This is a genomic window from Microbacterium aurantiacum (assembly GCF_040532595.1).
GTDB classification, from domain to species: domain Bacteria; phylum Actinomycetota; class Actinomycetes; order Actinomycetales; family Microbacteriaceae; genus Microbacterium; species Microbacterium chocolatum_B.
This window is the reverse complement of sequence record NZ_JBEVYX010000001.1, coordinates 2,297,055-2,354,332: the sequence shown is the minus strand read 5'-3', so window position 1 is coordinate 2,354,332 and position 57,278 is coordinate 2,297,055. Positions and strand designations below refer to the sequence as shown.

Sequence of the window (57,278 nt, the reverse complement as noted above, 5' to 3'; positions counted from 1 at the left end):
AGCGAAGTTGACCACGCTGCTGCCGATACTCTGCATCATCTTCTTGAACGCGGAGAATTCCGCGATGGTCTTCGTCTGGCGATCGCCGATGACGATGTCAGCACTGCCCGACAGAATGGGCTGGACGAGCCGACCGATCTCGCGCTGAGGGTACTGGTTGTCCCCATCGGTATTGACGACGATGTCGGCCCCATGCTGGAGCGCGTAGTCGACGCCGTCACGGAAGGAGCGTGCCAACCCCATGTTGCGGGTGTGCAGGACGAAGTGCTTCACTCCCGCGGCCTTGGCGACCGCCACGGTCCCGTCCGTCGACCCGTCGTCGACCACGAGCACGTGGATCTCGTCGACGCCCTCGATGTGATCCGGGATACCCGCCAGCACGTCGGGAAGAGTCGCTTCCTCGTTCAGACACGGAATCTGGACGAACAAGCGCATGACAATCTCCCAAAAAAACGGTTACCGCGATCGCGGATGCCGCGGTCGATTGTAGCTCAGTGCTGACCCGCGCCCGATGCCGGCGCCCTCGGTGAAGATCGCGGACGACCGCCCAGCGTCAGCCCGATCGCCAGCCCGGCGGCGTCCGCCGCCGTCATGAGGACTCGGCTGATGACAGCCAGGCTGAGTGCTTGCGCGGGCTCCACGACGTTGGCGAGAGCGAGCACGAGCGCCGCCTCGCGGGCCCCGATACCCGCGGGGGCCACGACCACCAGGAAGCCGACGAGCCAGGCGAACGCAAACGCACCCGCGGCTATCGCGAACGAGGCCGCCGGAGCGAGGTCGCGAAGGAGCATCCACGCCTGAAACCCGAGCAGGAGCCACATGAGCAATGACCACAGGATCGACTCGAGCAGAGCACCACCCCGGATTCGCGCAGGCTGCTGGTCGCGCTTCGCGACCCGAAGTGCGAGCCCGGCTATCCTGTGCAGGATCGGAGGGGCCAGGCACGCCGCCAGGCCGAGGGTCACAAGCAAGACCCACCAGTAGGTCGACAGCGTTGCCGGGGCGGCGGCGACAAGACCGACGCAACCCACGACACCCGACGTCACCACTCCGACGACCATCGCCACGATGGATCCCGTCATCGCGCTCGATCGGTTCACGCCGTGGTCCCGCGCGAATTCGGCTTGCGCGAGCACCGGCCACACGGAGCCAGGAATGTACTTTCCCACCTGCGACAGCAGAAAGACTCTCAGGCTCTCCGTGATCGTGGCGCCGAAACCGACCGATCGCATCACGGCGCGCCAGGAGAGCGCGTTGACACCCAGAGCCAGAAGGCACGTCAGGAAAGCCGTTACGACGGAGGGCCACGTCATCGATTCGATCGCGGCGAGAAACTGGTCCCACGACGCGTAGATCGCCCACGCGATCAGTGCGACCGCCACACCGAGGAAAGTGAAACGCAGGGCGGACTTCAAAGACATTTCACCCACTCCCACATGCGGCCGATACCCACGTGGAGCGGGGTACCAGCCGTCCATGCGATGGCGGCGGCGGCCCGCTCCACGTCGAGCCAGGTGGAGTCCGGGTCGATGCCTCGACCCTCCCGACGCTCCACGCGAATCTCGACCTCGTCAGACACGACGCCCGTCAGAGTGTCGAGAAGTTGTTGCAGCGAGGTGGGGACCCCGGAACCGATGTTGAGCACGTCCGGTGCATGAAGCGCGCCGGTCGTTCTGACGACTGCGTCTGCGACATCGTCGACGAACACGTAGTCTCGCGCGACGCCGGCATCGCCGTAGATGCGAATCGCGTCCCCTGCGAGAGCTGACCTCATCCATACGCCCAACACGCCCTGACCTCGGACACCCTGTTGACCGGGGCCGTAAGCGTTGGACACGCGCAGGGCGGTCACCTCCAGGTGGGACTCCCTCGCGACATCCTCCTGGCGCAACTTGTACTGTCCATACGCGTTAGGGGGCCTCGGAACACTCCGTTCGGAGAACGGGGGCTGAGGAGGCGCACCGTAAATGGCCCCCCCGGAGGACAACAGGATCAGCCGGGGAGGGCGCTCCTGCTCGGCCAGTACCTCGAGGGTGTTCCGGAAGTACGCGAGCTCTGCCGCCACAGCATCAGGATCCTCGAATGCGACCAGCGGGCTTATCCCGCCGGCGGCCCACACGATGGTATCGACGCCGATCACACAGGATTGGGGCACGCCGTCGCTGACGATCGGGGTCTCTCTCGTGATGCAGGAAACCGTGGAGGGAGTTCCCCTAAGCGCCCTGACGATCGCGCCCCCCAAGAAGCCTCGAGAGCCGACCACTGCGATGTCATACACTTACTGCTCGCCGCCCGTTCATTTCTCAAGAAGTCTGATTCTATGGCCAGGTTCCGCATCCTCGTTCTTACGTCGACCCTTCCCGGTCGAGTGGATGACGGCACCCCAGCCTTCGTGGCAGACCTCGCGCTCGAGATGGGGAACGACTATGACGTCCGGATCCTCGCACCGGCGGTACCGGGGGCGGCGAGACGGGAGAGACTGTCGGAGCACGTTGAGGTGCATCGATTCCGCTTCTTCCCCTCCAAGTGGGAGGACGTCGCAGACGGAGCCATCCTGGAGAACGTCCGGCGCCGGCGCAGTCGTCTGCTGCAGATCCCGTTCCTGCTCGCAGGCCTGGCGTTCGCGATCACGTCGAGCACCAAAGATTTCCGGCCGGACGCGGTTCACGCCCACTGGATCATTCCGCAAGGAGCCGTCGCCTCGGTGACAACCCGCGGAGTGCCGCTCGTCGTGACCACGCTCGGCGGCGATCTCTACGCACTGAACTCTCGCCTCTTCGCGCGGATCAAACGCAGAGTGTTGCGCGGAGCGGCAGCTGTGACGGTGATGAACGAGGACATGAGAGGCATTGCCATCGCGCTCGGCGCACGGCGCGAGACCACACACGTGATGCCGATGGGGGCAAGGCTCTCGCCGCGCGGCCCGCGGCCCACGCGCACTGAGGGTCCCGTCGTACTTCTCGCAGTAGGGCGACTGGTGGAGAAGAAGGGCTTCGACGTCCTTCTGAGAGCCCTGCGCGATGTCTCATCTCCCTACCGCCTGCAGATCGTCGGAGACGGCCCGGAACGCGCGCGCCTCGAGGCGCTGGCCGCTGGCTTGCCCGTCGAGTTCCTCGGCCAGCTCGGGAGAGCTGACCTGTCCGAGGTCTACGCGCGCAGCGACATCGCCGTGTTCCCCTCCCGACGGGCGTCTACCGGCGATCAAGATGGACTCCCCGTTGCGATGCTCGAAGCGATGGGCGCCGGGTGCGCCATCGTGGCGTCAGATCTCCCGGGATTGGCAGAGGCGATCCAATCGGGCCGATCCGGCATCATCGTCCGACACAGTTCCGAGAAAGAACTCAGAGACGCGATCACCGCCCTCGCGACGGACGAAGGGCATCGAGAGGCGCTGGGGAAGGCTGCGCGAGAACGGTCCCGAAACTACTCCGTCGAAGCGGTCGGCGCCGGCTATGTCGACCTCTTCCGGAGCATTCTCCGACGTTGACTTTACTCGCGCCGGTCCGTCGTCGGAGGGACTTGCCCACCTCCGCGTTCCGCTCCGACATCCAGGCTCTGCGAGCAGTGGCCGTGGGTGCGGTGCTCATCTATCACCTCTGGCCGGATCAGCTCACGGGCGGATTCGTCGGCGTCGATGTCTTCTTCGTCATCAGCGGGTTTTTGATCACAACGCATCTGCTGTCGGAGGTGGCGCGCACTCGCCGTATCGATGTTCCTCGATTTTGGGCGAGGCGAGCCAAGCGGCTGCTTCCCGCAGCGCTCCTAGTGCTGGCTACGTCCGCCATCGCCACCCTCATCTGGGTTCCCCGTTCGCTATGGGACCAGTTTCTGGGCGAGGTTGTCGCCTCCACCCTGTATGTGCAGAACTGGTTCCTCGCATCGGCAAGCATCGACTACTCGGGTGCGGATAACACGCCCTCCCCCGTTCAGCATTTCTGGACTCTGTCGGTCGAGGAGCAGTTCTACTTCGCACTCCCCCTGCTTCTCCTCACGGTCATCGGGATAGCTGCCCGCCGCGACCACCGGACCGCCGTGTGGGTCACGCTCGGCATCATCACGCTCGCCTCTTTCGTGTACAGCGTCTGGTACACCGAGTGGTCGGCGGCGTCAGCGTATTTCTCGACATTGACCCGCGTCTGGGAATTCGGCGTCGGAGCCTTGATCGGTGCGCTCCGACCGCTCCGCAACAAGGCGGCCCCCGGCTGGATCGCACTCTTCGGCCTTGTGCTCATCGGGTTCGCCGCCGCCACCTTCAGCTCGAAGGTGCCCTACCCCGGCGCAGCTGCGCTGCTCCCCGTCGCCGGCACCGCGGTGATCCTGTGGGTCGGCTCACGCACGTTCGTCTCCCGCATGGGAGGGCTTCGGCCGGTGGCATTTCTCGGACGTGTGTCCTACGGCGCGTATCTCTGGCACTGGCCACTGATCGTTCTGGCACCGTACTGTATGGGACGCCCCATCGGCGACATCGAGAAGGTCGCGATCCTTGCGCTGACTCTCGTGCTGGCTTGGGCTTCCACACGGTGGATCGAAGATCGCGTGAGGTTCTCGCCACGCCTCCTCGGCTCGGCGCGTCCGAGGACTACAGCGGCGTGGTCTGTGATCGGTATGGCAGTGGTGCTGTCCACAGCCTCGATCGGCTTGGCGTCCAATGCCGCAACGGAGGCGGAGGCAGAGACCGCAGCAGAAGCGATTCTGGCAGGCGACCCTCCTTGCTTCGGCGCCGCGGCCCTTGCGGAAGACTGCGAAAATCCAGATCTCCGTGACACCGTGATTCCCGCGGTACCCAACGCGGCGGACGACGACAGCAATCGAGCCGACTGCTGGTCGCGGGGAGACGACGGAGACGTCCGCATCTGCTCGCTCGGCCCAGATTCCGGCTTCGACCGACACATTCTCGCCGTCGGCGACTCGCACAACAACACACTGATCGCGGCGTACGAACGGATCGCCGCGGAACGCAACTGGAGGATCGATGTGGCCGGGCGGGCGGGGTGCTATTGGACCGAAGCACTTCTCGTGCAACCCACGCGAGAGCTCGAGACGGCGTGCGAACAGTGGCGAGCGGAGATGAGTGCGCACATCCGCGAAGCGGAGAATCTCGATGCGATTCTCGTGACGAAAGGTCGGCGGAACTTCGCAGAAGAAGTACGTTCTCCAACGGGAGCTTCTGCGGAGTCCGCCGTTGTCGGAGGAATGGCCGATGCGTGGGCGCAGCGAGCGAACGACTCGACTCCGATCCTGGCTCTCGTGGACAACCCACTTCTCGGCGAGGTCATCGCTTGCGTCGAAGAGGACCCCACCACCGCGTCGGCGCGGTGTGCGGTGCCTCGTGAACGCGCTCTCTCGCTCGAAGACGGGATGGCTGAGGCAGCTGCGCTCGACCCGAACGCAACGGTCATCGACCTCACGGAGTTGTATTGCGATACAACGAGTTGCTCGCCCGTAGTCGCGGGGGCTCTCGTCTACAGAGATGACCGGGGCCACCTGACGGCGACGTACGCGCGGACGCTCGCTCCCTATCTGGGAGACGCGATCGCGATGGTCATCGAATGAGAACCATCAGCCGACGACCGCTTCTACTTCGCCTCTGAGATAGGGCGTGAGCGTCTGCACGAACGAGTCGGTGAGATGGCGTCCGTCCCTGACGACGACGACCCCGCCCAGGACCAGCGGACATTCGTATGACGTACACATCAGGTGGGAGAGGTCGATAAGGTGTGCGTCCGCCGAGAGCGTGGTCGCGGTTGCGAGACCGTCATCCCGGAGCGCCTCGTCTCGGGATAGCGAGCACGCGCCCTCGACAGCTGCTGATTCATCTTGAAGACACTCGAGAAGGTCTCTGGGGAAGATGGGATTGTCGCGAATGGCGATGATGGGTACGCCGGCCGGCCGTGCACTCCACGCACCCAGCAGTCCGTCAACGCGATACTGATCGGGCTCGACACCCTGCGGCACTTCGAGCCGGGACACGCTTGAATGTGTCACGATCACGGCATCGAGGTCTTCTTGTCCCGCAATGAATTGGGTCAGCTCCGCGACCCAAGCGGCGCAGTCTTCCGTTTCGCCTGGGGTCGGTTGCCACTGGATGGCCGACGTCCAGTAGCACCGGCCGCGCCCTGCGACGTCGATTCGCCAGCCATTCTGCTGTGCGATGTGCTCGTACGCCCCGATCAGCGAGTTGTTGTGCGAGTCGCCCACTGCGAGGAGACGCTGGGAGTAGCCCTCCGACGGACCGAGTGTGCACACGCGAAGTTCATCCACATCGCGTCCGGCCCAACACTCCGAACGGTTGCCGTCGTCGGCGTCCAGGTCCTCGAGGCGTGGCACGAGCGCAGTCGCAGTGAAGTCGCGGCATTGATGCGACGTGGGGTCCAACGCCGCCGCGCCCGCGCAGGGACCCAGCTCGTCGGCAACACTGCCGTGATCGACAACCCTGAGCTGAGGCACCGTCACGCTGAGCACGACAGCGATGGCAAGTAGCGGAACGAGGAGGAGTCGTGGGCTCAGCCACCGAGCGATCAGATAGGCAACCGGGACTCCGACGAGACGGTTCGTCGCGAGCGCGGCGAGCACGGATGCCGTGAGGACGACCAGTGCCTCGATTGGACCGACGCTGTCGAGACCGGTCATCGCGAGGACCGTGATGAGAAGTGGCCAATGCCACAGGTAGAGGGGGTACGAGATCCTGTCGAGCGCGCGTAGCGGACGGGCGCTGAGCACCGCGCTCAGCGAGTGTCTACCGGTGGATGCGCAGGCGACAATGACGAGCAGAGCTCCGCCGACGGGGAGGAGCGCATACGGACCAGGAAAATGTCGTGCCCCGTCCACGAGCCACGCACTCGTGATCACCAGGGCGAGGCCGACCCATCCCAGCGCGCTCGCCCAGCTTCGACGGATCGACAAGCGCCGGGTGAGCACGCTTGCTGCGAGTGCTCCGACGCCGAGTTCCCAGAACCGGGCGAACGAGTCGAAGTACGCGATGTCCGGCGCCGTGCTGTTCAGCGTCCACGCATATGCGAAGGAGGTCACCGTGGACACAGCGACGACAGACCAGAAGAGGCGTACGGCCGAGCGACCAGACGGCAGGCAGCGAGCAATGACGAAAGCAAGAACGGGGAGAACGATGAAGACCTGAGCTTGGATCGACAGTGACCAGAAGTGCTGCACAGGGCTGGCTAGCGGCCCCGCGGCCCCGTACGCAAGCTGCGACCAGATGAGCTCCCAGTTCTCGAAGTACAGCGCAGCGGCGACAACCTCGCGAAGGTTCTGCTCGCGGGTCCACGGCGGTAGGACGAACACCGAGATCAGAACGACGAACAAGAGGACCACCGCAGCAGGAGGGGCGAGCCGCGCGAACATCCGTCCCCACCGTCTCGTGACCCCGACCGGCGTTTGCGACCGTAAGGCTCCGCCGAGCGACAACGCAAGAAGGAAACCAGAAACCACGAGGAACACGTCGACGCCGCCGGATACGCGGCCGTTCCCGAAGAGATGGAACAGGACGACAAGCGTGAGAGCGATGCCTCTCAGCCCGTCGATCCCCTCGATGCGACGGGTGGAGGAGAGACCGAGGGCGGACGATCGTTCCTTGAACGACGCCCGCGTGAGGGTCGTCATGATGTCCCGTAGTCGGCGTTGTACCGATCGAGCACATCGCCGATCACGGCGTCCATCGCCAACTTCCCCTTGTCGAGGTACAACCCTCGCGTGCAGAAGCGGCGCAGGTCGCGCTCGTTGTGACTGACGAAGAAGAGCGTCCGCCCCTCGGCGAGCAGCTCGTCAATGCGGCGGTAGCACTTCTCGCGGAAGGCCTTGTCTCCGACGGCCAGCACCTCGTCTACGAGAAGAACGGGTTCCTCGAGCTGCGAGACCACCGCGAACGCCAGACGCACCTTCATGCCGTTCGAGAGGTGCTTGTACGGGGTGTCGACGAAGTCGTGCAGCTCGGCGAAGTCGATGATCCCGTCGAATCGACGAGCCACCTCGGCGCGGGGCATCCCGTGGAGTCCTGCGGTCAGCCGGACGTTCTCCCGGACGGTGAGATCGCCGACGAAACCCCCGGTGATCTCGATGAGGGGGGCGACCCCGCCGGACACAGTGACGCTGCCTTCGTCCGGCAGGAGGACCCCGGCGACGAGCTTGAGGAGCGTCGACTTCCCCTGTCCGTTGCGTCCGACGACGCCGATGGCCTCGCCGTGCTCGACGGTGAAGGAGACGTCGCGCAGCGCCCAGAATTCGCCGGGGCGCGTCCGACGCTTCGCCCCCGCGAACAGGTCCTTGAAACTGCGCCGACCTCGGCGATTGCGGCGGAAGCGGACGCCGAGAGTGTCGACGCGAATCGCGAGTCCGTCCATCACAGTTCCTTCAAGACGGGGCGTTCCAGTCGGCGGAACACCAGGATCCCGATGATCAGGAAGCCGATACTGATGGCCGCGCCCACGACGACGCTGAAGGTGTCCCAGACCTCCGGGAAGAACCCCACGCGATAGAGCGTGAAGATCCCCGAGAGCGGGTTGAACGCCGCCAGCTCGGGGAAGACACCGGGGAGGTCGGAGACCGAATAGATGATGGGCGACGCGTAGAACAGGACCCTGAGGATGAGCTTCGTCGTCCGTTCGAGATCGGTGTAGATCACACACAGGGGCGCGACGAGGAGACCGAGCCCCACCAGAAGCGCCGTCTGGAGCAGGACGGCCACAGGGAAGAGCAGCAGCCCCCAGTTGAAGGCGATCGGGGCGGTGCTCGTGAAGACGGCGACCACGATGAACCCGACGAGGACGGGGAGGGAGCAGAGGAACTCGATTCCCTTGCTCAGCACGATGCGATTGACCCAGATCGTGCGCGGGATCGCGGTGGATCGCACGAGGCGCGCGTCTTTGTTGAACGCCCTCGTGAAGTCGGAGACGGCTGCGTTGAACCACACCCACGGCAGGAGCGCCGTGATAAGGAACACGATGTACGGATCGTGTCCGACCGAGCGCTGGAAGACCTGCGTGAAGATGAACCAGTAAATGAGGCTCATCACCAGGGGGTCGAGCACGGACCACAGGTAGCCCAGCGCGCTCGTCGCGTAGCGAACCTTGAGGTCGCGCGCCGACAGCAGCCACAGCGAGTGGAGGTAGCGCCGCGGCGAGCCCGGGGCACCGACGGTCGCGGTGGTCACCCGATGATCCTACGGCTCGCGCGTCAGGCGAGCTGGTTGTTCCACATCGACAGCGCGGCGCCGATCGCCATGTGCATGTCGAGGTACTGGTAGGTACCGAGTCGTCCGCCGAAGTGCACGTCCTTCTCCCCCTGGCTGAGATCGCGATAGGCGAGCAGACCCTGCCGGTCCTCCGGGGTGTTCACGGGGTAATAGGGCTCGTCCTCGCGCTCCGCGAACCGGGAGAACTCGCGCATGATGACCGTCTTATCGGTCGGGTAGCGGTCGGCGCGCTCGGGGTGGAAGTGCTTGAACTCGTGGATGCGCGTATAGGAGATGTCGGCGTCGGCGTAGTTCATCACCGGGGTGCCTTGGAAGTCGCCGACGTCGAGGACCTCCTCTTCGAAGTCCAGCGTGCGCCAAGAGAGGGCACCGGCGGTGTAGTCGAAGTAACGGTCGACCGGACCCGTGTAGACGATCGGCAGCTGTCCGACGGTGTCGCGCTTGTTGAGCGGCTGAGTCGTGTCGAAGAAGTCGGTTTCGAGGGCCACCTCGATGTTCGGATGATCTGCCATCCGCTCGAGCCAGGCGGTGTAGCCGTCGGTGGGCAGCCCCTCCCACGTGTCGTTGAAGTAGCGGTTGTCGTAGGTGTAGCGGACGGGCAGTCGGCTGATGACCTCCGCGGGGAGGTCCTTCGGATCGGTCTGCCACTGCTTGGCGGTGTAGTCGCGGATGAACGCCTCGTAGAGGGGGCGCCCGATCAGAGCGATGCCCTTCTCCTCCAGGTTCGCCGCCGTCTTGGCGTCGAACTCGCCCGCCTGCTCCGACACCAGGGCGCGCGCTTCGTCGGGCGTGTAGGCGGCCCGGAAAAACTGGTTGATCGTGCCGAGGTTGATCGGCATCGGGAAGACGACACCCGCGTGGTTGGTGTAGACCCGGTGCACGTAGGAGGTGAAGGACGTGAAGCGGTTCACGTACTCCCACACGCCGGGGTTGGACGTGTGGAACAGGTGCGCACCGTACCGGTGGACCTCGATGCCCGTGGTGGGCTCGTCCTCGCTGTACGCGTTGCCACCGATGTGATGGCGTCGATCGATGACGGTCACCTTCCGTCCCGCGGCCGCAGCGCGCTCCGCAATGGTGAGTCCGAAGAAGCCGGAGCCGACGACGAGAAGATCCATGTGGCGAGCGCTTTCTGGGGCGGGACGGCGTGCGAAGAGGCGGCGGAAACCGGCCGCACCGGTGCGTAGGGCAAGTCTCCAGGCGACGGTCTACTACGATAACTCACTGTTGTTCAGAGGCCGGGAGTCGAGATGAACGATGCTTGGCTGAGTGCGGTCCCATCGATCCTGATCGGGACGGCGCTCGTTCTCCTCCCCGGGGCCGCCGTCATCGTGGCCGGCTGGGGAGTCCGTTCCCTGGTCGCGTGGTTGTTCGCGCCGGCCATATCGATCGCCATCATCGCAGTGGCTTCTTCCGTCGGGCCGCTCGTAGGACTGGCGTGGTCGCTGTTCCCTGTCGCCATCGTCACCGCCATCGCCGCGCTTGTCGCCTGGGCCGTCTCGCGATGGGTCGCCCGCAACGACGGTGTCGATCGACAGCCCTGGGAGCAGGGTCGGGCTCGCGCCTTCTACGCCGCAGGGGTCGGTGCCGTCGCGGCCGCAGCGGCAATCAGCGTGCAGCTGATGACGGCATTCGGCAGCCCAGAGAACATCTCGCAGACGTTCGACAACATCGTGCATCTCAACGCCATCCGGCTTGCGCTCGATCTCGGCGATGCGTCCGTGGTCGTCATCGGGAGCACCTCCGACATCGCGTTCTACCCCAACGGCTGGCACAGCGTCGTCACGCTCGTCGCTCAGCTGGGCGGCGGCTCGATCCCCCTCGCCGTCAACGCCGCCAACATCGCCATCTTCGCGATCGCATGGCCCGTTTCGGCGCTGGCGCTCGGAGCGACTCTGTTCGCCGCGCGGCCCGCAGCCCTTGCGGTGACCGCTGTGCTCACCACCGGTTTCGCGGCGTTCCCCCTCCTCCTTCTCGATTTCGGGGTGCTCTACCCCAACGCCACCGGCTACGCGGTCCTGCCCGCCGGGCTCGCCGCTGTGTGGATGCTGCTGACGGTGCGTGGACGAGATCGAGTCAGGGCCCTCTTGCTTCTGCTCGTCACGTGCGCGGCCGTCGGGATCTCGCACCCGAATGCCTTTCTCGCTCTGTTCGCGCTGGCATTCGCCGTGGTGGTCACAGAGTCGGCCCTCGCGGCCTGGGCCGCGAAAACCCGACGAGCGCGGCTTGCTCCGCTCCTCGTCATCGTCGTCATGACGGTCGGGCTCGTCGGCCTATGGCGCTTCGGACGCACGAATGCGGGCATGTCGGTCTGGGGCGCGTGGCAGAGCACTGCTCAAGCCTTCGGCGAAGCCGCTCTCATTTCACCTCGCGGCTATCCGATCACGATCGCGACGTCCGTCCTGCTGCTGGTAGGAATGATCGCCATCGTGCGGCACCCGTCCCGCTGGCTGCGGGTGGGTCTGCCCTTTGCGGCGGCGGCGTTCCTCTTCATCGTCGTGAGCGGGATCCCCACCGGCACCACCCTTCGCGACCTGATCACCAACCCCTGGTACAACGACTCCTACCGTCTCGCGGCCATCCTCCCCCTCCCAGGGATCCCGGTCGCTGTCGTCGGGGTCCTCGTCGTGCTGGATGCGGTGTCTCGGATCTTCCACCGTCGATCGTGGCCCGAGCCGCTGCGACTGCTCCTCGTCAGCGGACTCACCGTGCTTCTCCTCGTTCTCGCGGCGACGGGCCCGAACGTCGTGGCGATGGTCGAGCGCGCTCACGACTCATACCGACTCAGCGACTCGTCACCCCTCCTCACCCGGGACGAACAAGCGCTCATCGCACGACTCGACGAAACAGTTCCCGATGATGCGGTGCTCATCGTCAACCCGTGGACGGGCGGCTCACTCGCCTATGCCCTCGGCGGGAAAGAGGTCGTCGCTCGCCACGTCTTCTCCGCGCGGAGCGCCGACGAAGAGTTCATCGACGCCAACCTGGAGAACATCGGGTCCGACCCCGAGGTATGCACCGTGATCGACCGGCTCGACGCGGAGTACGTGCTGGACTTCGGTAGCCAGAACGTCTGGAACAACAAAGCCGCGGGCGGTGAGCGAGCAGGCCTCAACGACCTGGATCCCTCGGAAAAACTCGTCCTGATTGACTCGGAAGGCGACGACGCCCGCCTGTTCCAGATCGTGGGGTGCTGACCGTGGCCCGGCGCACCGCGATCGCCTACGACTGCCTGTATCCGTTCACCACAGGCGGCGGCGAACGGCAGTATCGTGCCTTCGCCCGAGAGATCGCGACTCGCGGGGACGATGTCGACTACCTCACCGCCCTGCAGTGGGAGGGAGAGCCTCCAACTGACGAGCCGTTCCGCGTTCGGGCGGTGAGCCCGCGCCTCGACCTCTACGACTCCCGCGGCGTCCGACGCTCTGCCGCGGCGCTATCGTTCGCGTGGCACCTCTTCCGGGCGCTGAGGCGCTCTCGGCATGACTACGACGCGGTCGTCGTCAGCGCACTCCCCGTCCTCAACGTCTTCGCTGCGCGCGCGGCGCTGTGGGGGAGCCGCACGCTCGTCATCGCGGATTACCTCGAAGTCTGGCGGCGACGTCAGTGGCTTGAGTACGCCGGTCGCGTGACAGGGACAGTGGCGTGGGCTCTGCAACGGGCCGCGATCGCGCTCACGCCGGTGGCCACATGCCACTCGGACCTGAGCGCTCGGCGGCTCCGCGCCGAGGGGCTGCGCGGTGATCTGCTCGTCAGCCCGGGACTCATCGAGGCGGAGATCACGGCGGCATCCGACTGTGCACCCCCCAGCCGCCCTCCGTTCGCGCTCTATGCGGGGCGCCATATCGCCGACAAGCAGGTGGAAACGATCCCCGCCGCTGTCGCGGAAGCGCGAGCCATAGTGCCCGACCTTCGGCTCGTCATCCTCGGAACCGGATCCTCGACGCCGGAGGTCGAGCGGGCGATAGATGCCGTCGACGGACGCAGCTGGAGCGAGCTGCGCGGGTTCGTCACCCAAGCCGACCTCGAGACTCTGATGGCGCGGGCAGCGGTGCTCGTGAACCCGTCCCGTCGGGAGGGGTACGGACTCGTGGTCGTCGAGGCTGCTGCTCACGGAACGCCCGTCGTCCTCGTATCCGGCGAGGGAAACGCCTCCACCGAACTGATCGACGAGGGTCGAAACGGCTTCGTCGCCCCCTCGGCGAGCGCAGAGGATCTCGGGACCGCGATCGCACGCGCCGTCTCCGGTGGCGAGCTCCTCAGGGAAACAACGAGACACTGGTACGGCGAAGCGGTGAAGAACCGCACGATCGCGCGCACCATCGACGCGATCCTCGAGTGCGTCGACGCGAAAAGCGCGTCCCGCTCGCCTCGCCGTCGCAGACAGAGAGCAGAGAACACGTGAACCGCCCCGCCGAAACCAACGACGTCGAACTGACGATCCTGATGCCGTGCCTGAACGAGGCCGAAACGCTCGAGGTGTGCATCCGGAAGGCCCGCGGGTTCCTCGAACGCTCGGGCATCAACGGTGAGGTGCTGATCTCCGACAACGGCAGCACGGACGGATCGCAAGCGCTCGCCGAGAGCCTCGGTGCCCGCGTGACCCATGCACCGCGACGCGGCTACGGCGCCGCCCTCATCAACGGCATCGAGACGGCCCGCGGGCGGTACATCATCATGGGCGACGCCGACGACAGCTACGACTTCGAGAACCTGCAGCCATTCGTCGACCGCCTCCGCGAGGGAGCAGACCTCGTGATGGGCAATCGGTTCGCGGGCGGCATCGCCCCGGGAGCCATGCCGCCACTCCACAAGTACCTGGGCAACCCGGTCCTCTCCGGAATCGGCCAGCTCTTCTTCCGCCCGAATGTCGGCGACTTCCACTGCGGGCTCCGTGGCTTCAACCGCGACCGCATCGCGGCGCTCGGCCTGCAGACGACCGGCATGGAATTCGCCTCCGAGATGGTCGTGAAGGCGACGCTGGCACGGCCGAACTACCGCATCGAGGAGGTGCCGACGACGCTGAAGAAGGACGGTCGCTCCCGCCCGCCCCACCTGCGGAGCTGGCATGACGGATGGCGCCACCTGCGGTTCCTGCTGATCTTCGCACCGCGCTGGCTCTTCGTATACCCGGGTCTGGTCGCGTTCCTCCTCGGAGCCCTCGCGGTCGGCATCCTCGCATTCGGTGGCATCCAGATCGGTGGCGTCGGATTCGACGTCACGACGATGGTCTACGCCAGCGCGCTGTGCGTGATCGGCTACCAGTCCCTCATGTTCTTCTGGCTGACCAAGCTCTTCGCGACCGCGGAACAATTCCTCCCCGCCAGCGATCGGTACCGCTCGATCGTCGCGAAGTGGAGCGCAGAGCGAGGGCTCCTCGTCGGACTCGCTCTGTTCGTCCTCGGCATCGTCATCGGGATCGTGCAGGTCATCCGATGGAGCGGAGTCGACTTCGGCCCGCTCGACGCCACGGAAGTCGTCCGCGTCGCGATTCCCAGCGCACTGGGAATCATGCTCGGCTTCCAGACGATCCTCATGAGCTTCTTCTCCGGTGTGCTCACAACGCCGCGCCGGACGATCCCCGCCGACGCCGTCATCGAAAGCTGACGGTGGAGCGGCGCCTTCTCGTCGACCTTCTCGGATACACCGGATCGCGGGGAGGCACAGAGACCTACTCCCGTGAGCTGCTCCCCCGGGTGGCCGCACTGCTCCCCGAGGTCCGCTTCAGTGCTCTGACTGGGCGTGCCGGGACGAAGCTGGTGTCGGACTTCTTCCCCGGGCGAGTGCACACCGTTCCATGGGTCGGCTCCGACCCCGCGTCATGGGCGCTGGGCGCCGTCGTCGGAACAGAGGTCTTCGCGCGCCGCAACGGCGCCGACCTGGTCTGGGCACCGGCGAACTTCGGGCCCGTCCTGAGCGGAACTCCGCGCGTCGTCACTCTCCATGACGCCATCTACGACGAAGTGCCGGGAAGTGCAACCGCACGCGTACAGCGCGCCGCGACGTCGTTGCTGATGGCGCGATCCGCTCGGACCGCCGACGCCGTGATCACCGTCTCCTCCGCAGCGGCCGAAAGCATCGGTCGGATCTTCGCCCTCCCGGCGGAGCGGATTCACGTCATCCACAACGGGAGCAGCGAGCCCGTGCACGTCGACGATCCCGGACGCGCAACCGCCGCCCTTGGCATTCCCGCGGATCGCGCAATGATTTTGAGTACCGGCAACCGGATGGCCCACAAGAACTTCGCCGGTCTGCTCGCTGCGCTGGTGCAGATCCCGCGTGAGCGGAGACCGCTCGCCGTCATCGCCGGTAGTCGCATCCCTGATCCGCTGAGCTCCGAAGTCGCACGCCTCGGCCTGCAGAACGACGTGATCCTGCCCGGCTGGGTCAGCGTCGAGCAACTGGAAGCCCTCTATCAGCGCGCAGACCTCTACGTGTGTCCTTCTCTCGCAGAGGGGTTCGGCCTCCCCGTGGTCGATGCCCTGCGGCGAGGAGCTCCGGTTCTGGCCAACGACATTCCCGTCCTGCGGGAGGTCGGCGGCACGACGACGCGCTACGTCGATGCGACCGACCCGGTGCCGTTCGCCCAAGCCATCGCCTCCGCGGTCCGCGAAGGCCGCACCGCGGACGAGGTCGCGCAGGGGCGCGCCTGGGCTGAGACCTTCACCTGGGACAGAACGGCCGAGCGGACCGCAGGAGTCCTGCGGAGTCTCTTAGCCGCGAACACCGCCTCAGAGCAGCGATGAACGACCTCAGCCTCCGGCGTCGACTCGTGGGGTTCATGCTCCTCCCGGCGCTCGCCGCGGTCTCGCCCCTCGTGGTCCTTCCCCTCGTCGCGCGCACCGCGGGGCCCGGCGGGTGGGCGAGCGCGATCGCCGGAGAGTCCGTCGGCACCTTTGCAGCCATCGTCATCGGGTACGGCTGGGCTGCGATCGGCCCGGCACTCATCTCCATTGCGGCCGACGACGACCGTCGCGCACGCCTCTACCGCGAGTCGATCATCGTCCGCGCCGCGGTCGCCCTAGTCACACTGCCGGTGCTCGCCATCATCTGCTGGCTCATCTCTTCTCCGGGGGCCGAATGGCTCACCATCCTCATGGGCGTTCAGGGCGCGCTCATCGCTCTGTCGTTCACCTGGTACTGCGCAGGGGTGGGTGATCCGCGGACCATCATCATCTTCGACGCCGTGCCGCGACTCGTCGCCACCGTACTCGCGGCCTTCGCCATCGCAGCGACCGGCGTCGTCGAGGTGTACCCGCTGAGCGGGATCCTCGTCACGATCGTCGGCACCAGCGCCTTCACCTACCGGTTGCTGCGACGCCACCCGGGGTCGTGGCCGCGCGCGCGCGAGCTCCCGGGCCTCTTCCGGACCGGCTTTCCTGTGGCCCTGAACGATGCGGCGCTCAGCGCGTACTCCAGCGTTCCCGCCCCCCTCGTCAACGTGACGGCGCCCCCACTCGAGGCCGCAGGATTCGCGTCGGCCGACAAGATGTTCAAGTTGGGAAGCGTCCTTCCCTTCACGCTCGCGAGCGCCCTGCAGAGTTGGGTGGGAGAAGTCACCGGCCCACCGCGGGCTCGTCGCATGCGCCTCGCCATGACCGCTCACGCCGCGTTCGGCATCGTCGGCGGCATCGTCCTCGCCAGCCTCGGCTACAGCGTGAGCCTTCTGCTCTTCGGGGCCGATGCCGTCGCCGGAGTCGATCTTGTGATCGCGATGGGAGTCGTCTTCGCCCTCCTGTCGCTGCGAACCTCGATGACACGGCACGTTCTCTTCCCCGCCGGCAAAGCGAAGACGGTCATGCGCGCCACGCTCGCCGCGACCGCGGTGGGCATTCCCGTGATGATCATCGCGGCGAACGTGATCGGTCCCCTCGGCGCCGCCGTCGGTTACGCCTTCACGGAAGCGGCCGCTACCCTGCTCCTCTGGCGCCCTTGCGCCGCAGCGGTGCGTGCCATCGAACTCACCGAACCGATCCCTCCCCTAGATGACGACCCGAAGGCCCTGTCATGAGCGCGTCCCTCCCCACCCCCGCCCCCGCTTCCGTGGGGGCCGTCGTGCTGACGTGGCGCGATCGCAAGCTGACGGCCGCATGCGTCGCGCGCCTCGTAGATCACCCGCGGATCGCTCGAGTCATCGTGGTCGACAATGAAGCAGATGGCTCGATCGCATCAGCGCTGGTGGACGACCCGAGGCTCGACATCATCGAGCTGACATCGAACACCGGCTTCGCCGTGGGGGTGAACTCCGGGCTGCGAGCGCTCTTGGATGATCCATCGATCGAAGAGTTCCTGGTGATCAACAATGACGCCACGTTGACGCATCAGGACATCGATCGCCTCGTGTCAGCTCTCGAGAACGACCCTGGTCTCGGCGTTGTAGGCCCTCGGATCGAAACACCGACCGGAACGAAGTTCTCCGCCGGCGGCGTCGTCAACAGGCTCACATGGAGCATTCGTCAACCGCGACGCGACGAGCAGCCAGACTTCCTCACGTGGGCCTGCGTGCTCGCAAGACGCGCCGCATTCGAGCAGATAGGGCTTCTCGACGAGCGATTCTTCATGTACTGGGAAGATGTCGAATTCGGCTTCCGGCTGAGCGAGGCAGGTGTGCGATTCGCCGAGGTGCCCGACGCGGTACTGATTCACGCCGTGTCTTCTTCGCACTCGCGGGCGGGCTCCCGGATCCTCGCCTACTCCAGTCAGGCGTTCCGACATTTCCTGCGCCTGCACGGTGGCGCGGGCACAGCGACAGGACTCGCTCGGCTCGGCGCGAAGGTCGCCCTCTGCGCCGTAAAGGGCGACCTGACCGGCGCACGTTACGTGGTGGCGGGCTGGAAGCTGGGGCGAAACGCCCCTGACCCCGCGTACCTGGCCTTCGAGAAACTCCCCTGACGCGAGAGGCGAATCATGAAAATCGGACTATCGGTGACGACGCTCGGGCGGATCGACGCGCTCCGGGCACTCCTGTCTTCGCTCGAGAGTCAGCTACGCGATGGCGACCAGGTCGTTCTCGTCGCGCAGGGGAAAGAAGGGGAGGTCGCGGAGCTGGCTGCCGAGTTCGCGGAGCGTGATGTTCCGGTCGTCGCGACGACATCCGCCCGTGGCGCCTCGCTCGGCCGCAACACCGGAGTCGCGGCGCTCCCCCCCGGCGAGTTCGTTCTCGTGTTCCCCAACGACAACACCGTGTTCCCCGCCGGGACTCTGGATGCACTCCACGATGCAACCGACGATCCGGCCTTCATCGCGGGGGGATTCACCTCGTGGGACGAACGCGGGCCGAAGACGACTCTTCCGCCTGCCGGCACCCCTCTCGATCGGTACAACGTCTGGTCGATCATCGAGATGGGCATCCTTCTTCGCCGATCAGTCTTCGACGCTGTCGGGGGCTTCGACGAGTCCATCGGACCCGGCTCCGCAAGTCCGTGGCAGGTTGCGGAGGGCACCGATCTGCTCCTTCGCGTCATGCGCGCTTGCCCCGAGGTCGTCGATCGCTTCTCCTGGCTGCCTCACGGCGTGCACGTCGATGGAATCTCGACCGGTTTCGGGTTGACCGATGCCGATCGCCGGAGGAAGCTCCGGGCGTACGGCCGCGGGACCGGCCGCGCGTTCGCGGTCCACGCCTACCCGCTCTGGTGGCGCGCCGCGTTCGTCGCCGCTGGGCTGCTCTATGGCGTCCGCAATCCAACACCCATCCGCGCAACGGACGGATGGCCGATGTTCCTCGGGCGTCTCGAAGGCACCATCGGACGGACGCTCGGCCAGAAGCGAATGGTGTCGACAACCCGCTGAGCTAGGCTACGGAGGTGTCGAAGAGAGTGCTGATCACCGGCGGCGCCGGCTTCATCGGATCCCACCTGTCGGAGAGGCTCTTGGACGAGGGCCACGAAGTCATCTGCGTCGATAACTTCTTCACCGGCAGTCGCAAGAACGTCGAGCACCTCTTCGGAAACCCGCGCTTCGAGATCCTCCGTCACGACGTGACGTTCCCGCTCTACGTCGAGGTCGACGAGATCTACAACCTCGCGTGCCCCGCCTCCCCCGTGCACTATCAGCACGATCCGGTGCAGACGACGAAGACGAGCGTCGTGGGCGCGATCAACATGCTCGGGCTCGCGAAGCGACTGCGCGTGCCGATTCTGCAGGCCTCGACGTCGGAAGTGTATGGCGATCCCGCAGTGCACCCGCAGCGCGAGGAGTACTGGGGGAATGTGAATCCGATCGGTCCTCGCTCCTGCTACGACGAAGGGAAACGGGCGGCAGAGACTCTGTTCTTCGATTACCGCCGGCAGCATGATCTCGACATCAAGGTGATCCGGATCTTCAACACCTACGGGCCAAGGATGCACCCGAATGACGGTCGGGTGGTGTCCAACTTCATCGTGCAGGCGCTTCGTGGCGAACCGATCACGATCTACGGCGACGGGTCGCAGACTCGATCGTTCTGCTATGTGGACGATCTCGTGGACGGCATGGTCCGACTGATGAATACCGGGCACGACGTCACCGGACCCATCAACGTCGGAAATCCAGGCGAGTTCACGATGCTCGAACTGGCTCACGCCGTGCTGCGTATGACCGCGAGCCAATCCGAGATCGAACATCGCCCGCTTCCGCAGGACGATCCCAAACAACGGCAACCCGACATCACCCTCGCACGACGGGAGCTGGGGTGGGAGCCGACGATCGCGCTCGACGCGGGGCTCGAGAAGACCGTGGACTACTTCCGGGCGGTTCTTTCCGCCTAGGCACTCGATGGCAGGATGGGTGTCGTGAAGGGCATCATTTTGGCCGGCGGGTCTGGGACGCGTTTGCATCCGATTACTTTGGGTGTGTCGAAGCAGTTGATTCCGGTGTTCGACAAGCCGATGGTGTACTACCCGTTGTCGACGCTGATGTTGGCGGGTGTGCGGGAGATCCTGGTGGTCACGACTCCGCATGATGCGCCGTTCTTTCAGCGTCTTCTGGGGGATGGGTCGCAGTTCGGGATCGAGTTGTCGTTCGCGGTGCAGGAGTCTCCGGACGGGTTGGCGCAGGCGTTCACGATCGGTGCGGACTTCATCGGGGATGACAAGGTCGCCTTGGTCCTCGGCGACAACCTCCTCTACGGTCCCGGTCTCGGGTCGCAACTCAAGCGGTACGCGGATGTGGACGGTGGGGCGGTGTTCGCGTACTGGGTTGCGGAGCCCTCGGCGTACGGGGTGGTGGAGTTCGACGCGGCGGGGCGTGCGGTGTCGTTGGAGGAGAAACCCGCGCACCCGAAGAGCAACTATGCGGTGCCGGGCCTGTATTTCTACGACAACGACGTGGTGGATATCGCCCGGAATTTGCAGCCGTCGGCGCGGGGCGAGTATGAGATCACGGATGTGAACGCGGAGTATCTGCGGCGCGGGAAGCTGCAGGTGGAGGTCCTCCCCCGCGGCACCGCCTGGTTGGACACCGGCACGTTCGATCAGATGACCGACGCCGCGGAGTATGTCCGCACGATCCAGCGTCGCACCGGGTTGTCGATCGGGGTGCCCGAGGAAGTCGCATGGCGGCAGGGGTTCCTCACCGATACGCAGTTGCGGGAGCGGGCGGAGAAGCTGGTGAAGTCCGGGTACGGCACGTACCTGTTGGAGACCCTGGAGAGAGGCCACTGATGGCGACACTGCTTGTGACCGGCGGGGCCGGGTTCATCGGATCGAACTTCGTCCACCACGTCATCGACCACACCGACCACGAGGTGGTCGTGCTCGACAAACTCACCTACGCCGGGAACCGTGCGTCCCTCGACGGGTTGCCGGAGGGCCGGTTCCGGTTCGTCCAGGGCGACATCGCGGATGCGGCACTGGTGGATGAGCTGGTGGGTGGGGTGGATGCGGTGGTGCATTACGCCGCGGAATCCCACAACGACAACAGCCTGCATGACCCGCGTCCGTTCCTGGACACCAACATCATCGGCACCTACACGCTGCTGGAAGCCGTCCGCCGCCACGAGAAGCGGTTCCACCACATCTCCACCGACGAGGTCTACGGCGACCTGGAACTGGATGACCCGGCCCGGTTCACCGAAACCACCCCCTACAACCCGTCCTCCCCGTACTCCTCCACCAAAGCCGGATCCGACCTGCTCGTCCGCGCCTGGGTGCGCTCGTTCGGGGTGCAGGCCACCATCAGCAACTGCTCGAACAACTACGGGCCGTACCAGCACGTGGAGAAGTTCATCCCCCGCCAGATCACCAACGTCCTCCGCGGGATCCGCCCCAAGCTCTACGGGGCCGGGGAGAACGTCCGCGACTGGATCCACGCCGACGACCACTCCTCCGCCGTCCTCACCATCCTCGACAAAGGCGTTATCGGGGACACCTACCTGATCGGCGCCGACGGGGAGAAGAACAACAAGGACGTCGTGGAACTCATCCTCACCCTCATGGGCCAGCCCGCCGACGCCTACGACCACGTCACCGACCGGGCAGGACACGACCTGCGCTACGCGATCGACTCCACCAAACTCCGCACCACCCTCGGCTGGACACCGCAATACTCCGACTTCGACGCGGGCCTTGCCGCGACCATCGACTGGTACCGCACCAACGAAGCGTGGTGGGCACCCACCAAAGACGGCGTCGAAGCCTTCTACGCCAGCAAAGGCCAGTGACCGGCATGACGCAGTTCGGCAAAGCCCTCTCCGTCACCCCCACCCCGATCCCGGGGCTGGTGGTGCTGGATCTTCCGGTGCACGGGGATTCCCGGGGGTGGTTCAAGGAGAACTGGCAGCGGGAGAAGATGACCGCGACCGGGGTGGAGCTACCCGATTTCGGGCCGGTGCAGAACAACATCTCCTTCAACGACGCCGTCGGCACCACCCGCGGGATCCACGCCGAACCGTGGGACAAGTACGTCTCCGTCGCCACCGGGAGAATCTTCGGCGCCTGGGTCGACCTCCGCGAAGGGCCAACGTTCGGGGCCGTGTTCACCACGGAACTGGACCCGTCCAAAGCGATCTTCGTGCCCCGCGGGGTCGGGAACTCCTACCAGACCCTCGAACCGGACACCGCGTACACCTACCTCGTCAACGACCACTGGTCGCCCACCGCGACCTACACGTTCCTGAACCTCGCCGACGAGACCGCCGCCATCGACTGGCCGATCCCGCTGGACCAGGTGGAGATCAGCGAGAAGGACAAGAACCACCCGCGCCTGTCAGAGGTGGTGCCGATGGCGGGGAAGAAGATCCTCGTCACCGGCGCGAACGGGCAACTCGGACGCGCCCTCCGCGACCTGCTCGGCGACACCCCGCAGGTCGAGTACACCACTCGCGACACCCTCGACCTCACCTCCCCCACCCTCGCCACCGACCGGCGGTGGCGGGACTACAACACCATCATCAACGCTGCCGCCTACACCGCCGTCGACACCGCCGAAACACCCACCGGCCGCACAGCCGCATGGGCCAGCAACGTCACCGCCACCGCCGCGCTCGCACGCATCGCCACCGACAACGGCCTCACCCTCGTCCACGTCTCCAGCGACTACGTCTACGACGGCACACGCGACGGCGAATACACCGAAACCGACCCGATCAGTCCCCTCGGCGTCTACGGACAAACCAAAGCCGCCGCCGACACGATCGTGACCACCGTCCCCCGCCACTACATCATCCGCACCAGCTGGGTCATCGGCGACGGCAACAACTTCGTCCGCACCATGGCCTCCCTCGCCGAACGCGGCATCAACCCCACCGTCGTCGACGACCAAACCGGACGCCTCACCTTCACCACCGACATCGCCCAAGGCATCCACCACCTCCTAACGGCAGCGGCCCCCTACGGTGTCTACAACCTCACCGGCACCGGCCAACCCACCACCTGGTACGACATCGCCCGACACGTCTACCAACTCATCGGACACGACCCCGACCGCATCACCCCCGTCACCACCCACGACTACTACGCCAACGCCACCGCACCCATCGCACCCCGCCCTCGCAACAGCCTCCTCAACACCCACAAGCTCACCGCATCCGGGTTCGTGCCCGCGGACGCGGGTAAGAGACTCGAGGCCTATCTGGCAGCGGAGCGCTCGTGATGAATACCGAGCCCCAGCCAACGGTCGTCGCGATCGTCGTACGCACGAAGGATCGACCGGATCTGTTGCGGCGCGCACTGGCGAGCATCACCGGGCAGCGCTTCGCCGATTGGGAGTGCGTGATCGTCAATGACGGCGGCGATGCCTCTGCTGTGGACGCTGTGGTGGAGAGCCTGCCCGCCCAGTACCGCGCCCGGGTGCGCGCCATCCATCATCAGGATTCACGAGGCCGGTGGGTCAGCGCGAATGCCGGGGTACTGGCAACCTCCGCCCCGCTCCTCGTGCTGCATGACGACGATGACTCGTGGCATCCCGAGTTTCTGAGCCGGGCTGTCGCGTATCTGGAGGCCGCACCGGAGCGCGGCGGCGTGGTGTCGCGCATCGAGATTCTGTGGGAGACACGCGAGGACGACGGATTCCGTGTGACACGACGCGAGATGTTCCAGCCCCAGCTGAGCGCCCCGACCCTGTCGGACACGCTTCTGTACAACCGGTTCGTTCCGATCGCGTTCGTCTACCGTCGACAATTGCACGAGGAGCTCGGACTCTACGACGACGCGCTTCCCGTCGTCGGAGACTGGGCGTTCAACCTCAAAGTCCTCGCCCGTGGATCCCTGGACTACCTCGGAGACGAGCCGTACGCGTACTGGCACCAGCGCGAGGGCGTGGAAGGCAGCCACGGCAACAGCGTCATCGGCTCTCGCGGCGACCACGCGAAGTACGACGCCCTCATCAGGGACGAGGCTCTCCGTCAGTACGTGGACGCGAACGGCATGGGCCTGTTGCTCTATCTGACCAAGTTCATCGACCAGCGGTTCGTTGACATCGAAACCGGGATTCGCGACGAGATAGCCCGTGCGAGCGAGAACAATCTGAGCTTCGCTCGCCGCCTCGAGCGCCGCATCCGTCGTCGGCGTTAGTCCGCGCTACTTCCCCTGCAGAATCGCCACCGCTTCGTCCACGGGGCCGTCGAAGACCTTCTTGCCCTTGGCGACGACGATGCCTCGCTCGCAGAGTTCCTTGACCATGTTCATGTCGTGGCTGACGACCAGCATCGTCACGCCCGTAGACGTCAGCTCCTTGATCTTCTCCGCACACTTCGCCCGGAAAGGCGCGTCACCGACGGAGAGAACCTCGTCGACGAGGAGAACATCGAGTTCGACGTGGATCGCGACGGAGAACGCCAGGCGCATGAACATCCCGGAGGAGTAGTGCTTGACCTCTTGATCGATGAACTCTCCGATTTCACTGAACGCCACGATGTCGTCGAAACGGGCGTCGATCTCCTCGCGCTTCATACCCAGAATCGCCGCATTGAGGTACACGTTCTCGCGACCCGACAGGTCCGGGTGGAAACCGGCGCCGACCTCGATCAGGCCCGCAACGCGGCCCCGCGTGAAGACGCGACCCGCGTCAGGCTCCAGGACGCCGGAAACGAGTTTGAGTGTCGTGGACTTGCCCGAGCCGTTGAGACCCAGAACCGCGACGGCCTCCCCCTGTCCCACCTGGAAGCTCAGGTCGTCGAGCGCACGGAAGGAATCGGCGCGGACCTTCTTCTTGCGGACCCATCCGATGAACGCCTCCTTGAAGGAGTGCGAGTTCCGCTTGAGGAAGACCTTGGAGACGTGGTCGACGATGATCGAGGGTGGAGTCGCCGTCTCGGCGATGATCGGTGCAGACATCAGAGATCCTGTGCGAAGGTGCGCTCGAAGCGACGGAAGACGGCTTGCCCCACGACCAATGAAAGTGCACAAAGGGCGAGGGCGATTCCAATGTAGGCACCGAAATGCGGCGGGAGTCCGTGGCTAGCTGTCACGGTTCCCTCCCAGAAGGCGAAGTGGAAGAGTTCGACGGCGATCGTCAGGGGGTTTGCCATGTATATGGCGAATGCCCAGGCGGGCATCGCGGCCTGGACGAGGACCCACATGTAGAGCACGGGCGACGTCCACGTGGAGAACATTCGAATGATCTCCACGACGTTCTGTGCATCCCTGAAACGGACGTTGATCCCACTGAAGAACAGACCGAGGCCCAGCGCGAAGGTGACGACGATGACGATGCCGAGCAACGCGGCCCCGACCGCGAGGAGCGACGGCGTCCACCCGAGCAGAATGCACACGAGCAGCAGGATCGCGAGCTGCGGCAGAAAATGGACGAAGGCCACGATAATCGCGGCGATCGGGAACAATTCTCGAGGCAGATAGATCTTCCGCACGAGGGAACCGTTGTCCACGATCGAGTTCGTCGCGTTACCGAACCCCTCGTTGAAGAGGTTGATAGCGACGACGCCAGCGAACAGATAGATAGCGAAGTTCTGCACATCGTCATGGATCCGCAGGATGACGCCCATCACGAAGTAGTAGATGACGAACTGGGCGGCCGGCTTGACATAGGACCATGTCCAACCGAGGACGGAGTTGCGATAGCGCGTTGCTGTGCCTTTGCGAACCAGGAGCCGCAACAGGTATCGCCATCGGAATACGTCCAGGATGCCCAAACCGCGCCCGGGCACGTCGTATTGACTGAGATCGATTGTCGTCAAGGGCGTTTCAGCCTTCGTTCGGCGGGTAGGCCCGAGATCCAGGGCCGTCTTATCCTAATCCGCTGCCGACTGACTCGTTGCTGAGTGCGTCACGCCCAAGGTGATCCGATCGGGAGGCGTGCCATCATGGCTGCGCTCACCGACAGCACGGGTGGCCGGCTGCCCCCTCCGAGGGCGGGGAGAGCCGATGGGGACGTCACGTGCCGGAACACCCCGTTGTCCGCGACGTACACCGCGGATTGTCCGATCGGCTGCACGAACACCCGGTTCATAGTGGCCGCGGATGACACACCGAGCAGGTCGCACGTCGCACTGTCGAGGGTGGCCGGCGCAAAACCGCCGGCCGCAGCCGAGTCGATTCGATAGAGCGTGCCCCGTGAGGCGAACACCGGTTGCCCCCCGCATGTTGCAAAGAGGGAAAGGTTCCCCTCGGTGCGCAACCTGCCGAAGGAGGCGTCATCGATCACACGCAGATCCGAGCGAGTGAAACCCCACTCCTCACCGAGCTCCCAGCTCGAGAGGTACAGGGCCCGGCCGTCCGCCGTCGATAGGTAGGTGCGAGGCGACGACGAGGATCGCACCATCTGCGCAGCGTCGACCCCCGCCACCGGAGGCGTGGGTGTGGGTGTGGGTGTGGGTGTGGGTGTGGGAGCGGGCGCGGCCCGGAGAGGCTCGCCCTTCGGCAGACGATCCATCACGCCGGCGGAAAGCCGCAGAACGGCCGGACGCGACCCTCCGCCGAGCTCGGTCAAGAGTGAGCCGGACGTGACATGACGGTACTGACCGCGCTCGAGGATGTACACAGGATTCTGGCCGACGCCCTGTACGAAGACCTTGGAGCGAGGCTCGCCGGAGTCGAACGTCAAGGTGGCACAGGTGGCCGCGTCCAGCTCCATCATCGATGTGCCTTCAAAGGCGGTGGCAGCGAAAGGAGTGATCGTGCCGCCGGCGGCAAACCCAGTCCGATCTCCGCAGCGAACCGCCAAGGAGATGTTTCCGCCGTCGCGGTATCCCGAAAGAGCCTCAGGCGGTACCGTTCTCGACGTCGTGGACGGTAGACCCAGCTCAGCAGCGAGACCCCAATACGGGAGGTATCGCAGCACACCATCGGCTCCGGGGAGCAAGACTCGCGTCGAGGTCGTCGTGCGGACGAACTCCCCGGGTGCGAATCTCGTCGTTGAGCTCACCGTGTAACGCCGGGCCACGGTCGTGTCCATGACCGCCGCGTAGGGGCTGACCCCCTTGTTCAGCGTCGTGGCGGTCGCGGCGTCGTACACGGGAACGAGCGACTGACCCTCGATCAGGTGCACGGCGCCTCCCGCCTCTTGCCGGGCGTACCACGTCATGCGCTCGCCGACCGGGATCCGGTTGTAGTCCTCAGTCGTCAGGATCACCTCGGACGAGTTGCACGCCCCGCCCCATGCCGCAACAAGGGTGCATGATCCGAACCAGTGGCTCTGACCGCCTTGAAGCATCGCCACCTGACCTGTCGAGGCGTTCCTGATCACAGCGCCGGCTTTTCCGCGGTGGGTCCATTGACGGAGACGTTCCGAACTCACATCGACCGGCTGCCCGAACACCCGGGAGTATTCCGCAAGCAGAGACGGGCCGATTCCGTAGCGGTTGGCACCGGAGATGACGAAGACATTGCCCGCTTGGGAGACCAAACCCGACGTGATGGCTTGAGTCGACCCGAACCAGTCGGTGAAAAAGTTGTAGAAGTTGCGGTTGCCGTAGGCGGAGCATCCGTCCCCTGTGCCGTAGCCCGCGCGGAGCGCTGCGGCGTTCGGCTGATACGGGGTGTAGTAGTAGAGGTTCGCGGTGGCCTGGTTCTGGATGTAGACCGGCGAAGAGCCGCAGGACGCGTTCGGGTTGTACCGCACGTTCCAGGTCTTCCCCGGGGCGTACCAGGTGAAGTACTGGCTGGTGCCGGCGGGGTTCGCATAGCGCTTGAACTGCCACGCCGCGCCGTAGACCTGGTTGAAGAAGCCGTAGTACCGGGTGTCGCACGCGGCGGTGTCGGGGCATCCCTGCCCCATGGCGATGGTGTAGCGCCACTCGCTAGGCCACGTGTGACGCACGAGACCCTGCTCTTTCTCGAGGGTCGCGAGGATCACCTGCGGGTTGATGCCGCACGCCTGGGCGACCTTGTAGATGATGCGGGATGCCCGCTCGCGGACACCGCCGGAGTACGCACCGCACATCGCGTCTGCGGTGGTCGTCCGAGACGTGTCGTACCAGTCCTTGAGGCAGGTGTACCCGGACTGGCAGTTCGGAACGCGGGCCTCGAGGAAGGCCTGGATCTGCGCCTCGGTCATCGTGCCGCGATCGAAGAACGTCGCGTCCGAGATGATGTTGCCCGGCTGGAACTTCGTCAGATCAGCGGTGGGCACGTGCGCGGACTTGGCGTATGTGACGGGCGCGGCGACCGCCGTCGGAACCGCCACGAGCGGTCCGGCGATGAGCGCTATCCCGGCGACGACCGCCGTGATCCACCGGGTGATTGCGCTGCGTCGTGCGGGGAGTCGGGCGCCAGGCATGTGAACAGTGTGGCGGATGTGACGGATGAGTACAACAATCGCCGAAATCGCGTGCATTCGACACGCGGAAGTCAGCGTTCTCGAGGATGCCGTTCAGAGTTCGGCGTGCAGGTGCCAGACCTTGTCGGCTGCTTCGCCCCACGAGAAGGCGCGGCCGCGGTCGTCGGCCATCACGGCCAGCCGCTCGGCCGCCTGCGTCGACCCCAGCGCCCGCGCAAGGGCGTCGCCGAAGGCGTCACCGGCGGCCTCGGCATCCGCCACGTCGACGAGCTCTCCCCCGTCGGCGATGACATCGCGGTGGACGGCGGTCTCGGCGGCGATGACAGGGACCCCGAGGGCCAGTGCATCGACGACACGCCACGGGAACGCCGTGCGCGTGGCCGGCGCCAGGAAGGTGAGCGCCGCGCCGTAGACGGCGGCGCGGTCGGCGATCTCGAGCGCGCCGCGCACGTGAACGCGACGCTCCGGGATTCCCGCGGCTTCGGCGATCTCGGCGACGGCGGGCTCCTGACCCTCGGGCACGTCGACGACCACGACGGGATGATCGACACCGGATGCCGCGATTCCGGCGAACCCGGCCGCCAGACCTGATGACGCGTGGGTGTCGCCACTCAGCAGCACGAACCCTTCGGGGAGATCCATCTCCCGTCGCCGACCTACCTCGTCGGTGGGGACGGCGAACCCGGCGGGTGCGGCACCAGAGATGACCCGCACGCGATCTCCGAGCTTGGCGAGCGACCGCAGACGCTCCGCCATGGAGTGGGTCGGAGCGACCACGGCATCGGCGTGCTTGGCGGCGCGCTTCAGCATCGCCTTCTGCCAGCCGACCGCGAGGCGAGAGAGCTCGTCGGGCGTCTCCCAGGCCCGGAGGTCCCACACCGTGACGACCGTCTGGTCACCGTCGTGCGTGCGGTCGTGCTTCACGAGCGGCGCGAAGAGCGTCGGCGCGTGGATCATGCCGCCGCCGATCCCGTTCGGCGCACCCAGCTGCAGGGCAGTCGCGAGCTCGCGGCGGGGCAGTCCCACGCGCCGCACGTCGGCGAGGCCGGCGACGACCGTGGAGTCGGCATCCGTTCCCCCGGGCACGATGCCCTCGACGACGCAGCCGCTCGGCGCACCGTCGACGAGCGCCCGGGTGAGCTCACGCGAGGCCTCGGCGAGCACCGGGGAGGTGGGCGCGACGACCTGGTCGAGCATGACGCGGAGGGTGGCCACCATGGCTCAGCCCTCCGGCGTGGGGGTCGGCGTCGGCGGGTACAGCGCCTGCTGGATCAGCTCGCGGATGTACGGGTAGTCCGGGTTGTACTCGTCGATGCCGCCCTCGGGGGTCAGCTCGATCGTCGTGACCGGCAGCTCGCGCGCCTTCAGAGCCAGCTCCGACAGGGTCGGTAGCAACTCGTCCGGGATGTCGGTCTCGACTAGATCCGCTCCGGCGACGGCGAGCTGCTGGAAGTTCGTCAGCACCGTCTGCGGAGTGAACTGCGCGAGGATCGCCTGCTGCAGGATGCGCTGTCGCTCCATGCGGTCGAAGTCGCTCGTGGTGTAGCGCGAGCGGGCGTACCACTGCGCGGTGTCGCCGTCCATGCGCTGCAGGCCCGGCTCGATCCAGCCGATCGCCCATTCGTCCACGGGCTGGCCGTCGTACGCCGGGCCGCCGCCCTTCGGCAGGCGATCGGCGACCTCGATCTCGACACCGCCGAGGGCATCGACGAGCGACGCGAACCCGTGCATGTCGACGAAGACGTAGTACGGGATCTCGATGCCGAGGATGCCCTCCGCGGCATCCTTCGTCGCCTCGATGCCCGGCGCCGAGCCGTTGGCGGCGGCATCCGGATACAGGAGCGAACCGTCCTGGCAGACCTCGACCTCGGTGCGCAGCTGGTTCACGCCACTCCCCCACCCGCAGGTGGGATTCGCGAAGCCCTCATGCCCGTCGGGGTATTTGTCCTGCATCGGTCCCGGGGCGAAGGGGAAGTTGGGCATGTCCCGCGGGATGCCGGTGATCGTCGTCGCTCCGGTCTCGGCGTTGACCGACACGACCGAGATGCTGTCGAAGCGCATGGAGTCGCGGCCCTCGCCGGAATCCGCACCGAGGAGAAGGATGTTGTAGTACCCGTTCGAGGGCGGAACGACCGGTCCGCTCTGCCCGAAGATGTCGCCGAGCGTCGTGCGCGTGGTCCCGGCGAGCGTCGCCCCGTAGGCGGCGGTGCCGCCCGAGACGACGAGGAGGACGATCGCGAGCGCGGCGATCCCGACCCGCGCGAGGGGCGCGGTCTTCACCAGGCGGACGAGCCGCAGCGTGTCGACGGTGAGGATCGCCCAGAGGACCGCGTAGCCGGCCAGGAGCACCTGCGCGGCGAGGAGGAAGAGGGCGTTCGTCCCGAGGACGAACAGGACGCCCGGCCAGAGCACCGCGGTGACGACCGCGGCGATCAGCAGCAGCCACATCGCGATCGTCGCGCCGAGGCCGATGCGGGCGAGACGGCGACCGCCGGCGACGGCCTGCGCGGAGCCGGGGAGCAGGAAGTTGAGCCCCACGAGCCACCAGCCGCGGCGCGACATGAGCGCGCGCGAACGGGTGTCGGGGAAGCGCATCGGGCGCTCCTGGATCAGGCGAGTGCGGGAGGCGCCGGCGCGCGGGCGCGTGATGTCGGCGACGCTCACAGGGACTCCTTGAGCCGCCGGTTTTTCTCCTCGACCTGCGCTTCCAGCGATCGGGCGTAGTCCTCGAGCGCGTCGGCGACGACGGGATCGACCGCGCCGAGCACGCGTGCGGCCAAGAGTCCGGCGTTCTTGGCGCCGTTGATCGACACCGTGGCCACGGGAATCCCGGCGGGCATCTGCACGATACTGAGGAGGGAGTCGAGGCCGTCCAGCGTCGCCAGCTGGACCGGGACGCCGATGACGGGGACGGCCGTGACCGAGGCGAGCATGCCCGGGAGGTGCGCCGCACCGCCGGCGCCGGCGATGATCGCCTTCAGCCCGCGGGCCCGCGCCGAACGTCCGTACGACATGAGCTTGTCGGGGGTGCGGTGCGCCGAGACCACCTCGACCTCGTGGCGGATGCCGAGATCACTGAGGATCTGCGAGGCATCGCTCATCACACGCCAGTCGGAGTCGGATCCCATGACGACGCCGACCAACGGCTCGTCGGAAGAGTGCAGCGGCCGGGTCACCCGACAAGGCTAGGGCGAGAGGCTGGACAATCCCCGCAACGGCGCGGAAGACCGGTGAACCCGGGGAAGAATCGAACGCGCGGCGGCGTTCGCCCCTCGAGTGCCCCCGTACCACCCCCCGATTCCAGGAGCGACCGTGAGCCCGGCCACCACCGACACCTCCACCGACGTCAATGCCCTGTTGCGCGCCCGCTACGGCGCCGCGGCCCCCGAGCTGACCGAGCCCGCCTTGCGGGATTCGGCGATGCTCGCACAGCTGCTGCAGCACCGCTCGGTGCGCCGATTCACGACCGAGCCGGTGAGCGCCGAGACGGTCACGGCCCTCGTCGCCGCCGCACAGTCGGCCGCGACGTCGTCGAACAACCAGGTGTGGAGCGTCGTGGAGGTCCGCGACGAGACGGCCCGGACCCGGCTGGTGCACGAGGCGGGCGGATCGTCCTTCGTCGCCGACGCTCCCGTCATCCTCCTGTTCGTCGCGGACTGGGCGCGGGCTGCGGCGATCGCGGACCACCACGGCGAGCCGGCGGAGGCCGCCGACTACCTCGAGTCGACGCTCGTCGGATTCGTGGACGCCGCCCTCGCCGCCCAGAACGCCGTCGTCGCCGCCGAAGCGCTCGGGCTCGGCACCTGCTACCTCGGGTCGCTGCGCAACCATCCCGAGGTGACCGCCGAGATCGCCGGGCTGCCTCCGCGCGCCGTCGTCGCGTTCGGCGTCGCGATCGGGCACCCCGACCCGACCGACCGCGCCGGCGTCAAACCGCGCCTCGCCCCGCATGTCGTGCACGGCGCGGAGACCTACCGACCGGTGGAGTCGACGGATGTCGAGGCCTACGAGCGCGAACTCGCGGCGTACAACGCCACCCAGGGTCGGGCATCCGGCTGGGTGCGCGCGGTCGTCGGTCGTGTCAGTCGCGTCGCGGGCCTGCACGGCCGCGAACCGATGCGCGCGTGGCTCGAGGCCCGGGGGCTCCCCTCCCGCTGAGCGGATCTTCCGGCATCCTCCGTCCGGCGCGGGTCGGACTCAGTCGTCGAGGAAGTGGGATGCCGCCGCTCGCGCCTGGTAGGCCACATCGTCGAGGTCGGCGCCGATCGCGGTGACGTGGCCGACTTTGCGACCGGGGCGCGGGTCCTTGCCGTAGGTGTGGATCTTCGCGGTCGGGTGCTCCCGCATCGCCGCGGGGAAGCGATCGACGAGGCCGCCCTCGAGCGGGCCGCCGAGGATGTTCACCATCACCGACCACGGGGCGATCGGATCGGTCGCGCCGAGCGGCAGGTCGAGGACCGCCCGCAGGTGCTGTTCGAACTGCCCGGTCACGGCGCCGTCCTGCGACCAGTGGCCGCTGTTGTGCGGGCGCATGGCGAGTTCGTTGACGAGGATGCGCTCGTCCGTGGTCTCGAACAGCTCGACCGCGAGCATGCCGGTGACGCCCAGCCCCTCGGCGATGTCGACGCCGACCCGGGCGGCGACCTCCGACATCCGCTCTCCGGCGTGGGGGGCGGGAGCGAGCACCTCCGCGCACACGCCGCCGCGCTGGATCGTCTCGACGACCGGGTACACCGCGACCTCGCCGGACGGGCGCCGCGCCACCTGCTGGGCGAGCTCCCGTGAGAAATCGACGAGCTCCTCGACGAGGAGATCGCCGCCGCGGGCATCCTCGGCGAGCGCCGTGAACCAGTCGTCGGCCTCGGTGGCGGCGGACACGACCCGGACGCCCTTGCCGTCGTACCCGCCGCGGGGGGTCTTCACGACCGCGCGCCCGCCGTGCGCGTCGAGGAAGTCCTGGAGGCCGACGCGGTCGGAGACCGCGGCCCAGTCCGGCTGCGGCATCCCGAGCTCGGCGAGCCGCGCGCGCATGTGCAGCTTGTCCTGCGCGAACCGCAGCGCGTCGGGCCCGGGGTGCACGGCGACACCGTCCTCGACGAGGGCGGTGAGGACGTCCTGCGGGACGTGTTCGTGGTCGAAGGTGAGCACGTCGACGTCGCGCGCGAAGGCGCGGACGGTCTCGACGTCGCGATAGTCGCCGACCGCGGTCGCGGCGAGGGCCGCCGACATCCCCTCGGTCTCGGCGAGGACGCGGATCTGCACGCCCAGCTCGACCGCCGGCGCGATCATCATCCGCGCCAGCTGTCCGCCACCGACGACTCCCACACGCAGAACCATGCTCGACCTCCTCGATGCTCGGCGCGCCGGAAGGCCGCCCGTGTCCGGGCTCCATCTTTCCGCACCGCCGGCGCCGATTCGACCGTCAGCGGCGCGGGAGGGGCGGAGGGGGCCCCGGGGGAAGGGGCTGCGCATCACGGTGAGCCAGGATCTGGTTCACCTCGACCTGATCGACCAGCACCTCGTGGACGAGGACGGCACTGGGGACGTTCACGAGCCGGAGAGGCGCATCCACGCCGTTCGAGAGCGTGAGGGTCCCCGCTCCCCAGATCCGCTGCAGGATGCCGCGCCGCATCGCGATCGTGTACCCGCGGACGTGGCTGAGCTCCCGGCGGCGACTCACGAACACGCCCGTGCGCTCGATGACGCGGCGGGTGGTGATCGTGTAGACGTGCGTCCACCACGCGAGGAAAGGCAGGAGCGCGAAGAGGAAGATGAGCGTGCTGGCCGCGGCGACCAGCATCCAATTCTCGAAGCCCGCCGGGAGGTTGTCGAAGTAGTACCCGGTCGCACCGGCGACGGCGACCACGACGAGTGCCGACCAGACCAGCCTGCGCGCGTGCGGCCGGAAACGTGCGACCCGCAGCTCCGGCGTGGGCGCACCCGGGGCCGGCATGAGGGGCCTGCCCCCGTAGCTCACCGTCGGCTGCGTCATGCCTCCCATTGTGGGGGACGGCGGCGGGCGCGCCGTGGCGCCTCGCGGGGGTCGCGACGGTCAGGCGGAGAGTCGGGCGGCGGCCAGGCCCCGCCCGACGGGGTCAGCGGACGTGGACGACGTCGCCTGCCGAGACCGCGGTGGCCGACCCGTCGTCGCGCTGGACGAGGAGGCGCCCGTCCGCGTCGAGCCGGGTGGCGACGCCCTCGAGGGCGGACCCGTCGGGAAGGGCCACCCGCACGCGGCTCCCGACCGTGGTGCAGAGCTCCTCGATCTTCGCGTGCAGGCTCGCGCCGGCCGCGCTCCCGCCCGCCTTCGTCAGCGCCTGCACCTGCTCGTCGAGATCGCGGAGGAAGTCGGCGAGGAGTCGGTCGTCGTCGCACTCGAGGCCGAGCGCCTCGAAGGAGGTCGCCGTCGACACCGGAAGGTCGACGGCCGCCATGCGGGTGTTCACTCCGGCGCCCACCACGACGGCATCCGGATCCGTGTGAGCGACCTCGGCGAGGATGCCGCAGATCTTGCCGCCGTCCACCTGCACGTCGTTCGGCCATTTCAGTCCGACGGTGTGCGCGTCGGACGGCATCTGCGCGGCGACGGCGCGCGTCATCGCGGCTCCGGCGAGGAGGGGGATCCAGCCGCGTGCGGCCACCGGGAGATCCCGCACCCGCAGCACCACCGAGACGGCGAGGGCGGTCTCGGGCGGTGCCGTCCACGAGCGGTCCATGCGTCCACGACCGTGACGCTGGTCGGTCGTCAGCAGCACCGAGAGGTGGGGCCACGCAGCCGACTCCTCCTTCAGGTGATGCAGGACATCGGCGTTCGTGGAGTCGGTCTTCTCCACGATCTGGACGCGCGGGCTGACAGCGGCGGTGAGCGGGTACCCCTCGGCGGGAATCGGCATGCCGCCACCCTATGCGCTCGCTGTCCGCGGCGGACCGATCGTTCGCGCGGGTGGAGGAATCCCCTCGTCCTTTGTACGAACCCTCCAAGCTCCGCAGGCATCCCGCCGATAGGGTGGATGCCGTGACCGACCAGCCCGATCTCCATACGACCGCCGGCAAGATCGCCGACCTTCGCGCGCGCTACCAGGAAGCGGTCGTCGACGCCGAGCAGACGGCCCAGGACAAGCAGCACGCCAAGGGCAAGATGACGGCCCGCGAGCGCATCGCACTCCTGGTCGATCCGGGCAGCTTCGTCGAGCTCGACGAGTACGTCCGCCACCGGACCACCGCCTTCGGCATGGAGCGCTCGCGCCCCTACGGCGACTCCGTCGTCACCGGCACCGCGACCATCCACGGCCGGAACGTCGCCGTCTACGCGCAGGACTTCTCGACCTTCGGCGGATCGCTCGGCGAGGTGGCCGGCGACAAGATCATCAAGGTGATGGAGCTCGCGCTCCGCAGCGGCATTCCGATCGTGGGCATGCTGGATTCGGGCGGTGCCCGCATCCAGGAGGGCGTCGTCGCACTCGGCAAGTACGGCGAGATCTTCCGCCTCAACACCGCGGCATCCGGTGTCATCCCGCAGATCTCGATCATCATGGGGCCTGCCGCGGGCGGCGCGGTGTACTCCCCCGCGCTGACGGACTTCGTGGTGATGGTCGACAAGACCAGCCAGATGTTCGTCACCGGCCCCGACGTCATCAAGACCGTCACCGGCGAAGACGTCGGCATGGAGGAGCTGGGCGGTGCGCACACGCACAACACCCGCTCCGGCGTCGCGCACTACCTCGCCGAGGACGAGGACGACGCACTGGACTACGTCCGCACCCTCCTCGGGTTCCTGCCCGACAACAACATGTCCGACATCCCGCTGTACGAGCACGAGTTCGAGTTCGAGACGACGGATGCCGACCGCGCGCTGAACACGATCATCCCCGACTCCCCCAACCAGCCGTACGACATCCACGAGGTCATCCGCGGCATCGTCGACAACGAGGACTTCCTCGAGGTGCAGCCGCTGTTCGCCCCGAACATCGTCATCGGCTTCGGGCGGGTCGAGGGCCGCTCGGTCGGCATCATCGCCAACCAGCCGTCGCAGATGGCCGGGACGCTCAACATCGAAGCCGGCGAGAAGGCGAGCCGCTTCGTCCGGTTCTGCGACGCGTTCTCGATCCCGATCGTGACCCTCGTCGACGTCCCCGGATACCTTCCGGGAACCGACCAGGAGTGGACCGGCGTCATCCGCCGCGGCGCGAAGCTGCTCTACGCCTACGCCGAGGCCACTGTCCCGCTGGTCACCGTCATCCTCCGGAAGGCCTACGGCGGCGCCTACATCGTCATGGGCTCCAAGCAGCTCGGCGCCGACGTGAACCTCGCCTGGCCGACCGCCGAGATCGCCGTGATGGGCGGGCAGGGCGCGGTCAACATCCTCTACCGCGGTGAGATCAAGAAGGCGGAGGAGGCCGGCGAGGATGTCGCCGCCGTCCGCACCCGCCTCGCCAACGAGTACACCTACAACGTCGCCTCGCCGTTCCTCGCCGCCGAGCGCGGCGAGCTGGACGGTATCATCGAGCCCGCGCAGACCCGCGTCTCGATCGCGAAGGCGCTGCGTGCCCTCCGCGGCAAGCGCGCGAGCCTGCCGCCGAAGAAGCACGGCAACATCCCGCTATGACCGACGAGATCCCCCGCGAGGACATCACGATCGACGTGCGGCGCGGCAACCCCACCGAGGAAGAGCTCGCCGCCCTCATCGCCGTGGTCAGCGAGGCGTACGCCACTGAGGCGGCGACCGCCGTCGTCGAGGAGGAACCCTGCCGCTCGGCGTGGGCGGTGTCGCAGCGTGGGCTGCGCACGCCCCTGCCCCGCGTCGGCTGGTGACCGATCGGGGCCCCTCGGCGCGCCGGGTTTTGTCCCCCGAAATACCTACAGACACGGTGTCCGGAAGCGACGGATACTGAAGGAGCTGGAACGCTTCTGCGTTCGGTCGGCCCGCTTTCGCCTCGCGAATGCCCAGGGTTCGGCCATGCGGTCTGTTTTCGGGTAACGGATCGCGTGAGGCGAGGGGCGTGCGGATCCGCCGCCCCTCGCCTCCTCTCACTCTCTCCGCCCCGGCACTCTCCTCCCCCGCCGGGGTGGGGAGGATGGGATCTTTCGCGTCGGTGGGCGCCTGCGGCCGTGCGATCGCACGCAACTCCTCACAGATGGGCCGAAGCGGCGCCGGTGAGCGCGCACACGGCCCGTCGGCCCCGAAACTGAGGAGTTCGGCCCGGCGCCGCGCGCGGCTTCGGCCGAGACGCGGGGCAGGCCGGCCGATTGCCTGCGGTGGCGCCGCTGCCGCGCGAGCGTACTCAACTCCTCAGATTCGGGCCGAAACAGCGCCGGCGAGCGCGCACACGCGCCTGTCGGCCCGGGATTGAGGAGTTACGCACGGCATGGCGCCCAGCTCCGGCCGAGACGCGGGGCAGGCCGGCCCGTTGCCCTGGGGTGGGGCGACGGCCCCGGCGGGCGTACATAACTCCTCAGGCACGGGCCGAGACGGCGCCGGTGAGCGCGCACACGGGGCTGTCGGCCCCGGGATTGAGGAGTTCGGCTCGGTATCGGCCTCAGCCCCGAAGTCCCGGTGCGGGTCAGCCCGCGTCGACGCGGGCGCGTCCGGGGAGCGGGATCTCGCGCCAGAGGTCGACCGCGTCCTCGTCGGACGGGCCGGATGCCCGGCCGTCCACCGGCACCGAGCGACCGACGACGGTGACGGCGACCGTCTCGTGCGGCGACGTGCGGATGTACAGCCGATCCGAGCCCGCCGACCGCAGCGTCTCGGCCAGCTGCGCACGGATGGCGGCCAGCTCGTGCTCCTCGAGCCCGTCCAGACCACCCTCGTCGAGGACGGTGACGGTCGCGCCCCGACGGCGCGCCCGCTCGAGCTCCGCACGGACGTCATCGTCGAGCAGACGTGGACCGCGCAGCTCGTCGCGCAGACGCCCTTCCGCCAGCCGCGCCTCGAGGCGCTCCTCCTCGGTGAGCGCGCCACCGGACGCGACGGTGCGCGTCAGCACAGGTCCGGCGACCTGCAGGGCCCGCTGCACCTGGACGCGGCGCTCGCGCTGCCGCACCAGCTGCGAGGCCTGCCAGCCGGATGCCGCACGCTGCAGCTGCGCGAGACGGTCGGTGTCACGGGCGGCCTTGTCCATCGACAGCACCAGCAGCTGCGCGGCGAGCACCCAGACCACCGAGCCGACGAGCCCCTGCGCCAGCGCGTTCGCGGGCCCCATCCACGTCATGGACCCGGCCGCGAGCATGCCGATGCCGATCCACGCCGCCCAGGGCCGGCGTCGCGCCATCACCACGGTCATCAGCGCGCCGATGCCGCCGAGGTACCACGTCCCGTAGGACTGCAGCCGACTCTCCTCGCCGACGGCGATCGCGATCGCCGTCGGGACGATCGCGGCTGCGGCGAGGGCGAGCCCCTGCGCCAGGCCGGGAAGCTTGCCGGAGCCGCGCTCGGAACCGCCGGGCGCGGCATCCGTCTTCGGCCACCAGAAGATGCACAGCCACGTCGTCGCCAGATACAGTGCCAGTGCGGCCACGACGAGGAACGGGTAGTCGACGGGGCCGCGCCACCACAGGCCCGTGGCGGCGAGGTAGGCGGTCATCGCGAGCGCGAGCGCCAGCAGGACGGAGCGCACCTGGATCATGCGGCGCCCTCCTGCCACGTCAGGCGCACCAGGGTTCCCCAGTCGCCGGTGTCGATGTCGGCGCTGCCGCCGACGGCCGCGACGCGCGCGATGATCGAGGCGCGGATGCCGAGCCGGTCCGCGGGGACGGCGGCGAAGTCGAAGCCCTCGCCCGCGTCGCGGACCTCGATCCGGATGCCGTCGTCGTCGGCCGCGAGCTCGGCGACCAGTCCCTCGCCGCCGGCGTGCTGCAGCGCGTTCGCCACGGCCTGCGCGGCGGCCAACGCCAGCGCCCGGGCCACCCGGCCCGGCACCGGGCGCGCCGACACCGTCACACGCCGGTTCACGCTGAGCGTCTCACCGAGTTCCGCCGCAGCCGCCTCGATGTCGTCGGCGATCGTCTCGGCATCCCGCGGCTCGTCGCTGCCCTCGTGGGCGTCCTGCTCGGTGTTCGCCAGTCGGGTGAGGGCTTCCCGGGCCATGGCCGCGGCGAGGATTCCCTCGCGCGGCGTCACTGCACGCTCGGCCGCGATGAGCGCGGCGAGCACGCTGTCGTGCATGAGGGCGGCCACGGCCATCCGTTCCTGTTCGGAGGCGTCGGATGCCGCGGCCTTGGCGTAGGACGACACCGCTTTCGTGCGGGTGTCGTCGACGTTGGCGGCGATCTTGCGGAAGAGCCATCCGAGCGCGAGGATCACGCCTCCGAGGATCACGCCGAAGGCGGCATCGAGACCGACGGCGAACCAGAAGTCCGGCGCGAAGCTCCCCTGCACGAGGCGCCCGTAGCCGTACAGGATCGGCGCGAACAGGGTCACGCCGACCTGGAGCGCGAAGGGGAAGGCCAGCACCGCGGCCAGGGTCGCGATGTTGACGAGGTACCAGATCCACGGCTGATCCCGGGTTCCGGTCGGAAGGCCGACGGTCGCCAGGGGCCAGAAGGCGAGCCCGACCAGGTAGACGATCGCGAATGTGCCGGCGGCGGCGCGGACCCCCTTGCCCCACAGGCACGCGACGATCATGAGCGCGAGGGTGCCGAAGATGACGATCTTGTACGGCAGGTCCCAGGCCGGGAGGGTCACGGGCGGGCCCAGCGCGCTGACGAGCGCCTGAGCGCCGAGGATCATCGACCCGAGGCCCGCGACGAGAGCCATGATCCGCTCGACCCGGGTGCGGGTGAACGAGCCGATGCCGGAGGTCGATTCCCGCGAGGAGGGGATCTGCCCCCACGCGCTGTCCAGAACGGACGACGACGCCTCAGCGCTCACCGTCACCCCCCGCGGCCACGCTCTCGGCCTCGACGCCGCTGGGCGAGACGATGCCGTCCTCCATCGCACGGCGGAGCAGGTCGACCTTGGTGGGCGCGGGACGCCCGACGTCGACGTACTTCACGCGGATGCGGGTGATGTTCTCCTTGGCGGTCGAATACGCCACGCCGAGGCGCTCGGCGACGACCTTGAGCGGCAGTCCCGCGGCGTAGAGGCGGAGGACGTCGCGCTCGCGGGCCGACAGCTGCGCGTCGGCGAAGTCGCGGTCGCCCTCGACGGCGCTCGCCCACTCGACGTTGTTCAGCTGCTCCCCACGCGAGACGGTGTGGATGGCGCAGATGACGTCGTCGATGCGCGAGGACTTGCTCACCACTCCCGCGGCTCCGGCAGCGAGCGCTTCGCGGACCGCGGCGGGACGGTCGGCGACGCTGTGGATGATGACGCTCGAGCCGTCGCGGACGAGGCGCGAGACGTTCTCGGTCACCGTCGTGCCGTCGCCGAGCGTGAGGTCGAGCACGACGACATCCGCGGGCGGGGAAGAGCTGAAGGCGCGCCAATCGAGGTAGGACGTCACGGTGCTGCCCGAGAACACGACCTGCTGGTCATCGGCGCGCGCACACGCCCCCTGCAGGCCCAGCCGCACCGATTCGTGGTCGTCGATCAGGGCCACGCGCGTCATGCGGCCACTCTATCCGCGCGCGTCCCCTCGGGAGAGCGTCGCGACCGCTTCGAGGTGGTGCGAATTCGGGAAGAGGTCGATGGGAGTCAGCGACGTCGCCTCGTACCCGGCATCCCGGAACGCCCCGAGATCGCGCGCGAGCGCGACCGGGTCGCAGGCGACGTAGACGACCGTGCGGGGCGCGAGCGCGGCGATGTCGGCGACCACGTCCGTTCCCGCGCCCGCGCGCGGCGGATCCAGGAGCACGACGCCGCGCTGGAGCCGCTCCCGCTCGGCCGGCGACGCCTCGGCCCGAAGGCGTCGGATCCACCGGTCGACGCGGTCGGTCTCGGCGCGGGCCCCGATCCATTCGACGAGGTTCTCGCCGGCGTGCTCGGTGGCCCGGGCGTCCGACTCCACGCTCGTCACTCGCGTGGCGGGGCCGCCGATCTCGGCGAGCGCGGCGGCGAAGAGGCCGACGCCGCCGTAGAGGTCGAGGTGCCACGCATCGGGGTCGACGCCGGGTGCGCCGTCCGGTGCGGTGAGGGCGGTCGTGACCGCACGCGTCAGGGTCGACGCGGCGTGACGGTGGACCTGCCAGAAGCCCCCGGCGTCGACGCGGAACTCGCGCTCGCCCACGCGCTCGCGGATCGTCTCGTTCTCGGGTGCGCCACGGCGAGGCGCCTCGGGCGCCGACCCCGACGGACGCCGGCTGCGCCCGCGGCCGCGCGGAGAGGTCTGCTCGGGGCGGTGGAGGATGCGCACCCGCCCGTCGGCGGGCTGCACGAGATCGATGCGCCCTGCGGCGCCGCCGCGAAGGGCCAGGGCCGCGCGCTCGATCGCCGCGGTGGCCAGCGGCAGCTCCGCGACCTCGATGACGCGGTGCGACCGCGCGGCGTACGGGCCGACGCGGCCGGCGTCATCGACGTGCAGCGACACCCGTGTGCGCCAACGGATGCCGTCGGCATCGGCATCCGCATCGTCACCGCCCTCCCCGAGAATCTCCGCCACCGTCCGTACCGGCTCCGCGGCGAGGGATGCCGCATCGAGCCGGCCGATCCGCTCGAGCGCGTCCACGAGCACCCGATGCTTGAGCTCCCGCTGGTGCACGGAGATGATGTGGCCGAAGTCGGCGCCGCCCGGGCGATTCTCCGGCGCCACATCGACATCGGCCTGCGCCCACACGTGAGGGCGGCGTTCGGGGACGGCCTCCAGGACCTCGAGCACCTCGCCGCGCCAGAACGACGACTTGCGCGTGTCGGTCAGTCGCACCCGCACCCGCTCGCCGGGCAGCGTGTCGGGGACGAAGACGACGCGTCCCTCGTGCCGCGCGACGAAGACGCCGCCGTGGGCGACGCCGGAGACGTCGAGGTCGAGAAGATCACCGGGTTGCATCCTCTGATGGTTCCACACGCGATCGCCCCCACGGGCGCCGCCTACCCTGGGGGCATGCGCGTGTGCCTCGCCTCCACCTCCCCCGCCCGGCTGATGCTGCTGCAGCAGTTCGGCATCCGTCCGCTGACCGTCGCCCCCGACGTCGACGAGGATGCCGTGGTCGCCGCCGTCGCCGCGGGCGAGGGCCGGGATCTCGCGCCGGACGAGCACGTCCTGCTGCTCGCGCGCCGGAAGGCCGCCGACGTCGCCGCGCGACTCGCCGACGACCTCCCCGACTTCGACGGGATCGTCATCGGCGGCGACTCGATGTTCGAGATCGACGGCGCCGTCCTCGGCAAGCCGTACACGCCCGAGAACGCCACGGCCCGCTGGCATGCGATGCGCGGCCGCACCGGGGTGCTGCACTCCGGGCACGCGGTGGTGCGGGTGTCGCCGGGCACGCCGTCGCGCGAGGTCCACGCCGTGGCCGAGGCATCCGTCACCTTCGCCGACGACATCACGGATGCCGAGATCGACGCCTACGTCGCCACCGGCGAGCCGCTCCACGTCGCCGGCGCGTTCACCGTGGACAGCCTCGGCGGCGCCTTCATCACGCGCATCGAGGGCGACCCGACGACGGTCGTGGGGATGTCGGTGTCGACGCTCCGGGCGCTCATCCGAGAGGTGGGCGGCGACTGGACGGCGCTCTGGAACACCGTCGACCCGTCGCTCTCGGCGCCCGCCCCCTGACGCGATCTCCCCTGCCCGGTCGGGCACGGGCCACCCGGCGGGTTGTGGGAGAGTGACACGAATCGCCGCGGTTCTTGTACGAGTTGGTCAAAAGAGGGCCCCTCGGCCTCGGTAGGCTGACATCCATGCCTCAGATCGCCAAGGTCCTCGTCGCCAACCGCGGTGAGATCGCCGTCCGCGTCATCCGTGCCGCTCGGGATGCCGGCAAGGCCTCCGTCGCCGTGTACGCCGACCAGGACCGCGACGCCCTCCACGCCCGTCTCGCCGACGAGGCCTACGCGCTCGACGGCTCCACGAGCGCCGAGACCTACCTGTCGATCGAGAAGATCCTCTCCGTCGCGCGCCGCTCCGGCGCCGACGCCGTGCACCCCGGTTACGGCTTCCTCGCCGAGAACGCCGACTTCGCCCGCGCGGTGATCGATGCGGGCCTGATCTGGATCGGCCCGTCGCCCGAGGCCATCGAAGCGCTCGGCGACAAGGTGACCGCGCGTGCCGTCGCCGAGAAGGTCGGCGCCCCGCTCGCTCCGGGAACCCCCGGACCCGTCGCCGGGGCCGACGAAGTCATCGCCTTCGCCGAGCAGGTGGGTCTCCCCATCGCCATCAAGGCCGCGTACGGCGGCGGGGGGCGGGGCCTCAAGGTCGCCCGCGAGCTCGACGAGGTCGCCGAGCTGTTCGAATCCGCCACGCGCGAGGCGATCGCGGCGTTCGGCCGCGGCGAGTGCTTCGTCGAGAAGTACCTCGACAAGCCCCGTCACGTCGAGACCCAGTGCCTCGCGGATGCCGCCGGCAACGTCGTCGTCGTGTCCACGCGCGACTGCTCTCTGCAGCGACGTCACCAGAAGCTCGTCGAGGAGGCGCCCGCGCCGTTCCTCACCGACGAGCAGAACCGCATCCTCTACGACTCCTCCAAGGCGATCCTCCGCGAGGTCGGCTACCAGGGCGCGGGCACCTGCGAGTTCCTCATCGGCGCCGACGGCACCATCTCCTTCCTCGAGGTCAACACCCGCCTCCAGGTCGAGCACCCGGTCTCCGAAGAGGTCACCGGCCTCGACCTCGTCCGTGAGCAGTTCCGGCTCGCCGAGGGCGAGGAGCTCGGCTACGACGACCCCGCTCCCGTCGGCCACTCGATCGAGTTCCGCATCAACGGCGAGGATGCCGGTCGCGGCTTCCTCCCCCAGCCCGGCCCCATCCACGTCTTCAAGACGTTCGGCGGCCCCGGCATCCGACTCGACTCCGGCGTGACCGCGGGCGACAGCGTGTCGGGTGCCTTCGACTCGCTCCTGGCGAAGATCATCGTGACCGGTCGCGACCGCGACGAGGCGCTGGAGCGTGCGCGCCGGGCGCTCGACGAGTTCGAGGTCGCGGGCATGCCGACCGTGCTGCCCTTCCACCGCAAGGTCGTGCGGGATCCCGCCTTCACCGCCGAAGACGGCGCGTTCGGCGTGTACACGCGCTGGATCGAGACCGAGTTCGTCAACGACATCGCCCCGTGGGACGGCGAGCTCGAGTCGCCCGGCACCGAGGCTGCGCGCCACACCGTGGTCGTCGAGGTCGGCGGCAAGCGTCTGGAGGTCAGCCTCCCGGATCGCATCGCGGTCTCGCCGAGCACCGCGGGCCGTCCCGCAGCGGTGCCGCCCTCGCGCCGCTCGCACGCGAAGACCGTCATGGCGGGCGCGTCCGGCGACGCCGTGAAGGCGCCGATGCAGGCGACGATCGTCAAGGTCGCCGTCGAGGAGGGCCAGCAGGTCGTCAAGGGCGACCTCGTCGTCGTCCTCGAGGCGATGAAGATGGAGCAGCCCATCCAGGCGCACAAGGACGGTCAGATCGGGGCGATCAACGCCGACCCCGGCAGCACCGTCTCCGCCGGGCACCAGCTCCTCACCATCAGCTGAGGGTAGCTTCGACGGTATGCGTTTTCCTGGTCGCGGTCTCGCCGCTGTCCTCCTGACCACAGGCATCCTGGTCCTCGGCGGTTGCGTCGGCGTCGACGGGCAGCCTGCACCTGACCCCACGGAGGTGACGAGCTCACCGTCGCCGACGCCCTCGCCCAGCTCGGAATCATCTGCGCAAGCGTCTCCCGTCGAGTGTGACGACCTGATCCCGTCCGAACGCATCGCGTCTGTGCTCGGCAGCACCGAGCCCCTGATCCCGGAGGAAGAGTACCGGGGGGCGGCGCGCACCGTCGGGGGCATCAGCTGCACCTGGGCAAGCGGCGGCAACGTGGCGGTCATCTCCGTGCTCCCTCGAGCGACGATCACGGAGCCGACGGAGATGAACAACTCGACGGATTGCATCAACTCCCTCGGGCACTGCTTTGTCTCTCGACTCTCGGAAGCGAATGTTCTCTTCGTCGCGGGATGGGACGACCAGATCAATCGCACCATCGCGGACGAAGTCGAGGTACACGCTGCAACGCTCGAGCTCGTTGGCGGCGCCGCACGAACGGCAGTACCGGATTGCGAGGAGCTTGCGCCGGTTCTTGAGCCGGTCGCCGGCATCGGCGCTCTCAGCGGGCTCGGTACGGACAACGTGCCTTTGCGACCCGTATGGCACATCCTTGCCGACGCAGGAGCCGCGCACTTCTGCGTCTGGGGAGGGACCGCCTCGACCAACAGCCTCCTGCATGCCGTCTACATCTGGGCCTACCCCGGACTCTCCGAGCCCCGTGCCGCGGCCGGGGAGCGACGCGCCCTGAGCAATGGGGATGCGACGCTGAGAGAGATCAGCCAAAACAGTGATGACCTCCCGAACTTCGAGGTGACGGCCTGGGATGGTGTGAACACCGTGGTGGTCTCGGGCCGAGGAATGAGAGCCGACGCAGTGATCGAAACGTCCGAGCGCCTCCTCGAGGCACTCGCCGGCTGACGCCGCGCGCCGAGGCATCAACAGACCGACCGCGAACAAGACGAGAGGTACGTGGCGAAGAAGCTCACGCGCGCGTCGTCGATGGCTCTCTCGGGATTCTGCGCATCGGGGAGGATTGCGAAGCCGTGCGGCCTCCCGGCGGGCCAGTAGTCCTCGGCGATGTTGCCCACCTCCACGATCAGCCCAGGGAACGCGCGCCCAGAGTCGATGATCGATTCCGTGGGGCCGGTGGCCCAGCCGACCGTCGGACGCAACGGCAGATAGCGTCGAGGGTATGCATCTTCCCGGGCGCGGTCTCGGCGCTGCACTCCTGTCCATCGGCATCCTTGTCCTCGGCGGTTGCACGTCCGTCGAAGAGGATGCCGCACCGACTCCCTCGGCGACATCGACGCCGGCCCCCACACCGATTCCGACACAGACGGCTACGCCGGCCTCGCCCACGGAAGCATCGTCCGTGGCGTGCGACGACGTGATTGCCTCGGACTTGATGACCTCGTTTCTCGGGGGCACCGATGCGGACGGACCGACCGAGACGTACACCGGTGCCACGCGCACCCTGGGCGGTGTGGCCTGCACGTGGCAAACCGACGGGAACCTCTCCATCGTCTCCCTCGTCCCGCACGAGGCTGTCCCGGATCGGTTCACAACCGACACCGCGACCGAATGCGAAGGCGGCGGACGGTGCCACGTCACTCGGACTGTCGGCCCCGCCGTCCTGTTCGTCGAAGGGTGGGACGGGCAGACCAACCGGATGGTCGCCGATGCCGTGGCGGAGAACATCGACTCGATCGAACTGGCGAGCCGGCCGCTACCCTCAGCGACCGCGCCGACATGCGACTCCCTCGCACCGCTCATCGAGCCGACGGCAGGAGTCGGAACGCTCAGCGCACTCGGGACGGATGACATTCCGCAGGGCCCCATCTGGGACACCCTCGTCGCGGCCGGAGCCGCGACGTTCTGCGTCTGGGGCGGTACGGAGTCGACCGGCTCCCTCACGAACGCCGCCTGGGTGTGGGCCTACCCCGGGCTGATGGACCCGCGAGGCGTCGAGGGAGAGCGGCTCACCCTCGACGATCTCCAAGCCGTACGCCGTGATCGTCCTTCCGATCACGGCGCAGCGCGCATCGAGGTGACGGCGTCGGACGGCTCGAACACCGTCGTAGTGCTGGGGCAGGGGATGACCGTCGATGCGGTGTCGGCGACGGTCAAGGCCGTCCTCTCGGCGCTTCCCAGCTAGAGGTGAGCGGCGAGGAAGGCCTTCACCCGCGCGTAGGCGATGTCGCCCTCCGGGTTCTGCACGTCGGGAAAGAACGCGAATCCGTGCGGCATCCCGGCGGGCCAGTAGCCGTCGGCGATGCCGCCCGCCTCCTCGAGCAGCGTCGCGAACGCCCGGCCGGAATCGATGATCGGGTCGTGCGTACCCGTGGTCAGGAAGGTCGGCGGGTATCCGGTCAGATCGGCGTAGATCGGGCTCGCAAGCGGATCGGTCCATGACGTCGTCGGCAGGTAGGCGCCGCGGATGAAGCCGAAGAACGCACTGTCGTAGACGATCCCCCGCGGCGCGAGCGCCTGGAACGACGGCCACCGCTCCTGCGCGAAGTCGACGAAGGCGCCGAACATCACCACCGCCTGGGGCAGGGCGATCCCGCGGCTGCGCGCCGCGATCGGGAGAGCCGCGGCGAAGTTCGACCCGGCGCTGTCGCCCGCCACGGCGATCCGCCCGGGGTCTCCCCCGATGCGATGGGCGTCCGTGCGCAGCCACGCGTAGACGTCGACGACATCGTCGAGCGGCGTCGGGAACGGATACTCGGGTGCGAGGCGGTAATTCGCCGAGACCACGACGGCTCCGGCATCCGCCGCCAGACGCCGCGTGGTGTAGTCGGTGTCCTCCGCGGAGCCGACGGTGAACCCGCCGCCGTGGGCGTAGAGGATCACCGGCAGCGGACCGTCCGGCAGGGCGGAGGGCCGGTAGACAAGGCAGCGCGCCACGCCGTCCCGGACCGGAAGGTAGACGGTGGTCACGTCCACTCCCGGCACCGCGTCGGCGCCCGTGGGCGGCACGAGCGCAGGGTCGGGCTGGGCACGGTCCTGACCGATGTAGCCGGTGCGCACCGGGAGGATCATCATGTCGCGCAGCGCCACGGGCTGACGGTTGTTGGCGATGACGCGGTACGACGGCATCGCCGGGTCGTCCGGGTCGATGTAGCTCAGCCCGTCGATGGCCGCGACGACCGTGACGTCCTGCTGACCGTCGGGAACGGTCGTCAGCGTCGGATCGACGTGGGGAACGGATGCCGTGCCCCCGGAGGCTCCGGTGGGCGACGACGCGGCGGGATGGATCGGCACGAGCGAAGTCTAGGGACGGTGCCCCGCGCCGGAAAGGGGTGTCGCGGCGCCCGGGGTCACTCCCCGTAGACGGTGTGGTCGACCACGTGCATGGCCCGCGCCGCATCGGTGATGCTCCCCGAGAGCGACGGGTAGACGGCGAACACCCGCGAGACCTGGTCGACGGTGAGGCGCCTCTCGACGGCGATCGCGATCGGATAGATCAGCTCGGATGCCCGGGGCCCGACGATGACGCCGCCGATGACGGTGCCCGACCCCTGACGCGCGATGAGCTTGACGAACCCGTCCTTGATGCTCATCATCTTCGCGCGCGCATTGGCGGCGAGCGGCATCTTGTGGACGACCCCGTCGATGGTGCCGGCGTCGATGTCCCTCTCCTGCCAGCCCACCGTCGCGATCTCCGGCGCGGTGAAGATGTTCGACGCGATACGGCGGCGATCCAGCGGGATGACGACGTCGCCGAGCGCGTGGAAGATCGCGGTGCGGCCCTGCATGGAGGCGACCGAGGCGAGAGGGATGAAGGTGGTGCAGTCACCGGCGGCGTAGATGTTCGGTACCGAGGTGCGGGCTGCGCGGTTGACCTGGATGTGGCCCGAGTCGGTCATCTGGACGCCCGCGGCCTCCAGCCCGATGCCGGCGGTGTTGGGGATCGACCCGACCGCCATGAGGCAGTGACTGCCCTCGACCGTGCGCCCGTCCGAGAGGGTGACCACGACCCCGTCGCCCTGGCGCTGGACGTTCTCGGCGCGGGACTTCGACAGGACCGTCATGCCCCCGCGCGTGAACACGCGCTCGAGCACTGCGGCGGCATCGGCGTCCTCACCCGGGAGGACCTGGTCGCGGCTGGAGATCAGCGTCACCTTCGAGCCGAGGTTCATGTACGCGCCCGCGAACTCCGCCCCCGTCACGCCCGACCCCACGACGATGAGGTGCTCGGGGAGCGCCTTCATGTCGTACAGCTGCGTCCAGGTGAGGATGCGCTCGCCGTCCGGCGGCGCGCTCGGCAGCTCCCGCGGGGAGGCGCCGACCGACACCACGAGGGTGTCGGCCTCCACGCGGTCGAAGTCGGTGCCGCCGGGGCCGGTCGACACCACGACGGCGTTGTCGCCCTCGAGACGGCCGTGCCCGGAGATGAGGCGGACGCCGGCCTCGGCGAGCGAGGCGCGCATGTCGTCGGACTGCTGACGTGCCAGCGCGAGCAGGCGCCGGTTCACGGCGGCGAGGTTGATGGCGATCTGCGGCTTCAGCGGCCGACCCTCGTCGCCGCGCGCATACAGCTGGACCCCCAGGTCGCTGGCGCCCGCGATCGCGACGGCGGCGTCGGCCGTCGCGATCAGCGACTTCGACGGCACGACGTCGGTGATCACCGCGGACCCTCCGATACCGGCCCGCTCGACGACCGTCACCTCGGCCCCGAGCTGGGCGGCGGCGAGCGCCGCCTCGTAGCCTCCGGGTCCGCCACCGAGGATGGCGACCCGCTGAGTGCGCTCGAAGCTCACAGACATGTCCTCCATTCTGTCTCCTCCGGGGCGGGCCCCACGACTCGAGGGTCCATGTGGCCCGGCGCCCCGCCGGGAATCTAAGGTGGGGTCCATGTCACAGACCTTCGCCCACCCCCTCGACGACCCCGCCGCCGACCCCTTCGAGGTCGCCCGCGTCGCCGCCGGGGACATCGCTCGCCTCACCGGGGTCGAGCAGCACGACATCGCCCTCACCCTCGGCAGCGGCTGGGGCAAGGCAGCGGAGCTCATCGGCGAGACCACCGCCTCCTTACCCGCCACCGAGGTCACCGGCTTCAGCGCCCCCGCGCTCGCCGGTCACGCCGGCACGATCCGCAGCATCCTGACCCCGCAGGGCCGGCGCGTGCTCGTCATCGGCGCGCGCACCCACTTCTACGAGGGCCACGGCGTGCGTCGCGTCGTGCACAGCGTGCGGACGGCCGCCGCGACCGGTGTGAAGACGATGGTCCTGACCAACGGAGCGGGCGGCATCAAGGCCGGCTGGAAGGCCGGACAGCCCGTCCTCATCAGCGATCACATCAACCTCACGGCCGCCTCTCCCCTGGAGGGCGCGACCTTCATCGACCTCACGGACCTGTACTCCGCGCGGCTGCGCGACGTCGCCCGGACGGTCGATCCGACCCTCGACGAGGGCGTCTACTGCCAGTTCCGCGGACCCCACTACGAGACCCCCGCCGAGGTGCGGATGGCCCGCGCGATCGGCGGCGACATCGTCGGCATGTCCACGGCGCTCGAGGCGATCGCGGCGCGCCAGGCGGGCATGGAAATCCTCGGCTTCTCGCTCATCACGAACCTCGCCGCCGGCATCCAGACCACTCCGCTGAGCCACCAGGAGGTCATCGACGCCGGTCGCGAGGCCGAGCCGGTGATCTCTTCGCTGCTGGCCCGCGTCATCGAGGCGCTGTGAGCATCGCAGAAGGCGCTGTCGAAGGCGCCGTCGCCGCAGCGCGCGCCTGGCTCGCGCAGGACCCCGACCCCGAGACCCGCGCCGAGCTCGAGGGTCTCCTCGCCGCGACAGACGAGGGCGACGCGGATGCCGCGGCCGACCTCGCCGATCGCTTCGGCGCACGCCTCGCCTTCGGGACGGCGGGCCTGCGCGGAGAGCTCGGCGCCGGCCCCAATCGCATGAACCGGGTGCTCGTCGCCCAGGCCGCAGCCGGCTTCGCCGCCTTCCTCCGCGAGCGGGCGGGACTCGGTGAGTACGATGCGCCCGGAACCGACGCCGATGCGCCCGAGGGCGGGAGCGAGACCGCACACGTCCCCACGGTCGTCGTCGGCTACGACGGACGCCGCAACTCCCGCGTCTTCGCCGAGGACTCCGCGCAGATCTTCGCCGGCGCGGGCCTGCGCGCGATCCTCCTTCCGCGCCTGCTTCCCACCCCGGTGCTCGCGTTCGCCGTCCGTCACCTCGGCGCGGATGCCGGAGTCATGGTCACCGCGAGCCACAACCCGCCGAACGACAACGGGTACAAGGTCTACCTCGGCGGCGCCGACGAGGGCGCGCAGATCGTCGCCCCGGTGGACGCCGAGATCGCCGCCCACATCGACCGCGTCGCCGCCGAGGGTGATGCGGCGGCCATCCCGCGCTCCCTCGCCTTCGAGACGGCGCCCGAGTCGGTCGTCGAGGCGTACGTCGCCGCGACCGCCGCGGTGGCCCCCGCATCTGCCGGCGCCGAGGGGCTCCGGTGGGTGTACACCGCCATGCACGGCGTCGGATGGGAGACGGTGCAGCGCATCGTCGACCGCGCCGGATATCCGGCCCCGATCACCGTCGACGCCCAGCGTGATCCCGACGGCGCCTTCCCGACGGTCGCCTTCCCCAACCCGGAGGAGCCCGGCGCGATGGACCTCGCCTTCGCCACGGCACGCGAGCACGGCGCCGACCTCGTCATCGCCAACGATCCGGACGCCGACCGCCTGGCCGTCGCGGTTCCGGACGAGGCCGCGGAGGGCGGCTGGCGCCGGCTGACCGGCAACCAGATCGGCCTGCTGCTCGGCTGGCGGGCGGCGCGCCTCGCGGCGGAGTCGGGCGTCGCCGACGGCACCCTCGCGTGCTCGCTGGTGTCGTCCCCCGGCCTGCAGACGGTCGCCGAGCACTTCGGCCTGCGGTCGGCGGCGACGTTGACCGGGTTCAAGTGGATCTCCCGCGCGCCCGGCATCGTCTTCGGATTCGAGGAGGCCCTCGGATACCTCGTGAACCCCGAGACGGTACGCGACAAGGACGGCATCTCCGCCGCCGTGGCCTTCCTCGGAATGGTGTCGGACGCCCGGACAGAGGGCCGCGGCATCCGGGACCTGTTGAACGAGTTCGACGAGACGTTCGGCTTCTTCGCGAGCGACCAGATCTCGGTGCGCGTGGACGACCTCTCCGTGATCGGACGCGTCATGACCGCCCTCCGCGCCGATCCGCCCGCGCGGATCGGCGAGGTCGAGGTCTCCCGCGTCGACGACCTGCTCACGGGCGTCGACGACCTGCCCCCCGGCGATGTGCTGCGGTACTGGCTCGCGGACGGCTCGCGCGTCATCGTGCGTCCGAGCGGGACCGAGCCGAAACTCAAGGTGTACCTCGACGTCCGCGGCGACTCGGCCGACGACGCGGCGGCGCGCATCCATGCGGTCACCGGTGCGATGCGCACGCTCGTCGACGCGCTCTCCGCCTGAGGTGCACGAGAGGGGTGACGTGAACGAGGAGGAGAGACCGGACACGACGGACGACGCCCGCGACGAGGCGGGCGGTCCGGCCGAACCCGTCCCGAGCGACGATCCGCCGCACTGGCTGCGCAAGGTCGTCCTCTTCCTCAGCGGGCAGACGGTGAGTCTCCTCGGGTCGATGCTCGTGCAGTACGCCGTGTTCTGGTACCTCACCATCACCTACCAGTCCGGCGTGATCATGGCCCTGGCGGCGGTGTTCGGCTTCCTCCCGCAGGCGATCGTGTCGATCTTCGGCGGGGTGTGGGCCGACCGGCACAACCGCAAGCTCCTCATCATGGCCGCGGATGCCTCGATCGCCCTGGCGACCTTGGTTCTGGCGGTGATCCTCCTCAGCGGCTACGACGCGGTGTGGATCATCTTCGCCGCGCTCGCCGTGCGCTCGGCGGGTACCGGCATCCAGATGCCCGCCGTGTCGGCCTTGATCCCGCAGATCACCCCGACCCGCCACCTCCTGCGCGTGAACGGCGTCAACGGATCGATCCAGTCGGCGATGGCGCTCCTCGCCCCCGCGGGTGCCGGCGCGATCTTCGCGTGGTCATCGGCGGTGAACGGCGGGAGCGCGGCATCCCTCATCCCGATCTTCCTGATCGACGTGGTCACCGCGGTGATCGGGATCGCGATCCTCGCCACCATCGCCGTCCCCACGATCCGGCGGGTGCGCACCGAGACCCCCGGGTACTTCGCCGACCTGGTCGACGGCATCCGCTACATCGCGCACCACGCTTTCGTGCGCTGGCTGCTCGTCGTCTTCGCCATCATCTTCCTGCTCACCGTCGCGCCCTCGAACCTCACCCCGCTGATGCTCGTGCGCTCCTTCCCCGCCGGCACCGAGCAGGATGTCGTGAACCTGGCGATCCTCGAGGTGAGCTTCAGCGTCGGCATGGTGCTCGGCGGCATCCTCGTGGCGAGCTTCTTCGCCCGCCGCAGCCGCATCGGGATGATCATCGTCTCGTCGCTGAGCTTCGGCGCGCTCTCCATCGGTCTCGGGCTCTCGGCGAACATCTGGGTCTTCTTCGCCTTCATGTTCCTCGTCGGCCTCGCCGTGCCGTTCTTCTCCACCCCGTCGATGACGCTCCTGCAGGAGACCGTGGAACCCGAGCGTCAGGGACGCGTCTTCGGATTCGTCGGGATCGTGATGGCCGTGGCGATGCCCATCGGGATGACGGTGTTCGGCCCGCTCGCCGACGTCATCGCGATCGAGATGCTGCTGGTGGCCGCGGGCCTGCTGACCTTCACGGTGATCGGCGCGGCGGTGTGGCCCCCGGCCGGGCGACGCGCGGTGGCGGCGGCGCGCACCGCGACGACATCCGCCCGCTGACCTTCCCGAAGCGACCCTCTACGGTGGAAGGGTGCTGCTGAGAGAGCCCGTCACCCTCGCCGACGACCACGTCCGCCTCGAACCGCTCTCCCTCGACCACGGGCCCGACCTCGCCGAGGCTGCGCGGGGTCTGGAGCACGCCTGGTACACGCAGGTGCCGCATCCGCACGAGGTGGAGGACGACATCCGTCGGCGTCTCGCGTGGCGCGACGAGGGCGCGATGAACCCCTGGGCCGTGCGGCGGCTCGCGACGGGACGCGTCGTCGGGGTGACGACGTTCTGCAACATCGACCAGCCGAATCGGCACGTCGAGATCGGGCACACCTGGATCGGCGTCTCCGCGCAGCGGACCTCGGTGAACACCGCCGCGAAGCTGCTCCTGCTCGCGCACGCGTTCGAGGACTGCGACGCGATCGCGGTGGAGTTCCGCACCCACTGGCACAACCGTCAGTCGCGCGAGGCGATCGCGCGCTTGGGAGCCAAGCAGGACGGCGTCCTGCGCAACCACCGACTCGGGCCGGACGGGACTCTCCGCGACACCGTCGTCTTCTCGATCCTCCCGCACGAGTGGCCGGCCGTGCAGAAGGGCCTCCGCGCCCGCCTCGCCCGCTGACCGCGTCGCGGGCTCGTTCGTTCGGGTTGGTCGTTCGTGTGGCAGTCATCGCCCCCTCCCGGCGGGTGAGACGGCCGCACCTGCCACCCGAACGACCGGAGCGCACACCCCAGCGGGAGCGCTACCCGTCGATGACGGCGACGAGCTCGTCGAGGAAGCCGCTGAAGTCGACCGCGCGTCGGACGATGCGCTGGACGCTGTCGCGCTCGGAGAAGACCTCGACGAACTGCTCGAAGACCGTCTGGAACGCTTCGCGGTCGGTCTCCGAGAAGGCCACGAGCGCCACGACCTGCACGCGCCCATCGCCCCACGGGATCGACGGGTCGGCGATGCCGATCGCGATCGCAGTGCGCGTCGCCGTCATCCCGATCGCGTGCGGCACCGCGAGCGCATCGGTGAACGCCGTCGACGACAGCTCCTCGCGTTGGATCGTGCGCTCGACGTAGTCCTCGTCGATGACCCCCTGCTCGACGAGCGTCGCCCCCAGCCGCCGGATGACGGATGCCGCGTTCCCGGCGTCCTCGGACGCGTCGGCGAAGCCGCGCACGAACGCGTCGGGCGAGAAGTACCGCTCGAGCTCGGTGCGCAGGCGCGCGAGGCGCCGGGCGCGGCGGACGCGGCCGGCCGCGGTCTGCACACGCTCGACATCGGCATCCGTCAGGAAGGGCTGGATGCGCACGAACCGGTCCCCCGGCGTCGGCGGATCGATCGTGGTCAGGACGAGGTCGCTGTCGATCGCCGCCCAGTCGGGGTCGACCCGCGTCTCCACGCCGACGACCTCGATCGCCTGCCCGAGGGAGCGGTCCACGCTCGAGCGCAGGAGCTCGTGCAGCTCGTAGTAGCCGGGGCACACGATCGTCGCCGTGAGCAGCTGGTCGGCGCGGCGGCTGCGCTCGAGCCGACCGCCCACGTGCATGGCGATGTAGGCGATCTCGTCGTCCATCAGCGGGATGCCGAGCTGCTCGTGCAGGCCGTTGGCGATGAAGACCGCGACGTCGAAGATCATCGGGTAGGTCGCCTTGAGCGAGCGCGTGAGGGGGTTCCGCGACCACGCCTGTTCGCGCGCCCGCAGGCGCAGGTTCTGCACGTGCAGGGCGAGGCGGAGGATGAAGTCCTCATGGGCGATGTCGACGAGGAACTCCGCCGCCGCCTGCTGCACCACCGAGCGGACCGCGTGCTCAACCTCGGGCTCCACCCGGTCGCGGGCGCCCTCGCGGGCGGTGTCGAGGTCCGACCCGCTGCCGGGCGCACCGGGTGCGACGATGCGCGTGAGGACGAGGGTGGCCAGGTGCTGCTGATCCCCCGCGCCGAGCCGGACGCCGAGATGCCGCTCGGCGAGCTCGGCGAGGATCCGCTCGACCTCCGCGTGGGAGTCTCCGGATGCCGCTCCGGTGCCCTCGAGGGCCCGCCCCTGGGCCACGCGGTCGGCGGCGATCGCGATGTGCATGACGACATCGGCCATGCCGAGCTCGTTGACGAACCACCCGCGCTCGCCGAGGCGCGAGACCAGCTCGGTCTTGAAGGGGCCGAAGGCGTTCTGACCCACGGACTCCTCGCCGAGGGTCCGCCGCAGCGCCTGCAGGTCGAACGAGCCGGCATCCATCTCGTCGTGGGCCAGTCGGCTCAGCAGCCGCCGCTGCGCCGCCTCGGTACCGCGCAGTCGGGCCGTCGAGGCGGAGCGCTCCAGCGTGAGCTCCGTGCCGCCGAGGAGGCCGCGGACGCGCGCGAGGTCGGCGTCGAGGGTCGCGGAGCTGACGTGGAGGGCGTCCGCGGTCTCGAACACGTCGATGCCGTCGGGGGTGTCCAGGAGGGCGCGCACGAGCCGGTGCAGGCGATCGCGCGGGGTGCCGCTCTCTGTGCCGGAGCGTGCCGCGGCACCGGCATCCGGTCCTGCCCGGTAGCCGTGCGGGCCGGACTCGACGGCGACGCCGGGGGCGACGCGCGCGTTCACCGCGGTGACGTACGAGCGGATGCTGCGCGGAGTGACCCCGAGCGCGTCGGCGAGGGTCGCGGCGGTGGACCAGTCGCCGTCGCGGACGAGGAGGCTGAGCAACCGGTCCTGTCGCGCCCGTGTCACCGACTCACCCCCGCCCTCGTCTCGCGTCGATGCGTGCCAGTCAACCACGTCGGACACGCGCTTTCCGCCCCCGCGGAAGAAGGACTGGTTGTCCCGCTCCCAGCGTTCTCACAAGATGGGATCGAAGGAGGCGGGTCGATGAGGATCCTGATCGTCTGCGGTGCGGGTGCGTCCAGCACCTTCGTCGCGCAGCGCGTGCGACGCGCGGCGGACGAGCAGGGGCTGGCATGGTCCGCCTTCGCCGGCACCGAGCAGTCGTTCCCGATCGACGTCGATGCCGCCGATGTCGTCCTCCTCGGACCGCACCTCGCCCCCGCGCTGGCGCGTTTCGAGCGGGATACGGCCGAGCGGAACATCCCGGTGGTCCTGCTGCCGGAAGACATCTTCACCGACCGGGACGGCGCGCGGACCCTCGCGCTCGTCCAGGCCGCCGCCTCGCCCTGAACACCCGCTCCACCCGCCACACCGCCAGACCCGCCGTACCGACAGAGAGGTCACCCCATGCCCCCGATCACCCGAACCGTGCGCATCGGTTCGTCGCATGGGCTGCACGCCCGCCCCGCGAAGCTCTTCGCGCAGGCGGCCAAGGACGCCGGCATCCCCGTCACGATCGCGAAGGATGCCGGATCCCCCGTGAACGCGGCCAGCATCCTCGGCGTGATCGCGCTCGGCATCGAGCACGGCGACTACGTCACCCTCACGGCCGAGGGCGACGCCGCCGAGAAGACCATCGACGCGCTCAGCGAACTGCTGTCCACCGACCACGACGCGGAGGCATGATGACGGAGATCAGAGGAGTCGGAATCGGACTCGGAGTCGCCC

The 57,278-nt window shown here is 68.5% G+C and carries 52 protein-coding genes (2 of these 52 cut by a window edge); 28 read left to right on the top strand and 24 right to left on the bottom strand.

What is annotated here, in order from left to right; genetic code table 11:
- The 3 genes in view from ABXJ56_RS11005 to ABXJ56_RS10995 are tightly spaced (at most 56 nt apart) and all read right to left on the bottom strand, a layout consistent with a single transcriptional unit that may run on beyond the window.
- A protein-coding gene (locus tag ABXJ56_RS11005; RefSeq protein ID WP_353999707.1) for a glycosyltransferase family 2 protein crosses the window boundary here: on the bottom strand, positions 1-435 show its beginning. 624 nt of this gene lie to the left of the window's left edge; only the first 435 of its 1,059 coding nucleotides appear in the window; it begins with the start codon at positions 433-435; the stop codon falls past the left edge of the window.
- Positions 436-491: 56 nt separating this feature from the next.
- Positions 492-1,421 (bottom strand): lysylphosphatidylglycerol synthase domain-containing protein, encoded by a 930-nt coding sequence (locus ABXJ56_RS11000; protein ID WP_353999706.1) that lies wholly within the window; start codon positions 1,419-1,421, stop codon positions 492-494.
- Positions 1,412-2,278 (bottom strand): NAD-dependent epimerase/dehydratase family protein, encoded by an 867-nt coding sequence (locus ABXJ56_RS10995; protein ID WP_353999705.1) that lies wholly within the window; start codon positions 2,276-2,278, stop codon positions 1,412-1,414. Before ABXJ56_RS10995 ends, ABXJ56_RS11000 begins: the two co-directional genes overlap by 10 nt.
- 42 nt (positions 2,279-2,320) lie before the next feature.
- On the opposite strand from ABXJ56_RS10995, the gene ABXJ56_RS10990 reads away from it, so the two are divergent.
- Positions 2,321-3,487: a glycosyltransferase gene (locus ABXJ56_RS10990; RefSeq protein ID WP_353999704.1), complete on the top strand. Its 1,167-nt coding sequence runs from the start codon at positions 2,321-2,323 to the stop codon at positions 3,485-3,487.
- A complete protein-coding gene (locus ABXJ56_RS10985) occupies positions 3,484-5,553 on the top strand; it encodes an acyltransferase family protein (RefSeq protein ID WP_353999703.1) in 2,070 nt (689 codons plus the stop codon). Before ABXJ56_RS10990 ends, ABXJ56_RS10985 begins: the two co-directional genes overlap by 4 nt.
- A 6-nt stretch (positions 5,554-5,559) precedes the next feature.
- Here ABXJ56_RS10985 and ABXJ56_RS10980 read toward each other — a convergent pair whose 3' ends face one another.
- From ABXJ56_RS10980 to glf, 4 genes are read right to left on the bottom strand one after another with little or no spacing between them, the layout of a single operon-like run.
- On the bottom strand, positions 5,560-7,617 hold the full coding sequence (locus ABXJ56_RS10980; RefSeq protein WP_353999702.1) for an acyltransferase family protein: 2,058 nt from the start codon (positions 7,615-7,617) through the stop codon (positions 5,560-5,562).
- Entirely contained in the window at positions 7,614-8,354 is a 741-nt protein-coding gene (locus ABXJ56_RS10975) for an ABC transporter ATP-binding protein (RefSeq protein ID WP_353999701.1), read from the bottom strand. The genes ABXJ56_RS10980 and ABXJ56_RS10975 overlap by 4 nt, the downstream gene beginning before the upstream one ends.
- Positions 8,354-9,163 (bottom strand): ABC transporter permease, encoded by an 810-nt coding sequence (locus ABXJ56_RS10970; protein ID WP_353999700.1) that lies wholly within the window; start codon positions 9,161-9,163, stop codon positions 8,354-8,356. The genes ABXJ56_RS10975 and ABXJ56_RS10970 overlap by 1 nt, the downstream gene beginning before the upstream one ends.
- Positions 9,164-9,186: 23 nt before the next feature.
- Positions 9,187-10,323 (bottom strand): UDP-galactopyranose mutase, encoded by a 1,137-nt coding sequence (gene glf / locus ABXJ56_RS10965; RefSeq protein ID WP_353999699.1) that lies wholly within the window; start codon positions 10,321-10,323, stop codon positions 9,187-9,189.
- Positions 10,324-10,455: 132 nt separating this feature from the next.
- On the opposite strand from glf, the gene ABXJ56_RS10960 reads away from it, so the two are divergent.
- From ABXJ56_RS10960 to ABXJ56_RS10905, 12 genes are read left to right on the top strand one after another with little or no spacing between them, the layout of a single operon-like run.
- Positions 10,456-12,402 carry a DUF6541 family protein gene (locus ABXJ56_RS10960; protein WP_353999698.1) on the top strand — a complete coding sequence of 649 codons (1,947 nt, stop codon included), beginning with the start codon at positions 10,456-10,458 and terminating at the stop codon, positions 12,400-12,402.
- 2 nt (positions 12,403-12,404) lie between these two features.
- A complete protein-coding gene (locus ABXJ56_RS10955) occupies positions 12,405-13,610 on the top strand; it encodes a glycosyltransferase family 4 protein (protein ID WP_353999697.1) in 1,206 nt (401 codons plus the stop codon).
- Positions 13,607-14,812 carry a glycosyltransferase gene (locus tag ABXJ56_RS10950; RefSeq protein ID WP_353999696.1) on the top strand — a complete coding sequence of 402 codons (1,206 nt, stop codon included), beginning with the start codon at positions 13,607-13,609 and terminating at the stop codon, positions 14,810-14,812. Before ABXJ56_RS10955 ends, ABXJ56_RS10950 begins: the two co-directional genes overlap by 4 nt.
- Positions 14,813-14,814: 2 nt before the next feature.
- The gene (locus ABXJ56_RS10945) at positions 14,815-15,951 is read left to right on the top strand and encodes a glycosyltransferase family 4 protein (protein WP_353999695.1); all 1,137 of its coding nucleotides are present in this window, start codon (positions 14,815-14,817) and stop codon (positions 15,949-15,951) included.
- Complete coding sequence (locus tag ABXJ56_RS10940) at positions 15,948-17,216, top strand: hypothetical protein (protein WP_353999694.1); 1,269 nt, start codon at positions 15,948-15,950, stop codon at positions 17,214-17,216. Before ABXJ56_RS10945 ends, ABXJ56_RS10940 begins: the two co-directional genes overlap by 4 nt.
- The gene (locus ABXJ56_RS10935; protein WP_353999693.1) at positions 17,213-18,097 is read left to right on the top strand and encodes a glycosyltransferase family 2 protein; all 885 of its coding nucleotides are present in this window, start codon (positions 17,213-17,215) and stop codon (positions 18,095-18,097) included. Before ABXJ56_RS10940 ends, ABXJ56_RS10935 begins: the two co-directional genes overlap by 4 nt.
- 15 nt (positions 18,098-18,112) lie before the next feature.
- Entirely contained in the window at positions 18,113-18,994 is an 882-nt protein-coding gene (locus ABXJ56_RS10930) for a glycosyltransferase family 2 protein (RefSeq protein ID WP_353999692.1), read from the top strand.
- Positions 18,995-19,008: 14 nt separating this feature from the next.
- Positions 19,009-19,950: a UDP-glucuronic acid decarboxylase family protein gene (locus tag ABXJ56_RS10925; protein ID WP_353999691.1), complete on the top strand. Its 942-nt coding sequence runs from the start codon at positions 19,009-19,011 to the stop codon at positions 19,948-19,950.
- A gap of 24 nt (positions 19,951-19,974) precedes the next feature.
- Positions 19,975-20,844, top strand: coding sequence for a glucose-1-phosphate thymidylyltransferase RfbA (gene rfbA / locus ABXJ56_RS10920; protein WP_353999690.1), 870 nt, complete (start codon positions 19,975-19,977; stop codon positions 20,842-20,844).
- Positions 20,844-21,842 carry a dTDP-glucose 4,6-dehydratase gene (gene rfbB, locus ABXJ56_RS10915; protein WP_353999689.1) on the top strand — a complete coding sequence of 333 codons (999 nt, stop codon included), beginning with the start codon at positions 20,844-20,846 and terminating at the stop codon, positions 21,840-21,842. The genes rfbA and rfbB overlap by 1 nt, the downstream gene beginning before the upstream one ends.
- A gap of 5 nt (positions 21,843-21,847) precedes the next feature.
- Positions 21,848-23,272: a bifunctional dTDP-4-dehydrorhamnose 3,5-epimerase family protein/NAD(P)-dependent oxidoreductase gene (locus ABXJ56_RS10910; protein WP_354000009.1), complete on the top strand. Its 1,425-nt coding sequence runs from the start codon at positions 21,848-21,850 to the stop codon at positions 23,270-23,272.
- Positions 23,272-24,192: a glycosyltransferase family 2 protein gene (locus ABXJ56_RS10905; RefSeq protein WP_353999688.1), complete on the top strand. Its 921-nt coding sequence runs from the start codon at positions 23,272-23,274 to the stop codon at positions 24,190-24,192. The genes ABXJ56_RS10910 and ABXJ56_RS10905 overlap by 1 nt, the downstream gene beginning before the upstream one ends.
- 6 nt (positions 24,193-24,198) lie before the next feature.
- Here the strand turns inward: ABXJ56_RS10905 and ABXJ56_RS10900 are convergent, their stop codons facing one another.
- The 6 genes from ABXJ56_RS10900 to purE all read right to left on the bottom strand — a co-directional run bounded on the left by ABXJ56_RS10900 (position 24,199) and on the right by purE (position 31,482).
- Complete coding sequence (locus ABXJ56_RS10900) at positions 24,199-24,954, bottom strand: ABC transporter ATP-binding protein (RefSeq protein WP_353999687.1); 756 nt, start codon at positions 24,952-24,954, stop codon at positions 24,199-24,201.
- Positions 24,954-25,814 (bottom strand): ABC transporter permease, encoded by an 861-nt coding sequence (locus tag ABXJ56_RS10895; RefSeq protein ID WP_353999686.1) that lies wholly within the window; start codon positions 25,812-25,814, stop codon positions 24,954-24,956. The genes ABXJ56_RS10900 and ABXJ56_RS10895 overlap by 1 nt, the downstream gene beginning before the upstream one ends.
- A gap of 89 nt (positions 25,815-25,903) precedes the next feature.
- Positions 25,904-28,354: a hypothetical protein gene (locus ABXJ56_RS10890; protein ID WP_353999685.1), complete on the bottom strand. Its 2,451-nt coding sequence runs from the start codon at positions 28,352-28,354 to the stop codon at positions 25,904-25,906.
- 93 nt (positions 28,355-28,447) lie between these two features.
- Positions 28,448-29,572 (bottom strand): glycosyltransferase, encoded by a 1,125-nt coding sequence (locus tag ABXJ56_RS10885; RefSeq protein WP_353999684.1) that lies wholly within the window; start codon positions 29,570-29,572, stop codon positions 28,448-28,450.
- A gap of 3 nt (positions 29,573-29,575) precedes the next feature.
- Positions 29,576-31,018, bottom strand: a complete 1,443-nt coding sequence (locus ABXJ56_RS10880) for an LCP family protein (RefSeq protein WP_435404977.1) — start codon at positions 31,016-31,018, stop codon at positions 29,576-29,578.
- Complete coding sequence (gene purE / locus ABXJ56_RS10875; protein ID WP_354000007.1) at positions 31,015-31,482, bottom strand: 5-(carboxyamino)imidazole ribonucleotide mutase; 468 nt, start codon at positions 31,480-31,482, stop codon at positions 31,015-31,017. Before purE ends, ABXJ56_RS10880 begins: the two co-directional genes overlap by 4 nt.
- A 184-nt stretch (positions 31,483-31,666) precedes the next feature.
- Here purE and ABXJ56_RS10870 point away from each other — a divergent pair, with 184 nt between their 5' ends.
- The gene (locus ABXJ56_RS10870; protein WP_353999683.1) at positions 31,667-32,512 is read left to right on the top strand and encodes a nitroreductase family protein; all 846 of its coding nucleotides are present in this window, start codon (positions 31,667-31,669) and stop codon (positions 32,510-32,512) included.
- 39 nt (positions 32,513-32,551) lie between these two features.
- Here the strand turns inward: ABXJ56_RS10870 and ABXJ56_RS10865 are convergent, their stop codons facing one another.
- The 3 genes from ABXJ56_RS10865 to ABXJ56_RS10855 all read right to left on the bottom strand — a co-directional run bounded on the left by ABXJ56_RS10865 (position 32,552) and on the right by ABXJ56_RS10855 (position 35,247).
- Positions 32,552-33,691 (bottom strand): 5-(carboxyamino)imidazole ribonucleotide synthase, encoded by a 1,140-nt coding sequence (locus tag ABXJ56_RS10865; protein WP_353999682.1) that lies wholly within the window; start codon positions 33,689-33,691, stop codon positions 32,552-32,554.
- Between the two features lie 85 nt (positions 33,692-33,776).
- On the bottom strand, positions 33,777-34,346 hold the full coding sequence (locus tag ABXJ56_RS10860) for a PH domain-containing protein (RefSeq protein ID WP_353999681.1): 570 nt from the start codon (positions 34,344-34,346) through the stop codon (positions 33,777-33,779).
- A gap of 103 nt (positions 34,347-34,449) precedes the next feature.
- Positions 34,450-35,247, bottom strand: a complete 798-nt coding sequence (locus ABXJ56_RS10855; RefSeq protein ID WP_353999680.1) for a biotin--[acetyl-CoA-carboxylase] ligase — start codon at positions 35,245-35,247, stop codon at positions 34,450-34,452.
- Positions 35,248-35,369: 122 nt separating this feature from the next.
- Between ABXJ56_RS10855 and ABXJ56_RS10850 the strand changes: the two genes are divergently transcribed.
- Together ABXJ56_RS10850 and ABXJ56_RS10845 are read left to right on the top strand one after the other, a co-directional pair.
- Complete coding sequence (locus ABXJ56_RS10850; protein ID WP_353999679.1) at positions 35,370-36,959, top strand: acyl-CoA carboxylase subunit beta; 1,590 nt, start codon at positions 35,370-35,372, stop codon at positions 36,957-36,959.
- Entirely contained in the window at positions 36,956-37,165 is a 210-nt protein-coding gene (locus ABXJ56_RS10845) for an acyl-CoA carboxylase subunit epsilon (RefSeq protein ID WP_353999678.1), read from the top strand. Before ABXJ56_RS10850 ends, ABXJ56_RS10845 begins: the two co-directional genes overlap by 4 nt.
- A gap of 749 nt (positions 37,166-37,914) precedes the next feature.
- Here ABXJ56_RS10845 and ABXJ56_RS10840 read toward each other — a convergent pair.
- The 4 genes from ABXJ56_RS10840 to ABXJ56_RS10825 are packed head-to-tail and all read right to left on the bottom strand — an operon-like array spanning position 37,915 to position 42,276.
- Positions 37,915-38,979, bottom strand: a complete 1,065-nt coding sequence (locus ABXJ56_RS10840) for a hypothetical protein (protein ID WP_353999677.1) — start codon at positions 38,977-38,979, stop codon at positions 37,915-37,917.
- Positions 38,976-40,229, bottom strand: a complete 1,254-nt coding sequence (locus tag ABXJ56_RS10835) for an ATP-binding protein (protein ID WP_353999676.1) — start codon at positions 40,227-40,229, stop codon at positions 38,976-38,978. Before ABXJ56_RS10835 ends, ABXJ56_RS10840 begins: the two co-directional genes overlap by 4 nt.
- Positions 40,213-40,902 carry a response regulator transcription factor gene (locus ABXJ56_RS10830; protein ID WP_353999675.1) on the bottom strand — a complete coding sequence of 230 codons (690 nt, stop codon included), beginning with the start codon at positions 40,900-40,902 and terminating at the stop codon, positions 40,213-40,215. Before ABXJ56_RS10830 ends, ABXJ56_RS10835 begins: the two co-directional genes overlap by 17 nt.
- A 9-nt stretch (positions 40,903-40,911) precedes the next feature.
- Positions 40,912-42,276, bottom strand: a complete 1,365-nt coding sequence (locus ABXJ56_RS10825) for a class I SAM-dependent RNA methyltransferase (protein WP_353999674.1) — start codon at positions 42,274-42,276, stop codon at positions 40,912-40,914.
- A gap of 54 nt (positions 42,277-42,330) precedes the next feature.
- Here ABXJ56_RS10825 and ABXJ56_RS10820 point away from each other — a divergent pair, with 54 nt between their 5' ends.
- The 3 genes from ABXJ56_RS10820 to ABXJ56_RS10810 all read left to right on the top strand — a co-directional run bounded on the left by ABXJ56_RS10820 (position 42,331) and on the right by ABXJ56_RS10810 (position 45,870).
- Positions 42,331-43,005 carry a Maf family protein gene (locus tag ABXJ56_RS10820; RefSeq protein WP_353999673.1) on the top strand — a complete coding sequence of 225 codons (675 nt, stop codon included), beginning with the start codon at positions 42,331-42,333 and terminating at the stop codon, positions 43,003-43,005.
- 125 nt (positions 43,006-43,130) lie between these two features.
- Positions 43,131-44,897, top strand: coding sequence for an acetyl/propionyl/methylcrotonyl-CoA carboxylase subunit alpha (locus tag ABXJ56_RS10815; protein ID WP_353999672.1), 1,767 nt, complete (start codon positions 43,131-43,133; stop codon positions 44,895-44,897).
- 229 nt (positions 44,898-45,126) lie between these two features.
- Complete coding sequence (locus ABXJ56_RS10810; protein ID WP_353999671.1) at positions 45,127-45,870, top strand: hypothetical protein; 744 nt, start codon at positions 45,127-45,129, stop codon at positions 45,868-45,870.
- A 17-nt stretch (positions 45,871-45,887) separates the two neighbouring features.
- Here the strand turns inward: ABXJ56_RS10810 and ABXJ56_RS10805 are convergent, their stop codons facing one another.
- Positions 45,888-46,124 (bottom strand): hypothetical protein, encoded by a 237-nt coding sequence (locus tag ABXJ56_RS10805; protein ID WP_353999670.1) that lies wholly within the window; start codon positions 46,122-46,124, stop codon positions 45,888-45,890.
- Positions 46,125-46,357: 233 nt separating this feature from the next.
- On the opposite strand from ABXJ56_RS10805, the gene ABXJ56_RS10800 reads away from it, so the two are divergent.
- On the top strand, positions 46,358-47,107 hold the full coding sequence (locus ABXJ56_RS10800; protein ID WP_353999669.1) for a hypothetical protein: 750 nt from the start codon (positions 46,358-46,360) through the stop codon (positions 47,105-47,107).
- Here the strand turns inward: ABXJ56_RS10800 and ABXJ56_RS10795 are convergent.
- Together ABXJ56_RS10795 and ABXJ56_RS10790 are read right to left on the bottom strand one after the other, a co-directional pair.
- The gene (locus ABXJ56_RS10795) at positions 47,104-48,216 is read right to left on the bottom strand and encodes an alpha/beta hydrolase (protein WP_353999668.1); all 1,113 of its coding nucleotides are present in this window, start codon (positions 48,214-48,216) and stop codon (positions 47,104-47,106) included. The genes ABXJ56_RS10800 and ABXJ56_RS10795 overlap by 4 nt on opposite strands.
- Before the next feature lie 56 nt (positions 48,217-48,272).
- Positions 48,273-49,730 carry an NAD(P)H-quinone dehydrogenase gene (locus ABXJ56_RS10790; protein ID WP_353999667.1) on the bottom strand — a complete coding sequence of 486 codons (1,458 nt, stop codon included), beginning with the start codon at positions 49,728-49,730 and terminating at the stop codon, positions 48,273-48,275.
- Positions 49,731-49,809: 79 nt separating this feature from the next.
- On the opposite strand from ABXJ56_RS10790, the gene ABXJ56_RS10785 reads away from it, so the two are divergent.
- From ABXJ56_RS10785 to ABXJ56_RS10770, 4 genes are read left to right on the top strand one after another with little or no spacing between them, the layout of a single operon-like run.
- On the top strand, positions 49,810-50,643 hold the full coding sequence (locus tag ABXJ56_RS10785) for a purine-nucleoside phosphorylase (protein ID WP_353999666.1): 834 nt from the start codon (positions 49,810-49,812) through the stop codon (positions 50,641-50,643).
- A complete protein-coding gene (locus ABXJ56_RS10780; RefSeq protein ID WP_353999665.1) occupies positions 50,640-52,397 on the top strand; it encodes a phospho-sugar mutase in 1,758 nt (585 codons plus the stop codon). Before ABXJ56_RS10785 ends, ABXJ56_RS10780 begins: the two co-directional genes overlap by 4 nt.
- 19 nt (positions 52,398-52,416) lie before the next feature.
- On the top strand, positions 52,417-53,766 hold the full coding sequence (locus tag ABXJ56_RS10775; RefSeq protein WP_353999664.1) for an MFS transporter: 1,350 nt from the start codon (positions 52,417-52,419) through the stop codon (positions 53,764-53,766).
- 31 nt (positions 53,767-53,797) lie between these two features.
- Positions 53,798-54,379, top strand: a complete 582-nt coding sequence (locus ABXJ56_RS10770) for a GNAT family N-acetyltransferase (RefSeq protein ID WP_353999663.1) — start codon at positions 53,798-53,800, stop codon at positions 54,377-54,379.
- Positions 54,380-54,500: 121 nt separating this feature from the next.
- Here the strand turns inward: ABXJ56_RS10770 and ABXJ56_RS10765 are convergent, their stop codons facing one another.
- Positions 54,501-56,456 (bottom strand): BglG family transcription antiterminator, encoded by a 1,956-nt coding sequence (locus ABXJ56_RS10765; protein ID WP_353999662.1) that lies wholly within the window; start codon positions 56,454-56,456, stop codon positions 54,501-54,503.
- A gap of 138 nt (positions 56,457-56,594) precedes the next feature.
- Between ABXJ56_RS10765 and ABXJ56_RS10760 the strand changes: the two genes are divergently transcribed.
- The 3 genes in view from ABXJ56_RS10760 to ptsP are tightly spaced (at most 57 nt apart) and all read left to right on the top strand, a layout consistent with a single transcriptional unit that may run on beyond the window.
- Entirely contained in the window at positions 56,595-56,900 is a 306-nt protein-coding gene (locus ABXJ56_RS10760; RefSeq protein ID WP_353999661.1) for a PTS sugar transporter subunit IIB, read from the top strand.
- A gap of 57 nt (positions 56,901-56,957) precedes the next feature.
- Positions 56,958-57,236 carry an HPr family phosphocarrier protein gene (locus ABXJ56_RS10755; RefSeq protein WP_353999660.1) on the top strand — a complete coding sequence of 93 codons (279 nt, stop codon included), beginning with the start codon at positions 56,958-56,960 and terminating at the stop codon, positions 57,234-57,236.
- Positions 57,236-57,278, top strand: the 5' end (the start) of a protein-coding gene (gene ptsP, locus ABXJ56_RS10750; RefSeq protein ID WP_354000006.1) for a phosphoenolpyruvate--protein phosphotransferase. 1,637 nt of this gene lie beyond the right edge of the window; the window shows 43 of its 1,680 coding nt (coding positions 1-43); it begins with the start codon at positions 57,236-57,238; its stop codon lies off the right edge, out of view. Before ABXJ56_RS10755 ends, ptsP begins: the two co-directional genes overlap by 1 nt.

What these genes read in the sequence shown, in the direction of transcription:
- ABXJ56_RS11000 (WP_353999706.1), bottom strand. Translation starts at nt 1,421, where the DNA reads ATGTCTTTGAAGTCCGCCCTGCGTTTCACTTTCCTCGGTGTGGCGGTC.
- ABXJ56_RS10990 (WP_353999704.1), top strand. Translation starts at nt 2,321, where the DNA reads ATGGCCAGGTTCCGCATCCTCGTTCTTACGTCGACCCTTCCCGGTCGA.
- ABXJ56_RS10980 (WP_353999702.1), bottom strand. Translation starts at nt 7,617, where the DNA reads ATGACGACCCTCACGCGGGCGTCGTTCAAGGAACGATCGTCCGCCCTC.
- ABXJ56_RS10975 (WP_353999701.1), bottom strand. Translation starts at nt 8,354, where the DNA reads ATGGACGGACTCGCGATTCGCGTCGACACTCTCGGCGTCCGCTTCCGC.
- glf (WP_353999699.1), bottom strand. Translation starts at nt 10,323, where the DNA reads ATGGATCTTCTCGTCGTCGGCTCCGGCTTCTTCGGACTCACCATTGCG.
- ABXJ56_RS10960 (WP_353999698.1), top strand. Translation starts at nt 10,456, where the DNA reads ATGAACGATGCTTGGCTGAGTGCGGTCCCATCGATCCTGATCGGGACG.
- ABXJ56_RS10940 (WP_353999694.1), top strand. Translation starts at nt 15,948, where the DNA reads ATGAACGACCTCAGCCTCCGGCGTCGACTCGTGGGGTTCATGCTCCTC.
- ABXJ56_RS10935 (WP_353999693.1), top strand. Translation starts at nt 17,213, where the DNA reads ATGAGCGCGTCCCTCCCCACCCCCGCCCCCGCTTCCGTGGGGGCCGTC.
- ABXJ56_RS10930 (WP_353999692.1), top strand. Translation starts at nt 18,113, where the DNA reads ATGAAAATCGGACTATCGGTGACGACGCTCGGGCGGATCGACGCGCTC.
- rfbB (WP_353999689.1), top strand. Translation starts at nt 20,844, where the DNA reads ATGGCGACACTGCTTGTGACCGGCGGGGCCGGGTTCATCGGATCGAAC.
- ABXJ56_RS10910 (WP_354000009.1), top strand. Translation starts at nt 21,848, where the DNA reads ATGACGCAGTTCGGCAAAGCCCTCTCCGTCACCCCCACCCCGATCCCG.
- ABXJ56_RS10905 (WP_353999688.1), top strand. Translation starts at nt 23,272, where the DNA reads ATGAATACCGAGCCCCAGCCAACGGTCGTCGCGATCGTCGTACGCACG.
- ABXJ56_RS10900 (WP_353999687.1), bottom strand. Translation starts at nt 24,954, where the DNA reads ATGTCTGCACCGATCATCGCCGAGACGGCGACTCCACCCTCGATCATC.
- ABXJ56_RS10890 (WP_353999685.1), bottom strand. Translation starts at nt 28,354, where the DNA reads ATGCCTGGCGCCCGACTCCCCGCACGACGCAGCGCAATCACCCGGTGG.
- ABXJ56_RS10885 (WP_353999684.1), bottom strand. Translation starts at nt 29,572, where the DNA reads ATGGTGGCCACCCTCCGCGTCATGCTCGACCAGGTCGTCGCGCCCACC.
- purE (WP_354000007.1), bottom strand. Translation starts at nt 31,482, where the DNA reads ATGGGATCCGACTCCGACTGGCGTGTGATGAGCGATGCCTCGCAGATC.
- ABXJ56_RS10865 (WP_353999682.1), bottom strand. Translation starts at nt 33,691, where the DNA reads ATGGTTCTGCGTGTGGGAGTCGTCGGTGGCGGACAGCTGGCGCGGATG.
- ABXJ56_RS10860 (WP_353999681.1), bottom strand. Translation starts at nt 34,346, where the DNA reads ATGACGCAGCCGACGGTGAGCTACGGGGGCAGGCCCCTCATGCCGGCC.
- ABXJ56_RS10855 (WP_353999680.1), bottom strand. Translation starts at nt 35,247, where the DNA reads ATGCCGATTCCCGCCGAGGGGTACCCGCTCACCGCCGCTGTCAGCCCG.
- ABXJ56_RS10845 (WP_353999678.1), top strand. Translation starts at nt 36,956, where the DNA reads ATGACCGACGAGATCCCCCGCGAGGACATCACGATCGACGTGCGGCGC.
- ABXJ56_RS10840 (WP_353999677.1), bottom strand. Translation starts at nt 38,979, where the DNA reads ATGATCCAGGTGCGCTCCGTCCTGCTGGCGCTCGCGCTCGCGATGACC.
- ABXJ56_RS10830 (WP_353999675.1), bottom strand. Translation starts at nt 40,902, where the DNA reads ATGACGCGCGTGGCCCTGATCGACGACCACGAATCGGTGCGGCTGGGC.
- ABXJ56_RS10825 (WP_353999674.1), bottom strand. Translation starts at nt 42,276, where the DNA reads ATGCAACCCGGTGATCTTCTCGACCTCGACGTCTCCGGCGTCGCCCAC.
- ABXJ56_RS10820 (WP_353999673.1), top strand. Translation starts at nt 42,331, where the DNA reads ATGCGCGTGTGCCTCGCCTCCACCTCCCCCGCCCGGCTGATGCTGCTG.
- ABXJ56_RS10815 (WP_353999672.1), top strand. Translation starts at nt 43,131, where the DNA reads ATGCCTCAGATCGCCAAGGTCCTCGTCGCCAACCGCGGTGAGATCGCC.
- ABXJ56_RS10800 (WP_353999669.1), top strand. Translation starts at nt 46,358, where the DNA reads ATGACCTCGTTTCTCGGGGGCACCGATGCGGACGGACCGACCGAGACG.
- ABXJ56_RS10790 (WP_353999667.1), bottom strand. Translation starts at nt 49,730, where the DNA reads ATGGAGGACATGTCTGTGAGCTTCGAGCGCACTCAGCGGGTCGCCATC.
- ABXJ56_RS10785 (WP_353999666.1), top strand. Translation starts at nt 49,810, where the DNA reads ATGTCACAGACCTTCGCCCACCCCCTCGACGACCCCGCCGCCGACCCC.
- ABXJ56_RS10760 (WP_353999661.1), top strand. Translation starts at nt 56,595, where the DNA reads ATGAGGATCCTGATCGTCTGCGGTGCGGGTGCGTCCAGCACCTTCGTC.
- ABXJ56_RS10755 (WP_353999660.1), top strand. Translation starts at nt 56,958, where the DNA reads ATGCCCCCGATCACCCGAACCGTGCGCATCGGTTCGTCGCATGGGCTG.